The organism is Aminobacter sp. LjRoot7, from assembly GCF_964252895.1.
GTDB classification, from domain to species: Bacteria; Pseudomonadota; Alphaproteobacteria; order Rhizobiales; family Rhizobiaceae; genus Aminobacter; species Aminobacter aminovorans_B.
This window is the reverse complement of record NZ_CAXUPX020000005.1, coordinates 272,899-329,072: the sequence shown is the minus strand read 5'-3', so window position 1 is coordinate 329,072 and position 56,174 is coordinate 272,899. Positions and strand designations below refer to the sequence as shown.

47 protein-coding genes and 1 tRNA gene (2 of these 48 only partly in view) are annotated in these 56,174 nt (G+C 64.6%); 15 read left to right on the top strand and 33 right to left on the bottom strand.

Features of this window, described 5'->3' with window-relative positions; all coding sequences use genetic code 11:
• The 7 genes in view from ACSQ3E_RS17085 to ACSQ3E_RS17055 are tightly spaced (at most 27 nt apart) and all read right to left on the bottom strand, a layout consistent with a single transcriptional unit that may run on beyond the window.
• Nucleotides 1–386 carry the beginning of a PhzF family phenazine biosynthesis protein gene (locus tag ACSQ3E_RS17085; RefSeq protein ID WP_436123622.1) on the bottom strand. Its footprint begins 403 nt before the window's first position, so only the first 386 of its 789 coding nucleotides appear in the window; the start codon lies at nucleotides 384–386; its stop codon lies beyond the left edge, outside the window.
• Between the two features lie 27 nt (nucleotides 387–413).
• Nucleotides 414–2,126 (bottom strand): urease subunit alpha, encoded by a 1,713-nt coding sequence (gene ureC / locus ACSQ3E_RS17080; protein ID WP_436123621.1) that lies wholly within the window; start codon nucleotides 2,124–2,126, stop codon nucleotides 414–416.
• Nucleotides 2,126–2,431 carry an urease subunit beta gene (locus ACSQ3E_RS17075; protein ID WP_436123620.1) on the bottom strand — a complete coding sequence of 102 codons (306 nt, stop codon included), beginning with the start codon at nucleotides 2,429–2,431 and terminating at the stop codon, nucleotides 2,126–2,128. The genes ureC and ACSQ3E_RS17075 overlap by 1 nt, the downstream gene beginning before the upstream one ends.
• 5 nt (nucleotides 2,432–2,436) lie before the next feature.
• Complete coding sequence (locus tag ACSQ3E_RS17070) at nucleotides 2,437–3,027, bottom strand: HupE/UreJ family protein (RefSeq protein ID WP_436123619.1); 591 nt, start codon at nucleotides 3,025–3,027, stop codon at nucleotides 2,437–2,439.
• A 26-nt stretch (nucleotides 3,028–3,053) separates the two neighbouring features.
• Complete coding sequence (locus tag ACSQ3E_RS17065; protein ID WP_310320386.1) at nucleotides 3,054–3,308, bottom strand: DUF1272 domain-containing protein; 255 nt, start codon at nucleotides 3,306–3,308, stop codon at nucleotides 3,054–3,056.
• 7 nt (nucleotides 3,309–3,315) lie between these two features.
• A complete protein-coding gene (locus ACSQ3E_RS17060) occupies nucleotides 3,316–3,618 on the bottom strand; it encodes an urease subunit gamma (RefSeq protein ID WP_055981164.1) in 303 nt (100 codons plus the stop codon).
• A gap of 15 nt (nucleotides 3,619–3,633) precedes the next feature.
• Complete coding sequence (locus ACSQ3E_RS17055; RefSeq protein WP_436123618.1) at nucleotides 3,634–4,488, bottom strand: urease accessory protein UreD; 855 nt, start codon at nucleotides 4,486–4,488, stop codon at nucleotides 3,634–3,636.
• Nucleotides 4,489–4,684: 196 nt separating this feature from the next.
• Between ACSQ3E_RS17055 and ACSQ3E_RS17050 the strand changes: the two genes are divergently transcribed.
• From ACSQ3E_RS17050 to ACSQ3E_RS17040, 3 genes are all read left to right on the top strand, one after another.
• Nucleotides 4,685–4,939 (top strand): acyl carrier protein, encoded by a 255-nt coding sequence (locus ACSQ3E_RS17050; protein WP_115729708.1) that lies wholly within the window; start codon nucleotides 4,685–4,687, stop codon nucleotides 4,937–4,939.
• Nucleotide 4,940: 1 nt separating this feature from the next.
• Entirely contained in the window at nucleotides 4,941–6,152 is a 1,212-nt protein-coding gene (locus ACSQ3E_RS17045) for a beta-ketoacyl-[acyl-carrier-protein] synthase family protein (RefSeq protein WP_436123617.1), read from the top strand.
• Between the two features lie 139 nt (nucleotides 6,153–6,291).
• Nucleotides 6,292–6,996: a glutathione S-transferase N-terminal domain-containing protein gene (locus ACSQ3E_RS17040; protein WP_310320378.1), complete on the top strand. Its 705-nt coding sequence runs from the start codon at nucleotides 6,292–6,294 to the stop codon at nucleotides 6,994–6,996.
• 72 nt (nucleotides 6,997–7,068) lie between these two features.
• On the opposite strand, the gene ACSQ3E_RS17035 is transcribed toward ACSQ3E_RS17040, so the two are convergent.
• Nucleotides 7,069–7,695, bottom strand: coding sequence for a nucleoside triphosphate hydrolase (locus ACSQ3E_RS17035; RefSeq protein ID WP_436123616.1), 627 nt, complete (start codon nucleotides 7,693–7,695; stop codon nucleotides 7,069–7,071).
• Between the two features lie 67 nt (nucleotides 7,696–7,762).
• The gene (locus ACSQ3E_RS17030) at nucleotides 7,763–8,854 is read right to left on the bottom strand and encodes a hypothetical protein (protein ID WP_436123615.1); all 1,092 of its coding nucleotides are present in this window, start codon (nucleotides 8,852–8,854) and stop codon (nucleotides 7,763–7,765) included.
• Between the two features lie 294 nt (nucleotides 8,855–9,148).
• Between ACSQ3E_RS17030 and ACSQ3E_RS17025 the strand changes: the two genes are divergently transcribed.
• A complete protein-coding gene (locus tag ACSQ3E_RS17025) occupies nucleotides 9,149–10,138 on the top strand; it encodes a D-alanyl-D-alanine carboxypeptidase family protein (protein ID WP_436123614.1) in 990 nt (329 codons plus the stop codon).
• A gap of 24 nt (nucleotides 10,139–10,162) precedes the next feature.
• Here the strand turns inward: ACSQ3E_RS17025 and ACSQ3E_RS17020 are convergent, their stop codons facing one another.
• Together ACSQ3E_RS17020 and ACSQ3E_RS17015 are read right to left on the bottom strand one after the other, a co-directional pair.
• Complete coding sequence (locus tag ACSQ3E_RS17020; RefSeq protein WP_436123613.1) at nucleotides 10,163–10,564, bottom strand: (R)-mandelonitrile lyase; 402 nt, start codon at nucleotides 10,562–10,564, stop codon at nucleotides 10,163–10,165.
• A gap of 274 nt (nucleotides 10,565–10,838) precedes the next feature.
• Entirely contained in the window at nucleotides 10,839–11,426 is a 588-nt protein-coding gene (locus ACSQ3E_RS17015) for an IMPACT family protein (RefSeq protein ID WP_436123612.1), read from the bottom strand.
• 249 nt (nucleotides 11,427–11,675) lie between these two features.
• Here ACSQ3E_RS17015 and ACSQ3E_RS17010 point away from each other — a divergent pair.
• Nucleotides 11,676–11,752, top strand: a tRNA-Arg gene (locus tag ACSQ3E_RS17010).
• A gap of 36 nt (nucleotides 11,753–11,788) precedes the next feature.
• Here the strand turns inward: ACSQ3E_RS17010 and ACSQ3E_RS17005 are convergent.
• The 10 genes from ACSQ3E_RS17005 to ACSQ3E_RS16960 all read right to left on the bottom strand — a co-directional run bounded on the left by ACSQ3E_RS17005 (nucleotide 11,789) and on the right by ACSQ3E_RS16960 (nucleotide 22,952).
• Nucleotides 11,789–12,265 (bottom strand): pyridoxamine 5'-phosphate oxidase family protein, encoded by a 477-nt coding sequence (locus ACSQ3E_RS17005; protein WP_436123611.1) that lies wholly within the window; start codon nucleotides 12,263–12,265, stop codon nucleotides 11,789–11,791.
• A 112-nt stretch (nucleotides 12,266–12,377) separates the two neighbouring features.
• On the bottom strand, nucleotides 12,378–13,877 hold the full coding sequence (locus ACSQ3E_RS17000; protein ID WP_436123610.1) for an HAL/PAL/TAL family ammonia-lyase: 1,500 nt from the start codon (nucleotides 13,875–13,877) through the stop codon (nucleotides 12,378–12,380).
• A gap of 446 nt (nucleotides 13,878–14,323) precedes the next feature.
• A complete protein-coding gene (locus ACSQ3E_RS16995; protein WP_436123609.1) occupies nucleotides 14,324–15,688 on the bottom strand; it encodes a serine hydrolase domain-containing protein in 1,365 nt (454 codons plus the stop codon).
• A 36-nt stretch (nucleotides 15,689–15,724) separates the two neighbouring features.
• Nucleotides 15,725–17,053: an amidase family protein gene (locus tag ACSQ3E_RS16990; RefSeq protein WP_436123608.1), complete on the bottom strand. Its 1,329-nt coding sequence runs from the start codon at nucleotides 17,051–17,053 to the stop codon at nucleotides 15,725–15,727.
• The gene (locus ACSQ3E_RS16985) at nucleotides 17,043–17,882 is read right to left on the bottom strand and encodes an ABC transporter substrate-binding protein (protein ID WP_436123607.1); all 840 of its coding nucleotides are present in this window, start codon (nucleotides 17,880–17,882) and stop codon (nucleotides 17,043–17,045) included. The genes ACSQ3E_RS16990 and ACSQ3E_RS16985 overlap by 11 nt, the downstream gene beginning before the upstream one ends.
• 301 nt (nucleotides 17,883–18,183) lie before the next feature.
• Nucleotides 18,184–19,125: a transporter substrate-binding domain-containing protein gene (locus tag ACSQ3E_RS16980; protein ID WP_436123606.1), complete on the bottom strand. Its 942-nt coding sequence runs from the start codon at nucleotides 19,123–19,125 to the stop codon at nucleotides 18,184–18,186.
• A gap of 24 nt (nucleotides 19,126–19,149) precedes the next feature.
• Nucleotides 19,150–19,917 (bottom strand): amino acid ABC transporter ATP-binding protein, encoded by a 768-nt coding sequence (locus tag ACSQ3E_RS16975; protein ID WP_310320356.1) that lies wholly within the window; start codon nucleotides 19,915–19,917, stop codon nucleotides 19,150–19,152.
• Between the two features lie 4 nt (nucleotides 19,918–19,921).
• Nucleotides 19,922–20,926, bottom strand: a complete 1,005-nt coding sequence (locus ACSQ3E_RS16970) for an amino acid ABC transporter permease (protein ID WP_436123605.1) — start codon at nucleotides 20,924–20,926, stop codon at nucleotides 19,922–19,924.
• A 643-nt stretch (nucleotides 20,927–21,569) separates the two neighbouring features.
• Nucleotides 21,570–22,076 carry a 2-oxo-4-hydroxy-4-carboxy-5-ureidoimidazoline decarboxylase gene (locus tag ACSQ3E_RS16965; RefSeq protein WP_436123604.1) on the bottom strand — a complete coding sequence of 169 codons (507 nt, stop codon included), beginning with the start codon at nucleotides 22,074–22,076 and terminating at the stop codon, nucleotides 21,570–21,572.
• Between the two features lie 51 nt (nucleotides 22,077–22,127).
• A complete protein-coding gene (locus ACSQ3E_RS16960) occupies nucleotides 22,128–22,952 on the bottom strand; it encodes a phytanoyl-CoA dioxygenase family protein (protein ID WP_436123603.1) in 825 nt (274 codons plus the stop codon).
• Nucleotides 22,953–23,036: 84 nt separating this feature from the next.
• Here ACSQ3E_RS16960 and ACSQ3E_RS16955 point away from each other — a divergent pair, with 84 nt between their 5' ends.
• On the top strand, nucleotides 23,037–23,924 hold the full coding sequence (locus ACSQ3E_RS16955; RefSeq protein WP_436123602.1) for a LysR family transcriptional regulator: 888 nt from the start codon (nucleotides 23,037–23,039) through the stop codon (nucleotides 23,922–23,924).
• A gap of 196 nt (nucleotides 23,925–24,120) precedes the next feature.
• Here the strand turns inward: ACSQ3E_RS16955 and ACSQ3E_RS16950 are convergent, their stop codons facing one another.
• From ACSQ3E_RS16950 to ACSQ3E_RS16930, 5 genes are read right to left on the bottom strand one after another with little or no spacing between them, the layout of a single operon-like run.
• Nucleotides 24,121–25,161 carry an ABC transporter ATP-binding protein gene (locus ACSQ3E_RS16950; RefSeq protein WP_310320349.1) on the bottom strand — a complete coding sequence of 347 codons (1,041 nt, stop codon included), beginning with the start codon at nucleotides 25,159–25,161 and terminating at the stop codon, nucleotides 24,121–24,123.
• The gene (locus ACSQ3E_RS16945; RefSeq protein ID WP_436123601.1) at nucleotides 25,158–26,153 is read right to left on the bottom strand and encodes an ABC transporter ATP-binding protein; all 996 of its coding nucleotides are present in this window, start codon (nucleotides 26,151–26,153) and stop codon (nucleotides 25,158–25,160) included. The genes ACSQ3E_RS16950 and ACSQ3E_RS16945 overlap by 4 nt, the downstream gene beginning before the upstream one ends.
• Nucleotides 26,146–27,054, bottom strand: coding sequence for an ABC transporter permease (locus tag ACSQ3E_RS16940; protein ID WP_310320345.1), 909 nt, complete (start codon nucleotides 27,052–27,054; stop codon nucleotides 26,146–26,148). The genes ACSQ3E_RS16945 and ACSQ3E_RS16940 overlap by 8 nt, the downstream gene beginning before the upstream one ends.
• Entirely contained in the window at nucleotides 27,045–27,980 is a 936-nt protein-coding gene (locus ACSQ3E_RS16935) for an ABC transporter permease (RefSeq protein ID WP_310320343.1), read from the bottom strand. The genes ACSQ3E_RS16940 and ACSQ3E_RS16935 overlap by 10 nt, the downstream gene beginning before the upstream one ends.
• 11 nt (nucleotides 27,981–27,991) lie before the next feature.
• On the bottom strand, nucleotides 27,992–29,569 hold the full coding sequence (locus ACSQ3E_RS16930) for a nickel ABC transporter substrate-binding protein (RefSeq protein ID WP_436123600.1): 1,578 nt from the start codon (nucleotides 29,567–29,569) through the stop codon (nucleotides 27,992–27,994).
• A 373-nt stretch (nucleotides 29,570–29,942) separates the two neighbouring features.
• Here ACSQ3E_RS16930 and ACSQ3E_RS16925 point away from each other — a divergent pair, with 373 nt between their 5' ends.
• Nucleotides 29,943–30,725, top strand: a complete 783-nt coding sequence (locus tag ACSQ3E_RS16925) for an aspartate/glutamate racemase family protein (RefSeq protein WP_436123599.1) — start codon at nucleotides 29,943–29,945, stop codon at nucleotides 30,723–30,725.
• A 103-nt stretch (nucleotides 30,726–30,828) separates the two neighbouring features.
• Here ACSQ3E_RS16925 and ACSQ3E_RS16920 read toward each other — a convergent pair whose 3' ends face one another.
• The 4 genes from ACSQ3E_RS16920 to ACSQ3E_RS16905 form a co-directional block, all read right to left on the bottom strand.
• Entirely contained in the window at nucleotides 30,829–31,608 is a 780-nt protein-coding gene (locus ACSQ3E_RS16920; protein WP_436123598.1) for a class I SAM-dependent methyltransferase, read from the bottom strand.
• A gap of 160 nt (nucleotides 31,609–31,768) precedes the next feature.
• Nucleotides 31,769–32,407, bottom strand: coding sequence for a LysE family translocator (locus ACSQ3E_RS16915; RefSeq protein WP_436123597.1), 639 nt, complete (start codon nucleotides 32,405–32,407; stop codon nucleotides 31,769–31,771).
• Nucleotides 32,408–32,613: 206 nt separating this feature from the next.
• Nucleotides 32,614–42,351: an autotransporter-associated beta strand repeat-containing protein gene (locus ACSQ3E_RS16910; RefSeq protein ID WP_436123596.1), complete on the bottom strand. Its 9,738-nt coding sequence runs from the start codon at nucleotides 42,349–42,351 to the stop codon at nucleotides 32,614–32,616.
• A gap of 234 nt (nucleotides 42,352–42,585) precedes the next feature.
• On the bottom strand, nucleotides 42,586–43,437 hold the full coding sequence (locus ACSQ3E_RS16905) for a hypothetical protein (protein ID WP_436123595.1): 852 nt from the start codon (nucleotides 43,435–43,437) through the stop codon (nucleotides 42,586–42,588).
• A gap of 363 nt (nucleotides 43,438–43,800) precedes the next feature.
• Between ACSQ3E_RS16905 and ACSQ3E_RS16900 the strand changes: the two genes are divergently transcribed.
• From ACSQ3E_RS16900 to ACSQ3E_RS16890, 3 genes are all read left to right on the top strand, one after another.
• Nucleotides 43,801–44,967, top strand: coding sequence for an efflux RND transporter periplasmic adaptor subunit (locus ACSQ3E_RS16900; RefSeq protein ID WP_310320330.1), 1,167 nt, complete (start codon nucleotides 43,801–43,803; stop codon nucleotides 44,965–44,967).
• Nucleotides 44,964–48,047, top strand: a complete 3,084-nt coding sequence (locus tag ACSQ3E_RS16895) for an efflux RND transporter permease subunit (protein WP_436123594.1) — start codon at nucleotides 44,964–44,966, stop codon at nucleotides 48,045–48,047. Before ACSQ3E_RS16900 ends, ACSQ3E_RS16895 begins: the two co-directional genes overlap by 4 nt.
• A gap of 190 nt (nucleotides 48,048–48,237) precedes the next feature.
• Nucleotides 48,238–49,368 (top strand): glycoside hydrolase family 3 protein, encoded by a 1,131-nt coding sequence (locus ACSQ3E_RS16890; RefSeq protein WP_436123593.1) that lies wholly within the window; start codon nucleotides 48,238–48,240, stop codon nucleotides 49,366–49,368.
• 12 nt (nucleotides 49,369–49,380) lie between these two features.
• On the opposite strand, the gene ACSQ3E_RS16885 is transcribed toward ACSQ3E_RS16890, so the two are convergent.
• Nucleotides 49,381–50,352, bottom strand: coding sequence for a bile acid:sodium symporter family protein (locus ACSQ3E_RS16885; protein ID WP_310320499.1), 972 nt, complete (start codon nucleotides 50,350–50,352; stop codon nucleotides 49,381–49,383).
• 152 nt (nucleotides 50,353–50,504) lie between these two features.
• Here ACSQ3E_RS16885 and ACSQ3E_RS16880 point away from each other — a divergent pair, with 152 nt between their 5' ends.
• Together ACSQ3E_RS16880 and ACSQ3E_RS16875 are read left to right on the top strand one after the other, a co-directional pair.
• A complete protein-coding gene (locus ACSQ3E_RS16880) occupies nucleotides 50,505–51,401 on the top strand; it encodes a LysR substrate-binding domain-containing protein (protein WP_436123592.1) in 897 nt (298 codons plus the stop codon).
• 76 nt (nucleotides 51,402–51,477) lie between these two features.
• Nucleotides 51,478–52,725 carry a flavin-dependent oxidoreductase gene (locus tag ACSQ3E_RS16875; RefSeq protein ID WP_436123591.1) on the top strand — a complete coding sequence of 416 codons (1,248 nt, stop codon included), beginning with the start codon at nucleotides 51,478–51,480 and terminating at the stop codon, nucleotides 52,723–52,725.
• Nucleotides 52,726–52,765: 40 nt separating this feature from the next.
• Here the strand turns inward: ACSQ3E_RS16875 and ACSQ3E_RS16870 are convergent, their stop codons facing one another.
• Nucleotides 52,766–52,945 carry a hypothetical protein gene (locus ACSQ3E_RS16870; RefSeq protein WP_436123590.1) on the bottom strand — a complete coding sequence of 60 codons (180 nt, stop codon included), beginning with the start codon at nucleotides 52,943–52,945 and terminating at the stop codon, nucleotides 52,766–52,768.
• Between the two features lie 154 nt (nucleotides 52,946–53,099).
• On the opposite strand from ACSQ3E_RS16870, the gene ACSQ3E_RS16865 reads away from it, so the two are divergent.
• The 3 genes from ACSQ3E_RS16865 to ACSQ3E_RS16855 all read left to right on the top strand — a co-directional run bounded on the left by ACSQ3E_RS16865 (nucleotide 53,100) and on the right by ACSQ3E_RS16855 (nucleotide 56,079).
• Nucleotides 53,100–53,738 carry a class I SAM-dependent methyltransferase gene (locus tag ACSQ3E_RS16865; RefSeq protein WP_436123589.1) on the top strand — a complete coding sequence of 213 codons (639 nt, stop codon included), beginning with the start codon at nucleotides 53,100–53,102 and terminating at the stop codon, nucleotides 53,736–53,738.
• Between the two features lie 212 nt (nucleotides 53,739–53,950).
• Entirely contained in the window at nucleotides 53,951–55,309 is a 1,359-nt protein-coding gene (gene glyA / locus ACSQ3E_RS16860; protein ID WP_436123588.1) for a serine hydroxymethyltransferase, read from the top strand.
• A gap of 104 nt (nucleotides 55,310–55,413) precedes the next feature.
• Complete coding sequence (locus ACSQ3E_RS16855) at nucleotides 55,414–56,079, top strand: DUF1326 domain-containing protein (protein WP_436123587.1); 666 nt, start codon at nucleotides 55,414–55,416, stop codon at nucleotides 56,077–56,079.
• A gap of 79 nt (nucleotides 56,080–56,158) precedes the next feature.
• Here the strand turns inward: ACSQ3E_RS16855 and maiA are convergent, their stop codons facing one another.
• Nucleotides 56,159–56,174, bottom strand: the 3' portion of a protein-coding gene (gene maiA / locus ACSQ3E_RS16850) for a maleylacetoacetate isomerase (RefSeq protein ID WP_436123586.1). Its footprint extends 626 nt past the window's final position; the window shows 16 of its 642 coding nt (coding positions 627–642); the start codon falls outside the window, past its right edge; its stop codon occupies nucleotides 56,159–56,161.

Sequence of the window (56,174 nt, the reverse complement as noted above, 5' to 3'; positions counted from 1 at the left end):
AGCGCGTCCTGAGGGATGGCGAAGTCGGGGTCGAAGCGCGGGATGTCCATGCGATAGCCGCCACTCTGCGGCGTGACGAGGAGGTCGCCGACCTCGCGGGTGGAGAAACGCATGGTCCGTTCGACGCCCTTGCGCAAATGCAGCGCGCAGGCCGAGGCCAGCGTGGCGTGACCGCAGAACGGCACCTCGTCGGTGGGGGTGAACCAGCGGATATCCCACTCGCCATCGTTCGGCTTCAGGAAGGCCGTTTCAGCGAGGTTGTTCTCCAGCGCGATGCCCTGGAGCACACGGTCGGCCAGCCAGTCCTCGAGGAACACGACCGCCGCCGAATTGCCTGTGAAAACCTTATCGGTGAAGGCATCCACCTGGATCATTTCGAGCTTCATCGCGGCCTCCAATCTATGGCGCAGAAGCTAGAACAGGAAATAGCGCTGCGCCATGGGCAGCACCGTCGCCGGCTCGCAGGTCAGAAGCTCACCGTCGGCGCGCACCTCGTAGGTCTCGGGATCGACCTCTATCTGAGGCATGGCGTCGTTGAGGATCATCGAGCGCTTGCCGATACCGCTTCGGGTGTTTTCCACCGCCACCATCTGCTTCTCGAGGCCGATGCGCTCGCGCAGGCCGCTCTCCAGCCCGGCTTTCGAGACGAAGGTGATCGAGCTGTTGGTCAGCGCCTTGCCGAACGAGCCGAACATCGGCCGGTAGTGGCTCGGCTGCGGCGTCGGGATCGAGCCGTTGGGGTCGCCCATCGGGGCGGTGGCGATCCAGCCGCCGAGCAGCACCATGTCGGGTTTCACGCCGAAGAAGGCCGGGTTCCACAACACCAGGTCGGCGCGCTTGCCGACTTCGATCGAGCCGATCTCGCGCGCCATGCCGTGCGCGATGGCCGGGTTGATGGTGTATTTGGCGATGTAGCGGCGGGCGCGGAAATTGTCGTTGTTGCCCTTTTCCTGGGGCAGCGTGCCGCGCTGGCGCTTCATCTTGTCGGCTGTTTGCCAGGTCCGGATGATCATCTCGCCGACGCGGCCCATGGCCTGGCTGTCCGACGAGATCACCGAGAAGGCGCCGAGGTCGTGCAGGATGTCCTCGGCGGCGATCGTCTCCTTGCGGATGCGGCTTTCGGCAAAGGCGATGTCTTCGGGGATCGACGGCGACAGATGGTGGCAGACCATCAGCATGTCGAGGTGTTCGGCGACGGTGTTGACGGTGTAGGGTCGCGTCGGATTGGTCGAGCCTGGGATGACGTTCGGATACTGACAGATCTTGATGATGTCCGGGGCATGGCCGCCGCCGGCACCTTCGGTGTGGAAGGAGTGGATGGTGCGGCCCCTGAAGGCGGCGACCGTGTCCTCGACGAAGCCGCCTTCGTTGAGCGTATCGGAGTGGAGAGCCACCTGGACGTCGTAGGCGTCGGCGACCGACAAGCAGGTGTCGATGGCGGCGGGCGTCGTGCCCCAGTCTTCGTGCAGCTTGAGCACGCAGGCGCCGGCCAGCACCTGTTCTTCCAGCGCGCCCGGCAGCGAGGCGTTGCCCTTGCCGGACACACCGACATTCATCGGCAGGCCATCGAAGGCCTGGAGGATGCGGGCGATGTTCCACGGTCCCGGCGTGCAGGTGGTGGCAAGCGTGCCGTGCGCCGGGCCGGTGCCGCCGCCAACCATGCAGGTGACGCCTGAGTTCAGCGCCGTTTCGACCTGCTGCGGCGAGATGAAGTGGATATGCGTGTCGATGGCGCCGGCGGTCAGGATCTTGCCTTCGCCGGCGATGATCTCGGTGCCTGGGCCGATGATGACGGTCACGCCGGGCTGGGTATCGGGATTGCCTGCCTTGCCGATGGCAGCGATGCGCCCGTCCCTGAGGCCGACGTCGGCCTTGTAGATGCCGGTATGGTCAAGGACCAGCGCATTGGTGATGACGCAGTCCATGGAACCCTGGGCGCGGCTCAGCTGGCTCTGGCCCATGCCGTCGCGTATGACCTTGCCGCCGCCGAACTTCACTTCCTCGCCGTAGACGGTGAAATCGTTCTCGACCTCGATGAACAGCTCGGTGTCGGCAAGCCGTACCTTGTCGCCGACGGTGGGGCCGAACATCCTGGCATAGGCGGCGCGGGAGATTTGTGCCGGCATCAGAGTTTTCCCATCACCTTCTGCTGGAAGCCGTAGACCTCGCGTTTGCCGCCATAGGGCACCAGCGTCACGTCGCGTTCCTGGCCCGGCTCGAAGCGCACGGCGGTGCCGGCGGCGATGTCGAGCCGCATGCCGCGCGCCAACTCGCGGTCGAATTTCAGGCCATTGTTGGTCTCGTAGAAATGGAAGTGGCTGCCGACCTGGATCGGCCGGTCGCCGGTGTTGGCGACCTTGAGCGTTACGGTCGGCTGGCCCTTGTTGAGCTCGATAGAGCCTGAGGCGGTGATGATTTCGCCGGGGATCATGGGTCTCACGCTCCGAGTGCCAGCCACAGGCCGCCGAGCGCTGTCGCACCGCCGGCGACGCGCGTCACCAGCCGGCCGGTGTCGCCGCCGAAGACACGGCCGACGCTCAGGCCAAGACCAACGCCCGCGGCATGCAGCAGCACCGTCGACAGCGCGAAACCGAAGCCGAAGCTCAGCGCGCCGGCGGAGCCGAGCTCGCCGCCATGGGCGTGGCCGTGGAAGAAGGCGAAGAAGCCGACCATGACCATGCCGGCCCATGTCGGCACCTTGAGGGCGACGGCTGCGAGCAGGCCGATCACCACCACCGAGGCGAGGATCACCGGCTCGACGAAGGGCAGCGGCGCGCCAGCGACCGCCGCGGCGAAGCCGATCGCCATGGTGCCGACGAATGCCGATGGTACCAGCCACAGGGCGCGTCCGCCGAGCAAGGCAGCCCACAGGCCGACCGCGACCATGGCGAGGATGTGGTCCATGCCGAACAGCGGATGCGACACGCCGGCGAGCAGCGATCCGTGCTGCTCGGGATTGAAGTGCGCGAAGGCGGGTGCGACCGACAAAGACATCAAGGAGAGGGCGAGCGCGAGACGCTTGAGCATCGTTGACAACCTTTCGTTCAGGGCAATCAGGCGGCGGACTTCGGCGCGCAGCCTTCGGCTTTCAGCACGCGCTTGGTCGAGGCTGGATATTTGGCGAGCATGGCGGCAGGCCGGATCGGTCGCGCGGAGAAATTGCCGCCGCAATTGGGGCAGGCGCCGCCGAGCACGCCTTCGGCGCAATCGCTGCAGAAGGTGCATTCGAAGGTGCAGATGACTGCATTCGTCGCCTCGGGCGGCAGGTCGCGGTCGCAGCATTCGCAATTGGGACGCAGTTCAAGCATAGCGGCCTCAGCGGATCGGTTCGTGGACGGTGACGAGCTTGGTGCCGTCGGGAAAGGTGGCCTCGACCTGGACGTCGTGGATCATCTCGGCGATGCCGTCCATGACCTGGGCGCGGGTGATGACATGGGCGCCGGCTTCCATCAGCTCGGCGACGGGGCGTCCGTCGCGGGCGCCCTCGACGATGAAGTCGGAGATCAGCGCGACGGCCTCGGGATGGTTGAGCTTGACGCCGCGTTCGAGCCGCTTGCGTGCGACCATTGCCGCCATGGCGATCAGAAGCTTGTCTTTTTCCCTTGGCGTCAGGTTCATGCCGGTACCAAAATCCTAGAGTGACCAAAGTCTGGGCAGGCCTGCCTGCCCATTGAGCAGTTCGACCAGCGGAACGAGTCGTTTGCGCAGCGAATAGCCGTCCTCGGCATAAAGCCTCGCAAGAAGCTTGCCAGTTCCGGAGACCGTCCACAGGCTGGCGCCGCCGTTGTCGCCGATGATCTTGCGCGCTGGTTCCAGCAGGGTCTCGCCGCGCTCGGAGACCAAAAGCAGCGTCGCCATGGCGATGCGTCCGCCGGCCGATGCCGGTCTGGAAAGCGTTGCTTCGATATCGGGGCCGACGAAAAAATCCTCGACATGGATGAGCCGGCCGCCCTGCCTGATGCGCCAGCGGTCGCGGAAGGTGCCGCTTTCGACACGTTCGCCCATGGCGGAGCGGCCGAAGACAGTCGCTTCGACGATCAGTGCTTCGGCACCCACTGCCAGCTCGGCGTCGAGCGTGCGTGAAAAGGCTGAGCGATCATAAGTGATCGTTTCCTGCGGCAGCCAGCCGAGGAAGCCGCCGCCGCCGACCGACAGGCGGACGTCGACCTCGGCGCGGCCGGCAAGCGCGCGATAGACCTTCTCGCAGGCTTGGGTTGTGATGACGGCGCGTGCGCCCGCGCCGACCGAAACCTCCCAGCCGAGCCTGTCGCCGCCAGTCAGCCCGCCGGCCATGTTGATCAGCACTGCTTCGAGCGGATCGGCGCCGGTGCCGGGCAGCCTGATCTTGGCCGCGCCGTCCTGGTAGAGGCGGGCGAGACGGCTGCGGCCGGCACGGTGCTCGACCTCGATGCGCGCGCGCGCCTTTACGCGCTGCGTGGAAATTGCCGCTGCGTCAGTCTCGGCGGACAAGGATGTGCCTGATGTCATGATGCCCGGAGGGTAGCTGCAATGGGGGATTTGTCGATATACAAGCTTGTTGCCTCGTCGCGTTTCGCTTTCTATACAGGGACGCCTTTTTGGCTCAATTCGGGGGCGGTTTCGTCTGAAAGGTCTGGCTCGGGCCCGGCGCAGGTGCTGCGCGGCACGGACATGACAAGTTAGAGAGTTCTGGGGAAGGGTATTTATGGCCGACCAGTTGGCAACGGACATCATCGCCAAGATCAAGGCGCATGCTGAGGAAGGTGGCGAAGAGATCACGCTCGGTACGGAGCTGACCGCGCTCGGCATCCACTCGCTCGAACTCACCGAGATCATCTTCGATCTCGAGGAAGAGTATGGCATCGAGATCGAGATGAACACCGTCGATGCCTGGAGCAGCCTCAAGAATGTTGGCGACATGGTCGAAGCCGTTCGCGCCCTGATTGCAAAATCTGCCTGAGATGAAGCGTCCCCGCATCGTCATCACCGGTATCGGCGGGCTGTGCGGGCTCGGCACCGATGCACCCGCCATCTGGGATGCCATGCGCGCTGGCCGTTCGGCCATCGGACCGCTGACCAATGGCGAGCTGCACGAGCTCAAGATCCGCATCGGCGCCGAGATCAAGCAGCTGCCCGAGCACGGCATTGACCGCAAGCAGCTCGTTTCGATGGACCGGTTCAGCCTTCTTGCCGTGATCGCGGCCAAGGAAGCGCTGCGCCAGTCCGGCCTGGTCGTCAACGAACACAACACCCATCGTGTTGGCACCATCGTCGGCGTCGGCGTCTGCGGCTGGGAAGCGATCGAGGAAAATTACCGCGCCATCCTGCTCGAAGGCAGGAACCGCGCTGCCATCTTCACCGTGCCGAAGGTCATGCCGGGTGCGGCCGCCGGCCAGGTCAGCATGAATCTCGGCCTGCGTGGGCCGGTGTTCGGCGTCACCTCCGCCTGCTCCTCGTCCAACCACGCATTCGCCACCGCGATGGACCAGCTTCTGCTCGGCCGCGCCGACGCGATCGTTGCCGGCGGCACCGATGCGCCGCTGGTGTGGGGCGTGATCAAGGGCTGGGAAGCGTTGCGCGTCGTTGCGCCCGACACGTGCCGTCCATTTTCCGCCGACAGGCAGGGGTTGGTTCTCGGCGAGGGTGCGGGCATGGTCGTGCTCGAAACCTATGACCACGCGGTTGCCCGTGGCGCGACGATCCTGGCCGAACTGGCCGGAACCGGCATGTCCGGCGACGCCTCCGATATCGTGGCGCCGACCGTCGAAGGCCCGACGGCCGCGATGCGCGCCTGCCTGCTGGACGCCGGGCTGACGCCGGAAGAGGTCGACTACGTCAACGCCCATGGCACCGGCACCAAGGCCAACGACCAGATCGAAACGGCGGCCATCCGCCGCGTCTTCGGCGCTCATGCCGACAAGCTGTCGGTGTCGTCGACAAAGTCGATGCATGCCCACTGCCTCGGCGCCTCGGGCGCGCTCGAGATGATCGCCTGTGTCAACGCCGTGCGCGAAGGCATCGTGCCGCCGACCGCCAATTATCGCGAGGCGGATGCCGACTGCGATCTCGACATCACGCCCAATGCCGCCAAACAGCGCCCGGTGCGCGTGGCGATCAGCAACGGCTTTGCCTTTGGTGGCACCAATGCCGTGGTTGCGGTCAAGGCGGTCTGATCCGTCTCCGACTTAATCTGTCATCTCGATAAAACAGACGCGCTGCATATTGATGCAGCGCGTTGGCATGACTAACTCTTGCGTGCCCCCACCATTCTGGCCAGTGCTTCACGCCGGGCCACCCCACGAGGAACCGTCGATGAGCGATCTCACTCCCTTTCCGATTGCTGCCCGCTGGCCGGCGCAGCACCCCGACCGCATCCAGCTCTATTCCTTTCCGACGCCGAACGGCGTGAAGGTGTCGATAGCACTCGAAGAACTCGACCTGCCCTATGAGGCGCATGCCATCAATATCGGCAAGAATGAAAGCTGGACGCCGGAGTTCCTGGCGCTAAACCCGAACGGCAAGATTCCGGCGATACTCGATCCCAATGGCCCCGGCGGCAAGCCGCTGGCGCTGTTCGAGTCAGGCGCAATCCTGCTCTATCTCGCCGAAAAGACCGGCCGCCTGATCCCAGCTGACCGTGCCCGTCACTACGAAACCATTCAGTGGGTGTTCTTCCAGATGGCGTCGGTGGGCCCGATGTTCGGCCAGCTTGGCTTCTTCCACAAATTCGCTGGCCGCGAGATCGCCGACAAGCGCCCGCTGGAACGCTACCGCGACGAGTCGCGGCGCCTGCTTGGCGTGCTCGACAAGCGGCTCGAAGGCCGCAAGTGGATCATGGACGACGACTACACCATCGCCGACATTTCGATGCTCGGCTGGGTGCGCAACCTGATCGGCTTCTACGACGCCGGCGACCTCGTCGGCTTCAAGAGCTTCGAGAATGTCGCGGCATGGCTGGAGCGCGGCCTGGCCCGCCCGGCGGTTCAGGCAGGCCTGAATATTCCCGCGCGCGGCTAAGCAGCTCGGAAACCAAAAGAAAGCGCCGCGCTTCCCTGAGGGATGCGCGGCGCTTTTGATTCCAGAAGACCTTCAAAGCGGTCCGGTGCGTCCGATCACCAGGTCGGCTTCGCGCCTGGCCGCCAGCACCCGGTCGATGTTGGGCATGTCGTTGCTGTCGATCCAGTTGCGCGCGTCGGCGTCCGAGCGGCCATGCTCGCGCCAGCGCTCGACCAGCCGCCGCTCCAGCTCCTCGCGCGGCACGTCGACGAAGATGGTGAAGTCGAACAGCTGGTGCAGCCGCTGCCAGGGCTCCTCGTCGAGCAAAAGGTAATTGCCTTCGACGAGGATGAACTTGACGTCGGCCGAGACGATGTCGGCTGCCGCACGCGACAGCTCGATGCTGCGGTCGAAGACCGGGATGGCTATGTCGGGTTCGGCGGCGCGTAGGCGTTTGAGCAAAACTTCGAAGCCGGCAAAGTCGAAGGTCTCGGGCGCCCCCTTGCGTTCACTCAGGCCGCGCTTTGCCAGCACCGCATCGTCGAAGTGGAAGCCGTCCATCGGCACCACTGCGGCCGAACCTTCGGGCAGCACGTCGTGCAGCGCCGCCGACAGCGTCGATTTGCCCGATCCGGGCGGTCCGGCGATGCCGATCACGAAGCGCTCGGCATGGTGGGCGCGCTTGAACAGGGTTGCGGCGATGTGGGCGATTTCGGACATGGATCTCCCCGATGGTTTCAAATGACATTCTGCCGCCGCACCCGTCAAAAATGAGGCGGCGGCCGCGTCACTTCAAGATCGGCTGGCCGATCCGCAGGAAGGTTTCGTCGAACGGCGCCTCGCGCTGGCTGCCATCGGCGAAGATGAGCCGCAGCCGGCCCGGCAGGGCTTCGACCTGCGACGGCGGATCGCCCCCATCCAGCGGCAAGGCACCGACGATCTGGCGGAAAGCGACGCGGCCGCCGAGTGTGAAGGCTGTCTCTATGCCTTCCTGCTTCAGCCAGTTGTCGCCGATCGACGCGGCATGGCCGATCGCCGAGCGCCCATCCTCGATGCCGAGCACGCCGTGGCGGCCGTTCCATGGCGCGTAATAGCGGCCGCCATTGCTGATCCACAGCATGGTGACGGGCAGCTCGGCCGGGTTCTTCAGCACCAGCACGACGTCGGCCTCGGCCTTGCGCGCCACTGCCGTCCAGCCCATGCCGTCGTGATCGGCCTCGACGAGGGTGACGAAATCCTCGTGCCGGCGAACGGCGCTGTAGTCAGTGAGGTCGGTTTGGCCGCCGTCGGCGACCGGGAAGCGGGTGAGGTCGGCGCTGCGGGCAGGGTAGGCGAGCAGATGGGCGCCACGTGCCGGGTCGGGCTCGGTGACATCGGGCGGGGTTGCCGCCAACCGCTTCGGTGAAAAAGCGAGACGACCGCCCGCGGCCATCTCGGTCATCGGGTGATGGGCGACCGAGATCGCACCGGAGCCGCCGGAGAAGGCATGCTCCTGGTACAGGAACGGGTGGCCGTCGCGCAGAACGAGCGTCTTGTCGACGGTGGCGCCCATCACCTTGTGCTGCAGCCGGAAGCTTACGCGGCGGCCGCCCGTTATGGCTTCGTCTGAGACGAGGTCCCAGGCGCCGTTAGCCGGCCAGCCATGCAGCGGTGCCGCTTCCACGTCGCTGCGCGAAAACGGCGCGCAGAGGAAGTCGCCCGACAGCCTGACGACGCCCTCGGGCAAGCCTTCGGGCAGGTCGTTGCGGTCGATCCATGGCGCGCGGTGCAGCGGTTTCAGCCTGCGTGCGCCGCTTGTGATGGCGAAATCGGCGATGTGGCCGACGGCAAGGTCAAGCGTGGCTGAAATGCCCTCGGCCTGGAAACCATGCTCGCTCATGCCAAATCACCCCGCTATGTGACGCCAACAGAGCCGATTTGGCATCCTTCGCGCAAGCCGCCGGGTGTAACCAATATTCAACACCGCCGGCGCAACATGCATCTGGTGCATCAGGCCAAATGGACGGAATGGCGTGCGTTCTGTAATTTTCCGGCTGTTGCTGCCGGCCGGCATGTGACAAAGCCCAGTTTTGGCGACCACCGACAGGTTCTTTCCTTGCAAGCCCAGACACACTCTTCCCTGCTACCCTCCAGTCTCCCCCGGTTTCGGTGGTCTGGGCTGTGGCGCAATGTCGTGGCGCTGCTTGCCGTGGTTACCCTCGTCGCCGGCTGCGCCACATCGGAGACGCTGAATGTCGCGCCGCAAGCCGCGGCGCCCGACAAGTTTGCCGCCATCGTCGTCGACGCCTCCAATGGGCGCACGCTTTACCAGGCCTATTCGACGGCGCCGCGTTATCCCGCCTCGCTGACCAAGATGATGACGCTGTATCTGACCTTCGAGGCGATGCAGCAGGGACGCGTCGCCAAGACGACGTTCATCCCGGTGTCGGAGAACGCCCGCTCGCAGCCGCCCTCCAAGCTCGGCTTCAAGCGCGGCGAGCAAATCGAGCTCGATGCGGCGATCCGGGCGCTGGCGACCAAGTCGGCCAATGACGTGGCGGTGGCTGTCGGCGAATATCTCGGCGGCTCGGAGGAGGGTTTTGCCCGCCAGATGACGGCGAAGGCGCGTCAGCTCGGCATGACCAGCACCGTCTTCCGCAACGCCTCTGGTTTGCCCGATGCGCAGCAGCGCACAACGGCGCGCGACATGGCGGTGCTCGGCATGGCGCTGCGCAAGCATTTCCCGCAGCATTATTATTATTTCTCAGCCACCGACTTCAATTTCCGCGGCAAGCGCATCCGTGGCCACAATGACCTGCTCGGCCGGGTCAACGGCGTCGACGGCATCAAGACCGGCTACATCAGGGCCTCTGGCTTCAACATCGTCACTTCGGTGCAGGCCGACGGCCGCAAGCTGGTGATCGTCGTCATGGGCGGCGACACGGCGCGCAAGCGCAACGCCCAGGTCGAGGAGATGATCGTCCGCTACATGCCGCAGGCAGCCGGCGGCAGCCTGGCGTCGCAGATGTACACCCCGGCACCGGCGGCCACCGCATTGGCGGCACCCTTGCCGGCACCTGCCTCGCCAGGCATGCCGATGCCGGTCACGCCTGAAATGCCGATGCCGGCCGACACGGCGGTCCAGCAGGGCGATGCACCGGTGCCGATGGGCGAGATCCAGTAACTGGACGGATTGGCGCCGCGCTGCTCAGGTCGGCGCGGTGTACTGATCGTCGGTGACATGCTCGAGCCAGTCGACGGCGCGGCCGTCGAGCGCTTCCTGCAGCGCGATGTGGGTCATGGCCGTTGTCGCCGCAGCACCGTGCCAGTGCTTTTCGCCGGGCGCGAACCACACGACGTCGCCGGTCCTGATCTCCTCCACCTTACCGCCCCAGACCTGAGCCCAGCCAAGGCCCGAGGTGACAACCAGCGTCTGGCCGAGCGGGTGGGTGTGCCATGCCGTCCGCGCACCCGGCTCGAAGGTGACGGTGACGGCGCGCAGCCGCGCCGGCGCCGGGGTTTCGAAGATTGGATCCTGGCGCACTGCGCCGGTGAAATAGTCAGGCGAGGGCGTTGCCGAAGGCCGCGAACCGCTGCGTTTGATTTCCATCTTTTGTCTCCTATGGGGCGCCTGGTGCCTGGCCGCGTCTTTCGGATCGCGAAGCCGCGCTTTCGGTTGCTACGCTATTCCGGATGGAAAACCGCTGCACGCTTTTCCTGGAACATTGTTCCGACAAGTGTTGCGGACGGGGATGCCTCGTTGGCGGACGTCGTCTCGCGGATCTCGCAGCGCCGCGCACCGGCTCCTTCACAAGCTGCAGCAATGCCTCTTGGCCACCGACAAGTCGAGCGGCCCCCGATCGGTCTAAGCATCGAGGCTGCTCTCAATCAGGCAGGGCGACGAGTGCCCGCCCGCTTGTCAGGTCAACGACCATCCGCACGATCGCAACAACGTCCGCCTCGGGCAGCGCCGCCACAAGCTCGGCGCCGGTCGCGGTGAAAGTCTCGGCGATGATGCGCACGCCCGGCTGGGCCGCGAGCCTTGCTTGGACGATCGCCAGGTCGGCGAAACCGCACGTGATTTTCGCTTCGACCGAGATGACGATTTCGGTCTTGGCAGCAGTGCGCAGGCAGGTGGCCGCGGTGCCGCCATAGGCCCGCACCAGCCCGCCGCTGCCCAACAGGATGCCGCCGAACCAGCGCGTGACGACGACGGCGACATTGTCGAGGTTCTGGCCGTCGAGCGCCTGCAGTATCGGCTTGCCGGCAGTGCCGCTCGGCTCGCCGTCATCGCTGAAGCGGTAGCTCTGGCCGATGCGCCAGGCCCAGCAATTGTGGTTGGCCCCGGCATCCGAATGGGCAGCGATAAACGCCTTCGCTCCCGCCTCGTCCGCCACCGGTCCGGCGACAGCCAGGAACCGGCTCTTCTTGATGTCCTGGGCGAAGCTTTCGGGGTGGGCGAGCGTGAACATGGCTGGTGGCGGTTAGACAATGCCGGGCGGGTGGCCGTCAATTGCTGCTGGGGCCTATGTCGTCACCTAAAATCGACCGAAGCCCAGGCGGGGCACGCTGTACTCGCCACGCCTGCAAGACCGTCGTCATGGCCGGCCCGGCAATGGATCGCGATTTGCCACTTCTCCCGTTGAAGCTTGCCGCCGCATCGGTTATGAACGCGCGTCGTCCGGTGCGCCGGGCGTGCTTCGCGGCGTCGCCGCAGGCGAGCACCCGTAGCTCAGCTGGATAGAGCGCTGCCCTCCGAAGGCAGAGGTCACAGGTTCGAATCCTGTCGGGTGCGCCAGCTGTTTCGACAACTTCCGAATGCGCTCGCCTCTGGCTACAGGGGCATCTTCGCCACGCTGTCCTTGTAGTCCTGCTTCGGGTCACCCAGGCCCAGGAACATCTTGACGCCGGCGACGAGGCTGGAAGCGTCGAGCCAGATTTGCGCGTCCGCAGGTTCGAACCGCAGCAGCCTGAGCTTCGGATCATCCTTGCCCTTCTCGAACCACGCGGCCACGAAGCGGTTCCACAGGCGGTCGATTGTGCCGCGGTCGCTGTCGATCCTCAGGGTGCCGTGGACAGTGGCAAACAGGTCATGCTTCTTGGACGCGTAGACAAGCGTGGCTTTCCTGGCGCGCGTCAGCTTGCCAGCAAGTTCGGTGTCGCTAGCCGTGAAGAAGTAGATGGTCTTGCGGTCGCCATCGAACTGCGCGGTCATCGGGCGCGAGTCGATACCAGAGACACTCACCATCACGGTCATGTCTGAACGTATCGATTTCCAGAACTTCGCTTCGAACTCTCTCTTGTCGGCCATGGTGAAGGTCTCCTTGAAGGAGGCTCAACCCCTGGCGTCACGAGAGGTTCCATTTGGGTGGCAGGCGAAAGGGCTTCAGAGGGTTTACCGCCGTGCGGCCCCGACAGCGCGACTACACGCCGTTCACGCTGGGCACATCCACCTCGCGGATGAAATCGCGAAGCGTTTCCATATCCCATGACAGCGGGCGGTCGTCCGCATAGTGTGCGACGTGCTTGCGAACGGTGCGATAGATCGCGTCTGTTCGCGGTGCGCGCGTTTCCTTGCCAGCCAGGAAGTCATGTGCCTGCGCTGCCGCCATAAGTTCAATTGCCAGGATGTATTCGGCGTTGTCGATAACGGCCAGCAGCTTGTTGGCGGCGACGGTCGGATGGGCGAGGAAGTCTTCCTGCAGCCCTGACGTAACACCTCCGTCAGTCGCAGCTGGCGCCGCCAGCCGGCGGTTCACGTTGCTCAACGAAGCGGCGGTGTACTGCGCGATCATGAAGCCGGAGTGGCAGCCGCCTTCGCTGGCGAGAAACGCCGGTAGGTTGTTGACCAGCGGATTGACCAGACGGTCGATGCGTCGCTCGCTCATTGCCGCCACCTGAGCCAGAGCGATCGTCATGCTGTCGGCAGCCTGGCCCAACGCGGGCGCAACCGCATGTGCCTCCGAAAAGACCAACGGGTTGTCCAGCGTACCCGACACAGCAGGATTGTCCGTGACGGAAGCCAGTTCGCGGTCGACCAGGTGCGCGGAGCGCTCCATCACCTCTAGTGCGGCACCATGCACATGAGGCACAGCGCGAAGGCTGAGCGCGTCTTGCGTGCGTCGCCCGCGGGCCGCATCGATCAGGCCGCTACCCTCGAGCAACCCGCGCAGCGTTGCGCCGACCGCCTCGATACCAGGTGACGGCCGCATGGCGAGCACACGCTCGTCAAAGGCCGCCATTTGACAGCCAGCGGCTTCGAGCGTCAGGGCCGCCGCAGCATCGGCCCAGCGCAAAAGGCGTTCGACGCGAGCCAATGCCACACACAAAAGCCCGGTAGCGCAGGCAGTGCCATTGACCAGGCTTAGGCCCTCCTTGGCGCCGAGCACCAGAGGTTCGACTCCAATAGCCGCCAAGGCGTCGCGTCCGTTCATTCGACGCCCCGCGACGCGCGCCCGGCCCTCGCCGATCAATACCAGCGCAATGTGTGCGTTATGCGTGAGATATCCCGCCGACCCTCGCGACGGTACCTCCGGGATGCAGCCGCGCTCCAGGAAGCGCAGCAAGTTGACAACGATCTCTGGTCGCACTCCAGAGTGGCCGTGCGCAAAATTGGCCACCTGCGATGCAATGATCGCGCGGATGCTGCGCTCCGGCAGCAGATCACCAACCCCGCAAGCGTGGCTGAAGATAATGTTGCGAGACAGTTGCTGCTGCAAAGCAGGCTCGACCACCGTGTTCGACAGCGCGCCTACACCGGTGTTCACGCCATAGGCGCGTATGCCGTTTTCGACTATGCGCGCCACGATGCGGTTTGCGTGTACGACACGGTCCCAAGCGGCAGGCGCAAGTGCCAGCGTCTCACCGTCGCTGATCCGCGCGATGTCGCGCCAACTTGGAGATATGTCTACCGATACTACCATGGCATGCTCTCGAAAGGGCTTGGTTGTGTGCGAGATGGCCGATTGGCTGTCTTACGCCAGCCCTGTTTCATGACTGCGAACGAGCTGGAGAAGTGGCGCGTGTGCCTGCTTTGATATGGAACCCGCTAGGCGACAGGCACCTCCAAGCGAGTGACGTCGATCTTCCGCTCTCTTGCAGTCGCCGGGGCGAAACAGCTCCAGCAGGACTTGTTTGATAGATGAAAGGTGGTGACAACCAAGTGGCAAAAGCGACTTGGTTCGGTCGATAATGCAGCAATGAAAGGGTAGCCTTCGATCGCTCTTCATTCTTGATCCCATGGCCTGGGGCATAAGACCTGGGTGTCGCAGTGGCAACAGAGCCACCACACGACAGCGCAGGCGATGGCCGCACGAGATTGGCCTCGTCGGTCGATGAAGGTTTCAGGATCGGGACGACGACGTAGCCGTCACATCCACGGCCGGTGGGCCTTCACGCTGGCGCGCATGCCGTTGTGGATGTACTGCCGGGCGGGGTCGTCGGGATGCCGCAGGAAGTGGAACTCCCGCGTCGCCGACATGTAGGAATGGGTGCCGACTTTCCTGAGCATGTCGGTGGTGCCGGCCGCGCCGTGTGGTGTCTTTTGACCGAACCAGTTGGCTTCGTCCTGGGGTGACGACAGTTCGTCGACGGCGAGCTCGTCACTTGAGACGGGCCGGACCAGGATTGTCGAATTCAGGCGCAGGTAGCGGCCCGAAAGCTCCGCGTTGACCGGCAGTCGCCATCCGCCATAGGCATCGAGGGCGTCGCGTCGCGGTTTGAAGGCAGCACGGCCGGTTCCGTTGCGCAGACGGGTCAGGATCGTCTCTGCCAGCTGGCCCGCTGCGGAAGCGGCCCAGACGGCGTTGGTCGAAACGACAACGGTTTCGGGGCCACCGTCCGCGAGGCGAACGGCGCACGCCTGGCCTGACGTCGTGCCGTCGTGGCCCCAGGCGAGAGCGCCATCCGCGAGCCGGTAGCGTGCCATCCCCAGGCCCCAGCTCTCGTAGCGCCAGCCAATGGTCGGGGTGAGCTGATGGTCAGCGTGCAGCGGTTCGAGGCCAAGCCTTTGCCGCAGCGGCGTCATCAGCTTGGTCAGGTCCAGCGGCGTCGCCACCAGCCCACCGCCGGGCGACAGCGCCAGCGGTGCATACCAGCGGGTTGCCGCAAAGGGCGCCTCGCCTGAACCCGCCGACTTGCGGTAACCGGTCGCCGACGGGCGCAACAGGATGTCTTCGGGACGCGCCGAAATGGAGTGGTCGCCGAGATGGCGGGCGACAGTGTCGCGAACAGCCTCTTCCCAGCACGTCCCGGCCAACATGTCGACAAGATAGCCAGCCAGCACGAAGGCCGGCCCTGAATAGGAAAACAGCTCGCCGGGACGGGCGATCAGCGGTGTCGCGGCGATGGCCCGGGCTGCCTGGCGGCGGGCGCAATCACCCCGGCCGAGATCCACCCACCATTGGGAATCGAGGCCGCTGGTGTGAGACAGCAGGTGCCGGACGGTGATGTCGTGAAATGCCCGCTCGTTGCTGGCTTCCAGATCCGGGGCGAGGTCCACCACCGGCGTGTCGGCGGAGATTCCCCTTTCGGCGAGTATTTCCAGCAGCACAAAGGCGGTGACGACCTTGGACACGGAGCCGAGCTGGAAGGCGGTTTCCTCGCTTACTGGTGTGCGGGTGCGCAGATCGGCCACACCGTGGCTGAAGCATGTGATGTCACGACCATCGTCGATCGCCACCGACACACCGGGCGCGCCGGTCTGCTCAAGCCACACCGTCAACTCGTCACGCATGCTGGTCATCCTGATCCGGAGGAAATTCGTGCCTATTCATTGCGAACACGCGTCGGCCTGAGGCAGTTCGATGTGCCGGGCGCAGGCCAGCAGACGCGACAGTGGCACGGTGATCCCGTGCAGCATCACCGAGCGTCTCCAGCCGTCTGATGATCGCTCGACCGGAACCGAAAGACTGTCGAAGTCGTAGATGTTCGAGATGGCGGTGAAACGCCCGCCTATCGCCGACAGATCGCGCGGTGTGCCGGCGTCCTTGCGGATGTCCGGCCAGGGAATGCTTGGCGTCAGCAGCATGTCGAGTCCCGCCGCATAGGCGAGGTCGAGAAGCCGCTGCCGATGGCCGAAAAGCCGTTGCCTTGCCGCTGCTGCCTGTTGTGGCTCGATCGCCTTGCCGGCGCGCATGACGTCACGGACGGCCGGATTGTAGATTTCGGAATGCTCCGTCATCAGCCGCTTGTGGAACAGCCAGTTCTCGAAGCTCATGACGAGGAAGAAATCGTCCTGCGCCTCTTCAGTCATCCAGATCGGCGTCGGCTCCACCCGGTATCCCAGCGCCATGAGGCGAGACACCGACGACCGTAGGGCGGCTTCGGCGGCAGGTGCTATGTCGTGCCAGGAGATGTCGGGCACGCCGATAGTCGGCCGTTCCTTGTCCAGGGTTGGCCTGTCGGCCGGCTCGATATGCAGGGACGGGCATCTCGCCAGGATCAGCGCGATATCAATTGCACTGCGCGCGATGAGGCCGGTGCTTTGGCCCGACAGCGCGCCATTGACCTGCCCCCTGTCGGAAAGGGAGCCTTTCCGCGGCCGCAACCCGGCGACGCCGGCCAGCGCGGCGGGATGCCTGACCGAACCGGCCGCGTCGCTGCCCAGCGCAAGCCGTGTGAAGCCTGCCGCCACCGCCACCGCCCCACCGACAGTCGAGCCGCCGGCAAAATATGCCGGTCCTCGAATGCACTGCGTCGGCGCGGGCCCGGCGCTGGAGCAGAACTGGTTGGTCTCCTGCTTGGCCACGATCACCGCGCCGGCCTTGCGGAGTGCGGTGACGGCCGGGCTCTGCGGCAAGCGAAGCAGCTGTCCGACATCGGCCGGCGTGCCTGCTTTGGTCGGCAGGCCGGCAACGACGATGGTGTCCTTGACCCCGACGGGCAGGCCGAAGAGCCCCTGATTGCTCTTTGACACCGGGCGGGCGCCGATGCGGTCGAGCTCCGAAACCAGCCATTCCCGGCTGGGGTCGCACATGGAGCGAAGCGTGGCGTCGCGGTGTCCGATCTCCGCGAGCAGTGCCGCGTAATGCTCGCGGAGCTGGTCCGGCCGGGCGGCCGCCTGCTCCAGAAGGGCGTGGAGCGGCGTGTCAAAGAACATCGAGATAATCTCTCAGCTGCCTGCCAGGCGCGATCAGTCCGCCAAGCTCCAGCGCTTCCGACCAGCGCCCGACCTGATCCAGTTGCAGGGTGCTGGAAGCCGCCCAGAAGTCGAGGTCCCGATGCAGCTGGAGGACGGCGAGCAGCCGCTCGGCGCTGAAATCAGGAAAGAACGGAGCCACGGCGCGCGCGATCACTTCCGTCGTCTCGCCGCGCAGCCATTTCAGACTGTTGTCGAGTGCCTTGGCGAAGCGCTGAAGCAGCTCGCGCTTTCGCTCAAGATGCGACCGGTCAACCATGTAAACGCTCCATGGCAGGCGGCCGGCCTGCCGGCTTACGGGCAAGGTTATGCGCAGGTCGTTGCGCAAGGCCGTGTCGCCATCGATGAAAAGCACGTCGCCGACGCCGCGGAGGAACTCGCCGATCGCATCCTCCGCCGTGTAGCCGACGATCGGTTTGATCTCGCCCAGAGAGAGGCCGCTTCTGTTGAGCGCATAGGTGAATGCCGCCCATGCGGTGGGGGTCTGGCCGGGATGGACGAGGATGGCCTTGCCGCGCAGGCCGGACCATTGCAGGTCGTGAAGGTCGGTCGCTCGCTGCGCCAGCACGTGGCGTGTCTGCTGATTGCTCTGCGCCACGATGACCGGGTTCACGCCCGTTTCGGCCAATCTGACGCCATAGAGGCAGGTACCGAGCAGGAGGTCGACTTCGCCACGATTGACGGCTCCAACCGTGCCCTCGCAGGTGCCGTTGTTCCGGTGGAATTCGAGCAGGATCGACTGCTCGGCGAACAGGCCAGCCGAAACCCCGGCGTATTGAGGCGCGTACATGACGTCGTGCGCGCAAGCGATCCTCAATGTGTCCACTGTTCAGTCCGCACGTCGTCTTGAGTTCGTGTGAAGCCCGATGAAGCCGGAATGCGCGGCCGGTCGTCGGAGCGGGTTGCCAGCTGTCGCCGCGCCGAATTGCTTCAGCGCGGCGACAGCCGTCTTGCCGTCTCGGGAGAGAGACACAGGTAAGCCTGATTTTCAGATGCAGCGAACGCTTCGCCGAGATCGTCAAAGGGGCGTTGCAACGCCCGTTGGCCGGCTCAGATGTCAGCCCTGCGATCTCGCGCCTAACGTCGATGGATCAGTCGATCCCGCCCAGATTGCCGGCCGGCTCCGGCTGGTTGACCACGATCTCGTCGATGATGACATCGGGGTATCCGTAGTGCTCGGCGATGGCCTTGAGGGTTCCCTCAGCCTTCGTCGCCTTCAGCGCGACCTCGATCGCCTTGGTGAGCTCGGTCTCGGACTTCAGCACGGCGAAGCCGCCATTGGCGAGCTTCCATCCCCGCGCGCTGTTTTCCGGCTTGATGATGCGGAACTGGCCGGCGTTTTCCTTGCTGTTGAGGACGGTCGTTGCCGACACGAGGCCGGTGATCTCGGAGTCGACCGAGCCACTCTTGACCGCCAGCAGTGCTGCGTTGGGATCGGGGTAGGTCCTGACGTCGATCTTTTCCTTGCCGGCTGCCTGGCATTTGGGCTGCAGCTTTTCCTCCACCCAGGGGCCGAACACGTCGCCATTGATGCGGCTTACGGACTTGCCGCAGAGATCCATCAGGCCATTGATCGATTTGTCGCTTTCTCGGGTCAGGACGACGAGGCCGAGCGTGGTGTAGTTAATGAAGTTGAGGATCTGCTCGCGCTTCTTGTTGTCGCCCATGCCTGCCGCGATCATGTCGGCCTTGCCGGCCTGAAGGCTCGGAATGGTGCCTTCGAACTTGATGTTGTCGAAGGTGACCTTGACGCCCATCTTGGCGGCGACGGTCTTGACGACGTCGATCTCGATGCCGGTCAGCTCGTTCTTGTCGTCGAAGAACATCCACGGCGCATAGGGCGCGGAGACGACGAGGCGGAGCGCGCCGTTGAACTTGGCGGGAACCAGCGCGGCGGCTGCCTCGTCCTTGGCGATTGTCTTGCCGAGAACGACCTGGTCCGTCCCGGACTGGGCGAGTGCGGCGCTTGCGAAGGTCGTGCAGGCGAATGCGGCGGCGGCGAAGGATGCGAGCAGTTTCTTGGTGCTAGGCATTACGTGTTCCTCTCTGTTGGACTGCTAAAGAAGTCTGCGTAGGAATTCCCGGGTGCGCTCATGCTTGGGATCGAGCAGGACCTCGCCCGGCAGGCCCTGTTCGACTATCTCTCCGTCGGCCATGAAGATGACGCGGTCGCAGACCTCGCGTGCGAAGCCGATCTCATGGGTGACGACGATCATGGTCATGCCCTCCTGCGCCAGCGTCCGCATGACCTCGAGCACGTCGCCGACGAGCTCGGGATCGAGCGCGCTGGTGGGCTCGTCGAAGAGCATCACGCGCGGTTTCATGGCGAGGGCGCGGGCGATGGCGATGCGCTGCTGCTGGCCGCCCGAGAGCTGCATCGGATAGTGATCGGCCCAATCGCCGAGGCCGACCAGGCCGAGCAATCGCCTGGCATCCCGCTCCACCTCGGCGCGCGGCAGCTTGAGGACGCGGATCGGCCCTTCCATGATGTTTTCCAGCGCCGTCATGTGCTGGAATAGGTTGAAGCCCTGAAACACCATGCCGATGCTGCGGCGCTGGTAGGAGAGGACCTTGTCGGAGACCTCGTGCAACTCGCCGTGCCTTACGGCGTAGCCGACCGGTTCACCGGCAACCAGGACGCAGCCACTGTCCTGGCCTTCCAGATGGTTCATGCAGCGAAGCAGCGTGCTCTTGCCGGAGCCGCTCGGCCCGATCAGCGCGACGACTTCGCCCTCGGCGACGTCGAGATCGATGCGCTTGAGAACAACCTTGTGGCCGTAGGATTTGGTCAGGGTCCTGACGCTGACGAGTGGATGAGCGGTCATGGGATCAGCTCCTTTCGCCACTGGCAGCCACGCTGCGCAGGCCGATGTTCCAAAGGCCCCGGAGGCGGCTTTTCTGGCGAGGGGAGCGGGTGCGGGCCACGGATTGGCCGAACCGCCGCTCGAGCCATGATTGCGGGATGGTGAGAAGGGAGACCAGGATCAGGTACCAGATGCTGGCGACGATAAGCAGCGGGATGATCTGGAACGTCTGCGAGTAGACGTTCTGCAGGTTGGTCATGAGATCGTTGCCGGCAATGACCGAGACGAGCGAGGTGCCCTTCAGCATGGCGATCACCTCGTTGCCCATCGGCGGGCTGATCACCCTCAGCGCTTGCGGCATCACCACGCGGCGGAACGCCTGCAGCCGTGTCATGCCGACGGATCGCGCCGCCTCGACCTGGCCCCGCGGAACAGACAGGATGCCGCTTCTGACGATTTCGGCCGAATAGGCGGCCGCGTTCAGCGACAGGGCCAGGATCGCCGCGACCATCGGGGTGACGACGTCGGAGGTCGGGAACGAAAAGATGGTGCCGATGCCCGGAATGCTGAGAGAAATGTCGGGTGTGAAAATGCCGAGGTAGCCCCAGAAGATGAGCTGGACGAGCAGCGGCGTGCCTCTGAAGATGGAGATGTACAGCCGTGCCAGAGTTGAAAGCACGATGTTTTCCGACAGGTGCATCATCGCCAGGATGATCGCGCCGGCGATGCCGGCCACCATCGATATGGCCGTCAGGTAGAGTGTTACGCCGACACCCCTCAGCGTCACGTCCTTGAAGAGGTATTCCAGGATGACGGCACGGTCGACGACCGGGTTTTCGAGGAACCGCCACAGCAGGAACGCAAAGATGGCGATGCACGCGACAGCGGCCACCGGCGTCCACGGCTGAGGCCTGGGGATGAGGCGCGCATCGTCGGGCAGGATGGGTGGCACCCATCCTTGCGCAGGCGGTTCGCGGTCGCTTGCCGTCTCCTGACGGAGATAGTTTGCCGCCCGTGGCAGGTTCATCATGGCAAGGCCCTTTCGCCTTTCGACGGCGAGTCCGCGCGTGGCGGACAACCCGGGGATTTGTCGGTAATGGTTCTTGAATTTGCGGCCGCTCTTCCGAAATCGGCCTGACCTGCGGGCAAAGAACGACCCGCCAGCGCCTGCCCATGGCAGGCGCCCCGTAAGAGGCATTGAGGCATCTCGACCCTCCCAGCCGATGTTGCGTCGTTGAGCTTATTAGTACGCCAATATGTATATACAAGCAAGCGATTTATGATACAATCGTGTATACAATTAATTTTGCAGAGAAAGAATTTTTGAGACGTTAAACGAGACGCGTGGCTGCGTCCTCGCTGTAGGTCGGTTGGCTAAACTGTCCAATTCTGAACAAAACACGCTGGGAATTGGCTTTCCGTCAGCAGGATAGGCCGTCGGCCGCCAAGAGCGGCCTCGGTCTTTGGTTCCAAGATAATTGTATACAATCAATATTGAAAAATGGCTGCGGCAAGCATGCCAAGCCGACATGCCAGGCTGGGCGGCGGTTGCGTTTTGCACTTTGGCAAGACGTCGAACGGCAGCAATTGAGCAGCGGGAGCAGATGCGCCTGGTCCCAAGCAGCGCTGATGATCGACTTGAGCCCGGCAAACGCGCCGGGCTCGCGAACTGGTCAGTTAAACTGTGCCTCAACCAGAATCTGGGCCAGCCGTTCCACTTCGCTGTAGGTGATGGCAAGCTCGGCCTGGTGGTCGCCGACGACCCGAACTTCAAGTGAAGCGAGGAGCTCAGCTGTCGTGTAGGCGCGCACCACGAAAATCGCGTCGAAACCGAATTTTTGCCGATACGCTGCTAACAGCTCGATCAACCTGCCTTGCTGATACGCCGTCATGCGGCTCAGGCGCTCGGAGCGGGTTTCGTCCGTGACGATCTCGGCCGACCGGATGGCGGGGTCGAGCGGGGTGTAGTGCTTCAGGAGCTCGAATTTCTCGGCCTCGCTGGTCGCCCGGAACTGCTGGCGAAGCGCGGCAAATATGGCCTGACTGTCGACCAGCTGGCCGGATGCCTGGTCATAGGCGCGTCCGGCAAGGGCAGCACCGCCGCGAAAACAACTGGCGAACTTTTCGACAAAGCTCGCCTTGTCGAACCTGGCTTCGGTTGCAGCTGGATTGCCTTGCATCTGGTCGGGTCTCTTCGTGAAGATGTGTCGGGCATTGCCGACAGGTTGGGTTCAGCTGGCGCGTGCCATGTTCGCCTGACGCCGGTAGATCACCGGGAACCAGTCCTCGCGCAGTCTTTCGCCCGGCTGCATGCCATGGCCTGGGAAGGGCGGCGAGGTGCGCCCCGGTCGCTGCACGTAGCGCGCATCGTCGCCCATCAGCCGAAGCGAAAAGGCCCGGCGCCGCGTCTGGCTCTGGTTGCCACGGGCGCCATGCAGCGTCTTGTAATCGAACGCGACAGCGTCGCCCGGCTCCATCTCCCATTCCAGGATCGTCATGCCTTCGGCATCAGGATCAGGCACGGGCATGTAGGTGTTCGTGTCGGGGTAGAAATTCTCTTCCGAGAGCCAGCGTGTCGGGAGCACCGGCTTGTGCCACAGGTGAGATCCGGCGACGCAGCGCAGCGAAGCTTCCCGAACCGGATCGAGGGGCGACCAGAAGCTGACGGTCTGCCGGCCCTCGACAAAATAATAGGGCGCGTCCTGATGCCAGGGGGTTGGCCTTGACGTTCCCGGTTCCTTGACCAGCACATGATCGTGGAAGAGCTGCACCGTGTCCGACTGCATCAGGTCCGCGGCAACCTCAGCGGCGGAGGACGTGCGGATTACATCCTCGAATTCCGGGATGCGCTGCCAGTTGCAATAATCATCGAAGAACCGGCCGCCTTCGCCAGCCTTCAGGTTTTCGGCGGCATATTCGCCAGGTTCGGCCATGTTGGTCTCGACGCCTTTGCGCAGGCTTTCGACATGGTTGCGAAATAGGCCCTTGATCAGCACGGCGCCGTCGCGCCGATAGTTTTCGATGTGTTCGTGGGTGATAAGCGGATGGTGTGCCATGGCCATGTCCTGCTGAATGCAAGGGATCATGGTGTCGGCTGATTTTAACTGCCAATCATATCTACATAAGATAAATATAATCCCATGTTATACCTTTCGCTCAGGCAGCTCGAATATGTCGTGGCGGTGGCGCGCGCCGGAAGCCTGACAGTTGCCGCCCAGCAGGTGAACGTTTCCCAGCCGGCATTGTCGGTGGCGATCACCCATGTCGAGGCTCATCTCGGGCAGAAACTCTTCCTGCGGCGCAAGGGCGTGCCGGTGACGCTTACCGGGTTCGGCCGGCTTTTCCTGGCAGACGCCGAAGCACTCCTGTCGCGCGCCGCGCGGCTGGAGGACCCCAAAGCGCTGGGTCTGCGGCGGCTGGAACGGATCACCTTGGGCATCTTCGAGGATCTGGCTCCAGCCTATCTGGCGCCATTGCTCCGGCGGCTGCGTGACGAATTCCCCGATGTCGAGATCCGGTCGAAGGTAGCCACGTTCGAGGCGCTCGCCGAGGCCGTTCTGGCAGGCCAGGTCGACCTCGCCTTGACCTATGATCTCGGGCTCGACGCCAGTTTCCAACGCGAGCTGATTGTGCGCGTGCAGCCGCAAGCATGGCTTGCGCTGGACGATCCCTTGGCTGGGCACGATGAAATCAGGCTGTCGGATCTCGCCGACCGGCCGCTGATCCTCTCCGATCAGGGCCTGTCGATCCAGCACATGCTGGGGCTGTTCCGGGTGCTTGGCGCTACGCCTGTTATCGCGCACCGGGCAGCCTCGATCGAGGTACTGCGAAGCCTTGCGGCGAATGGCGAAGGCATCGGGATCAGCTATGCCAATCCGGCTGGCGCGCTAAGCTTTGACGGCAAGCCCGTTGTGCGGGTGCAGATTGCCGACAAACATGCCGAAGAGCCGATAGTGCTCGTCCATTGCGGCGATCAGCCGGCACCCTTGCCCGACATTCGTGCAGCCATTCTGGCTGCAACCGGCTAGCAGCGAATCTCGGAATGAAAGCCGGAAGCGAGGCTGCCACCGTCAGGTCAACGTGCGACGGCAATCTCGTACGAAAGGGGGAGGGCCATCCGGCGCTCTCCAAGAGACTGATAAGGGGCACCTTTGGGCAGCCGGGCATCTGCCGAAGGTATCAATCGCTTGGGTCATCGCCACCGGATGGCCTAGGGAGCCCTGGTCAGGAGGGGACCAGGGTTCCAACACGCGTCGCATTTGCTTCTGCCTCGCGCAGGGCCGACCGCTTGCCCCGGTGAAGGTCCTTGGCAAACACGCAGGCCGCATCGTGGCCTGGGGACAGCTTGAAGGGCGGCGGTACCTGCTGCTTGCAGTCGTCGACCGCCATTGGACAGCGAGTGCGGAATCGGCAGCCGGACGGCGGATTGGTCGGGCTCGGTACCTCCCCCACCATCAGGGGGACCTTGCGCTGCCTCTCGGCGATGGGATCGGCCTCGGGCACCGAGGCCAGCAACATCTGCGAGTACGGATGGCTCGGATGGTCGTAGAGCTCCTGCGACGGCCCATGCTCCACGATCTTGCCGAGATACATGACATAGACGCGCGAAGCCGCCTGCCTGACGAGTTCGAGGTCGTGGGCAATGAACAGGCAGGCCACGCCGAGGTCCTTCTGCAAGCGCAGAAACAGGTTCATCACCTGGGCCCGGATCGAGAGGTCCAGCGCGCTGACTGGTTCGTCGCAGATCAACACGCGTGGATTGACCGCAAGGGAGCGGGCAATGGCGACGCGCTGGCGCTGGCCGCCGGACAGCTCGCGCGTATGGCGATCCTTGACAGCATCCGCCAGGCCGACCTGGTCGAGAAGCTCCTTGGTGCGGCGCTCGCGGTCGGCCCTGGACCTGATGCCGTCGATCTGCAGGGCTTCGTCGAGGGCCTCGCCGACCGTCTGGCGGTCGTTGAGGGACGAATACGGATCCTGGAACACATATTGCAGCGCCCTGCGGCTGTCGCGGAGTGCTGAGCCCGAAAGTGTACTCAGGTCGACGCCATCGAGCAGCACCCGCCCGGCGGTTGCCTTCTCGAGCCCGACGATCGTGCGCCCGAGCGTCGACTTGCCGCAACCGGACTCGCCGACAAGGCCAACGATCTCACCCGGAAAGAGTTCGATCGAGACATCGTCGACCGCATGCACGAACTTGCCGCGCTGGACGCTCTTGAACCTGGTTTGCAGGTTTTCGACTTTGAGAACGGGGCCGTGTGTCATGCTGCTGCCCTTCCTTCATTGACGACGGGGCAAGCGACGAAGACCGAACCGTCCGTCGAAGGCACCAAGGGAGGCCGGTTGGCTGTGCATGCAGGAACCGAGAAGTCGCAGCGTGGCGCAAACGCACAGCCCTTGAACGGAGCTCCGAGCGTCGGCGGAACGCCGGGAAGTCCGCGGAACTGCGAGCCGATCGGGTCTTCCCGCTTCGGTATCGCGTTGATGAGGCCGCGTGTGTAGGGGTGGCGCGGGGTGACCAGCACCTTGTCCACCGGCCCCCGCTCCGCCGCCCGCGCCGCATACATGACGACGATGTTGTCGGCCGCACCCGCCACCACGCCCATGTCATGGGTAATAAGCACCATGGCCATGTTGAGCCGCTTCTGCAGATCCTTGAGCAGGCGCAGGATCTGGGCCTGAACGGTCACGTCGAGAGCAGTCGTCGGCTCATCGGCGATCAGCAGCTTGGGTTCGCCCGCCAGTGCGGTGGCAATGACGATGCGCTGCCTGAGGCCGCCCGACAGCTCGTGAGGGTACTGGCGGAGCCGGGCAGCAGGATCGGAGATGCCGACAAGCTTGACGAGCTCCAGCGCGCGCGCTTCTGCCGCGCGTGGCGTCATGTCGAGGTGGAGTTCCGCCATCTCGGCAATCTGGCGGCCGATGCGCCGCACCGGATTGAGCGCGCTCATCGGGTCCTGGAAGATGAAACCGACTGACTTGCCGCGTATCTTGCGGATTTCCGGCTCCGGCAGCCCGATCAGTTCGCGCCCGTCAAAGCGCACCGAACCCGACAGGTTGGTCGTCACGCCCGTCGGCATGAGCCCGAGGGGAGCGAAATTCATCACGGTCTTGCCGCTGCCGCTTTCGCCGACGATGGCAAGGCATTCGCCCTGGCGGACGGTGTAGCTTACTCCGTCGACAGGGCGCAGGGCGGACTTGGCCGTCAGCAGGTCGACGGTCAGGTTGCTGACGCTCAGAAGCGGTTCGTCATGCATCGGAGTTCTCCTTGGCCCAGCCGGCGACTTCGCTCCGCCGCATGGCGAGCATGCGCCGCGTCAGCGGCTTCGGGATGCGGTTGAGCGCGATGGCTTCGCCAAGCGTATTGAAGCCGATCACGGCGGCCGTCAGGGCGAGGCCCGGCAGGATGACCTGGCGCGGATCGGACTCGAGATAAGGCAATGCGTCGACAAGCATCTGCCCCCATTCCGGCGTCGGCGGCTGGATGCCCAGGCCGAGGAAGCTGAGCGTGGCGACAGCCAGGGCCGCGGTGCCGGCATCCGCTGTTGCATAGACCATGACCGCGCCGATGGTGCCGGGCAGCAGATGGCCGAAATAGATGCGCCAGGGGCTGGCGCCAAGCACCCGAAGCGCCTCGATATGCGGTTTGCTCATGATGCTGACCGCAACCGCACGGCTGATGCGGCCGCTCATCGGCCACCATGCAAGGGCGAGCGCCAGCACCATGGTCCAGTAGCCCGGGCCGACGATGCCGATGACCGCCAGCGCAGTGATCAGGCTGGGAATGGACAGGCCGACGTCAACGACACGCATCAAAAGGTCATCGACCCAGCCACGATGGTAGCCGGCGATCGTGCCCATCAGGATGCCGATCGTCATGGCGATGATGAGGACCGAGCCGACGCTGACCAGAGAGGTGTTGGCGGCAAGGATCAGGCGACTGAGGGTGTCGCGCCCGAGGTGGTCGGTGCCGAGCCAGTGGGCAGCACTTGGTGCCTGGCTTGCAGCCAGCAGGTTCTGAGCGCTGGGATCCTGCGGTGCGAGCCAGGGGGCAAAAGTGCCCAGGGCAATGAACAGGCCGATGACGATCAGGGCCACGCGGGGGAACTTGTTCAGCCGGGCTAGGATAGGCGTGAGTTTGTTCATGATCAGCTCCATTGGCGCCGGATGCGGGGATCGGTCATCAGGACCGCAAGATCGACGATCAGGTTCACCACGATGAAGAAGGAGAGGAAGATCAGCAGGCATGCCTGCACGACCATGAAGTCGCGGAAACGCACGCCAGCGAGGAAGTAGTCACCAACGCCCTGCCAGGCGAAGAGCGGCTCGACGATGATCCCGGTGGCCGTCATCAATCCCACCTGGGTGCCAAGCGCATTGATGAAGACGGGCGTGATGTTGGGCAGCGCTTCGCGAAACAGGATGGCTGTGCGCCCCAGTCCCTTGCTCTTGGCCGTCAGCACGTAGGGGCTGGTCATCGCCTCCTCCAGTCCGACACGCACGACGCGGCTGAGCACTGCTGCCGGCAGGACCGCAACGGTGAGCCATGGCAACACCCAGCTCACCGGGCCGTTGAACCCGAAGGACGGGAACCATTGGAAGGTGACGGAGAAGCCGTAGATCATCAGCGCGCCGACGAAGAAAGTCGGTGTCGATGCGCCGATGAGTGCCAGACCGCGTGAAACGCGGTCTGGCAGTTTGTAGGGCCAGAAGGCACCCAGGAAGCCAAGAAGCAGGCTGAGCAGGGTCGCAATCACGGCGCTGCCCGCGATAAGCGTCCCGGTGACCATCATGCGATGTGGCAGGTCCGCACTGACCGCCTGGCCCGTCCTGTAGGAGATGCCGAAATCTCCTGTGACGGCATCTCCGAGCCAATCCACGTAGCGCATCAGCAGTGGCTTGTTCAGTCCTATCTCTTCCTCGACCTGGGCAACGTAACCTGGGACGGCCACCGCGCCGCGCAGTTCGGCAATCAGGACGGCAACATTACCCGGGGCCGAGACGACGAGCGTGAAGCAGACCACGGAAGCCAGGAACAGCAGGACCAGGGAATGCTTCAGCCGCTTGCTGATAAAGTGGATCAAGGCAGCCTCCCTCAGTCGGCCAGCACGATTTTTTCGTACGGCATGTCGTATTCAGTGACCGGGCTGGTGAAGCCCTGGACACGCTTGGAGTGCGCCCAGATGCTGGGAACGTAGACCAACGGTGCGATGGCGTCGTTGTCATAGAGCCAGTCGTAGACCTTCTGGATCGTCGGCTCGATCTGGTCCCCGGTCGCCGCCGTCGCCGCATTGATCAGCGGGTCCAGATTGACGGCGTCAGTGACCAGCTTGCCTTCGACGTCGTTCTTGAAGGTCGACAGGCAGAGCGCCACGACGGATCCGAAAGGATCATAAGGCGCGCCATAGGTGAGGAAGAAGCCGAGATCGTACTTCTTCTCCAGCATGTCGGTGTGCTTGGAGGCATGGTCGACCGAACGGACGACAAGATCGATGCCGATCTCCTTCATCTCGGACTGGATCACTTCGGCGATCACGCGAGAGCCAGGAACGGCATCGGGGCTGACGACCATCTCGAGCGTCAGCGGTTTGCCGTCCTTGGAACGAATGGGACTGCCGGTCCAGCCAGCCTTCTCCAGCAGCGCCGAGGCAGCCGCCACGTCGCGGACAGGAGCGTCGTGCTGCTTGCCGGCATAGGGCAGCGCCGACGAAAACAGGTTGCCGGCCGGCTTGGCATAGCCGTGGTAGAGAGCCTGGGAAATGGCCGCGCGATCGATGCCGATGCTGATCGCCTTGCGGACCTGCTGGTCCTTCAGCGCTTCGGCACGGTCAGGGTTGAAGGCCATGACCAGTGAGACATTGCCCGGGTCGATGGCGACGTTGAAGCCCGCCGCCTCGAGCTGCTTGCCTTCCTCGGGCGTCAAGGGCGCGATCCAGAAGCCGCCGATCAGGTCGATCTCGCCGGCGCGCAGTGCTGCGACCCGCGACCGCGGATCCGGGATGACCTTGGCTTCGAGCCGTTCATAAGACGGCATCTCGCCCCAATAGCCTTCGTGGTGCTCGAAGACACTCTGGGTGTCGTCGGCACTGACCTGGCGCCAAGGTCCCGTGCCGACCGGCTCGCCGAACTTGCCGTCGGCGCCGACCGACTTCGGGCTCAGGAAGCGGACCGGGCGGGTGTAGGAGAGCTCCTGCATCAGCGCCAGGACAGGCTCCTTGAAATGCAGGGTGACGTGATAGTCGTCGACCACTTCGAGGGACTCGAAATATTTGGAGCAGTTCATCCAGCTGAACTGTTCCTTGCCGAGCCAGCGGTCGAGGTTCCACTTGCAGGATGCGGCGTCGAACACGGTGCCGTCCTGGAAGGTCACGCCCTGACGAAGCGTGAGATGAAGCGTCTTGCCGCCGTCCTCGATCTTCCAGTCGGTCGCAAGGCACGGCTCGATCTGGCCGCCCTTGCCGTATTTCACCAGTGGTTCGAACATCAGGTCCTGGATGGCCCAGATGGCATAGTGGCTCTGCGGATCCAGATTGCCGGCAGGCTTGGCAATCGCAACGCGCAGCGTGCCGGCCGCACCTTCGGCATATGCGATCCTGGCAAATGCGGCTTCCGCCATGACCAGCCCTACGGCGGCCGACGATACCTGCAGGAATGAACGCCTGTTCAATGTCATTGGGTAGCTCCTCTCTTCGATCGTTCCCTGGCGCCTTGAAACTTCCGCTACGGAAATTTAGCACTCACTTGTATAGACATATAACTCTAGGCATGTATACAATCTTTCGTCAACATCGTATTTTTCGAAAGGAAGTTGCGCAGATGACTTGATCGACGGAGGGGAGCCGGGCTCGTCGTTGAGCCGCGACCAATGGAGTTCTGAGAAAGCTTGGAAGCTTCTGGGCCAAGGGCGAAGCTTTGCCGAAAGGTGGCCTTTGTCTCGTCTGCACGCTGCGGACCGAACTGACATGCAAGCGTTTCGGAGACCAGATATCGCGCTCCGGTGAGAGCCCAAGTCTGGCAAATAATTGTATACAATTGCGAGGAAGCGAGTGCGAGTTAAGCTGATAAATCCCAATACCACGGCTTCGATGACCGAGCTTATGGGCGAAGCCGCGCGTGCGGTTGCAGCACCTGGCACCGAAGTTGTTCTCGCGACATCCCGGTCCGGCGCGGCATCGATCGAAGGGCACTACGACGAAGCCTTGAGCGTGCTGGGCACCATCGACGAGATCCTTGAGGGAGATGCCGCCGACGCATATGTGATCGGCTGCTTTGGCGATCCGGGGTTGCTCGCGGCCAGGGAGGTTACGGCAGCCCCGGTCATCGGCATCGCGGAAGCGGCGATGCATGCGGCGACATTTGTCGCCACCAGCTTTTCCATTGTCACGACGCTCGAACGCACCCGCGTCATCTCCGAGCAGCTGGTGCGCAACTACGGCATGCAGGACCATTGCCGGCGTGTGCGGGCGACTGACGTCGCCGTGCTGGAACTGGAAAAGCCAGGATCCAGCGCTCGCGCGATCATACTGGGCGAGTGCGAGGAAGCGCTGCGTGACGATCGCGCGGAAGCGATCGTTCTCGGCTGTGCCGGCATGGCGGACCTGGCAAAGTACCTGGAAGGACGGCTCGGCGTGCCAGTGATCGACGGCGTCGCCGCCGCCGTGAAATTCGCTGAAGCCATCGTCGGAATGGGCCTGCGCACGTCCAAGGCTGGCGACCTGGCTTACCCGTTGCCGAAACCTTATGTCGGCAAGCTCTCCGGTTATGCTCCCGCCAAGCTGTTTCCTACGGCCAGGCGGCAATCCGCCGAACCCTTCGTGATTTCAGGATAGGATCAAGGATTTCGATATCGCAGAGTTGCTGGAATGCGAGAGCTCAGGCCGCCGTGTGTGCCCCGGAGCTCGTCATACTATCGACGAGCACGGTTCAACCCAGCTAATCAGTCATCCGCCCGGCGCTGATGATCCATGCGCGGGAGTCGAACAGCACACCTTCGGCAGTCATATGCGCCTCGAGCAAATTGCGCAGTCGTTGAAGCGGCTCGTCCGCTGGTTCATCAGCGCGCGCAAGCGCTTCCTTCACCATGTAGAGGCCGGCGAGGGCGTCCAGCGCTGAATCGACGTCCGGCCCGTAGAACACCGGCTCCCTCACCTCGACAAAGTCGATCGAGGCGAAGCCGGCGGTGCTGAGCAGTTTTGTGGCGACGGCGGGATCTCCCAGCGAAAACGCCTTGCTGGTGTCCGTGGTAACAGCGGCTCCCGGCGCCAGCGCCTGCCTGATGGCGCTGGACCATGGGTTTCGCTCCTGGCTCTGCCACACCATCCACGCAAGTCGGGCACCTGGGCGCATCGCCCTGGCGATGTTGGCAAATGCCGCCGCAGGATCGGCAAAGAACATCACGCCGAACCGGCTGATGCACAGATCGAAGCTGGCAGCCGGAAAGTCATGGTGTTGCGCGTCGCCCAGTTCGAACGCAACGTTCTGCAGCCCGGCTTCCGTGCAACGCTGCCGCGCGATCTCGAGCATCCCAGCAGAAATATCCACGCCGACCACGTTTGCCTTCATCGCGGCAAGGGCGGCCTCACGGGTGGTCTGGCCCGCGCCGCAACCGATATCAAGCACGCGGTCGAACGTCCCGACGCGCGCTGCAGCCAGAAGATGCCGGTGATGCCGCGCCAACTCCGCGTCGTAGAAATCAGCGCACTGGAATGCCATGAGACTTACCCGGTTTGTCTTGCAACTAACGGAAGATTGTCCCTCTGCGGTCACGGCAGCCTGGTCAGCCCTTGTCAGCTTTTGCAATACCGAAAACTCTATAGGGCGGCGCTCCGAGATGCCGGCCGCGCAAATTCTAGCCGAAAGGAACGAGTATGCGTCAAACAGAAGATCGTACGCTGTCGGTCATCAGCTTGACGCCCAGCGCTCCAACCACCATTCCCGCGGCGCGGTCGATCCAGACTTTGGATCGCAGATAGGCAGCCTTTGGTCCGCGTGATGAAAAACTCAGTGCCACGATGGCGTACCATATGAATTCGTTGAGGAAGAGCAGCGGCGGCAGAACAAACAACATCCAGGATGGTGTCGGCGAGGGCAACAGCGCGGCGAACATCGAAGCGTAGAAGATCGCTGTCTTTGGGTTGGAAAGTTGCACAAAGAGACCACGCAGAAGGGACTTCCAGAGCGTGCTTGGTCGTCCAGTCGCCGTCTCGGCAACCTCTATCGGTTTGGGCGCGGCGCGCCAGATACTAATTCCGAGCCAAACAAGATAGGCCCCGCCGGCCAGCCTTAGCGCAAGGTTGAGCCATTCAACTTGCAACAAGATCGCCGTCAGGCCCGCGACCGCGATGCAGGCGAAAAGGAAGCCGCCTATGCCCATGCCTATCGCCGCCATTACACCGTCTGCGCGCGACCCGGAGATGGCGATGCGCGAAACCACCACAAAGCTCGGACCTGGGCTGATAGCGCCGAGAAGGAAGACCCCGAGGATGGAAAACAGGATCGCAAGTTCATGCACGGCGTTTCCTCCTCAAATCCAATGCTCCTGCACTGGACTCTTCACCGAGACCGACCCAGCCACCACAATTAGTGGATCAACTCGTTATTGTCTGCAATGGGTCACGACCGGAACGGCTGCCATGTCGAGAACGAACCTGATGTGGTGCCTCAGGCTCATTGACCGAGGCACCGGCAAGGGGGCGGCGTCTCCGCCGCCCCCGTTGATCAGAAGCTCACGCCAAGATTGGCCCTGAAGCTCTGGTCGACCACGCCGGAGCCGAACTGGCCGGTGTAGGCAACGCCGAATTTTGAGTCTGGGGTCAGGGCGAGGTCGAGGCCGGCTTCGACGATCGCGACGTCCTTCGCCACCGGCGCGCCGGCGATCGTGAAGGCGCTGCCGCCTGAGAAGGCGACCGAGGTCAGCGGGGTGACGTCGCCGAAGGCGTGGCGCCAGCCGGCCATGCCGTGCAGTTTGGCGTCCATGCCGCGGATGGCGATGTCGGTGCTGGCCCTGACGCCGAGCGTGGTGAACGTCGTCTCGGTGGTCGAGGCGTCGGCCGTCAGCGCGGCCTGGCCGCCCTTCTCGGTGAAGCCGTCGGTCTTGACGTTGATGTAGGCAAGCGCTGCGAAGGGCTCGACGATGGCGTCGCCCGTCTGCAGCCGGTAGCTCGCCTCGCCAAAGACCTGGGTGGTGCCGGCGTCGTAGCTGGCGGTCAGCTTGTCCTTGAAGTCGGCAAAGGCGACCGTGCGGCTGGTCTCGATGTCGGTCCAGCTGTAGGCGGCGCCGGTGCGCAGGCTGAACGCCTCCCACTGGCCGCCGGCAAAGACGCCGGCATGGTAGGCGCTGCTGTCGCCCGAGGACGCGCGGTCGTCGGCATCGAAGCTGCCATTGCTGTAGCCGGCGAAGGCGCCGACGCGGAGATGATCGCCGAAGCCGGCGTCGAGACCGCCGATGAAGCCGCCGGTGGTGCGGCCGAAGGCTGCGGCGTTGCCGTCGCTGCCGGTCTTGCCCCAGGAGCCATAGGCCTGGCCCCAGAACGCCATCCGTTCGGTCGTCGCTTCGGCGATCTCGGGACCGCCGGGACCATAGGCCATGACGGGCAGGGCGGCCGCCGTGCCGATGTCGCCGAAGGCGGCGCGGATACGGTCGTTGGCGGCACTGGCGAGGAAGCGACCGTCCTCGACGAGCATGCCGCCGACGGAGGCGTGGACCTCGCCCGTCAGCGCGTCGAAGGCCTTGCGCGCCGCGTCCTTGTCGAGATTGACGATCGCCTTGTAGATCGCGTGCTTGTTGCCCAGCTTGTCGGCCGCTCCGCCGGCGGCGAACTGGTTGCGGGTCGCGGCGATGTCGGTGAACTTGATGTCGTTGCGGTCGAGCGAAAGGCCGACGGCGTTGCTGGTGTAGGTCAGCGTCGGCGTCAGGAAGGCGAGGTTGCTGGTGACAGAGGCGAACTGGCCGAGCACGCCGGTTGCCGCGGTGAGGATCGTGTACTGTGTCGACGGCGCGTAGTTGCCGCTGCCGGCCAGCACCTGAACGGTGCCTCCCGAAAGCGTCGCCTTGCCGGCGACGGAGAGCCTGTCCGACTTGGTCGTGTCGACATCGACCTGGAAGGTCGAGCCAGCGGCGAAGCTGGCGTCACCGGTGACGCTGAGCGTGCCGATCGAGCTGCCCGCATTGACGGTCGAGCCGGACTGCGCCGTGAGCTTGCCGATGATGCCGGTGCCGCCGAGGACAGCACCCGAGGCGACGGTCACGGCCGACTTGGCGAGCGAACCGTTCACCGAGAGCTTGCCGGCGCTGACTGACGTGTCACCCGAGAGCAGGCTGGTGCCGGTCAGGGTGAGGGCGCCTGCGCCCGACTTGGTGAAGCTGCCGGTGCCGTTGATGGCGTTGGCGAAGCTGGCGTCGGTGGCCTGGTCGATGATGAAAGCGGCGTCGTTGAGGATCGCGCCGCTGCCGAAGCTGGTGGCCGAGCCGGCGAGCGTGCCGGCGGAGATGGTCGTGCCGCCCGTGTAGGTGTTGGTGCCGGTGAGAACCGTCTTGCCCAAACCGATCTGCTTGACCGAACCGCTGCCGGAGACCGCGCCAGCGAAGGTCAGCAGGTCGGAGCGGTTGAAGGCGAGCACGGCATTGTTCTCGACGTTGCCCACGATGGAGCCAGCCGTGCCGCCGCTGCCGATCTGCAGTGTGCCGGCGCTGATCTTGGTGCCGCCGGCATAGCTGTTGGTGCCGGTCAGCGTCAGGGTTTCCGAGCCGGTCTTGGTCAGCTTGCCCTGGCCGGAGATCGTGCCAGATGCGGTGAGGTCGGCCTGGGTATCGAACGTGCCGCCGGCAAGGCGCAGCTCGATGTCGCGGGCGGTGGTCATGGCGGCCGTGTTGGTCAGGATGCCGCCAATGAAGGTGAGCCCGCCCGAGGCCGCGCCGAGATTGGTGTCCGCCGAGATCGACAGCGTGCCGCCCTTGATCGTTGTGCCGCCGGTGTAGCTGTTGGCGCCGCTGAGGACGAGCGTGCCGTAGTCGTCCTTGACCAGTCCGCCGGAACCGGTGAGCTCGGATTCGATCGTGGCCGTGGTGCCGGCACTCGACACCGTGCCGTCGCCGACGCGGATGGTGGTGGCGGCGTCATGAAGGCCGATCGCATCGCCCTTGATGACGTAACCGGTGGTGGCGAACTGCATGCCGGTAACCGATATGGCGCCCTGGCTGCCGTCGACGGTTACCGTGCCGGCCGTGCCCTGGAAGATGGCGTAGCCCGGTTGGGGCGCCATCGGCGCGTTGAAGGCACCGTCCTGGCGGGTCCAGTTGCCGCCCGCAGCACTCCAGGTGCCGGAGCCGCCATCGACGGTGCCGTTGTTGAGGTTGCCGCTGGCGCTGCCGTCCCAGAAGGCGAGTGCCGTGCCGCCGGTGTTGATCAGGTTGATCTGCTTCGCCACCTGCGTCTGGATGGTGAGGTCGCTGGCCTGGAAGGCGCCGGGAACGGTGCCGATGACCAGCCCGTTGTCGGTCAGCGAGCCGCCATAGTTGATCAGGCGGTAGACGCCGGCGCCGAAATCGTTGCCGCCGCTGACATTGAGCTTGCCGTCGAGGACAAGGTCGCCGTCGACGTCGATGCGGTCACTCTGGGCGCCGAGCTCGAAGTCGAGATTGGCACCGTTGGACAGGCTGAGCGAGCCGACGGTCAGCGTGCCCTTGCCCGCACCCGGGGCGATATGGCCGCCGTCGGAGACGGTGACGCTGCCTGCGATGGTGCCCGAGCCGGACAAGGTCGCGTCGCTGTCCACGGTGACGGCGGTGTTGCCGAGCTTGCCGTTGACCTGGAGCTCGCCTGCCGTGACCGAGGTCGTGCCGGTGTAGGTGTTGTCGCCCGACATTGTCTGCTTGCCGGAACCCTGCTTGGCGAGGCCGCCGGTTCCCGACATGACGCCCGAGAATTCGGTGTCGTCGCTGTTGCCCGACGTCAGCGTGCCGGCGCCGAGCTTGACGTTGCCGGCGCCGGCCAGCGAGGCGATGGTCTGGCTGTGGCCGTCGAGGTCGAAGGTGGCGCCAAAGGCGACGCTGACCGCGCTGGCTGCGGCGATCGTGTTCGCAGCTCCCGCCTTCAGCGTGCCGGCATCGATCCTGGTGGCGCCGGTGTAGGTGTTCGAGCCGGACAGGGTGAAGGTGCCCGTGCCCTTCTTGGTCAGGCCGCCGCTGCCGTTGATGATGCCGGAGAACTCGGTCCAGTCGTTGTTGCCGCCCGTCGTCAGCGTACCGGCGCCCAGCGAAACCTTGCCCGCACCCGCAAGCGAGCCGATGACCTGGTCGAAGCCGTCGAGATCGAGCTCGGTGCCGCTGGCGACTTCGACCGCGCTGGCCGAAGAGAAGCTGTTGACAGCACCGGCCTTGAGGGTGCCGCCATCGAGCCAGGTCTTGCCGGTGTAGCTGTTGATGCCGCTCAGGGTGAAGACGCCGCTGCCCACCTTGGACAGGTTGCCGGCGCCGGAAATCGAGCCGGAGAAAATGGTCGAGGTGTCATTGCCGCCCGTCGTCAGCGTGACCTCTTGCGGCGAGCCCCAGAGCGGCCGTGCCACGCCGAGCATGACCGAACCAGCGCCTGCCAGCGAGCCGATCCGCTGGTCGTAGCCGTCGAGGTCGAGCGTGGCATCGGCCTTGACGGTCATCGCACCATTCATGTCGAACGCGTCCGTATTGCCCGCCTTGAGCGTGCCTGCGCTGACCGTCGTCTCGATGCCATGCTGCATGCCCTTGACGACGAGGGTGCCGGAGCCGGTCTTTTCCATCGCGCGTGGCACGCCGCCGCCCGCCAGGATGACGCCCGACTGCGTGGCAGTGCCTGAAGCGACCGACAGCACGGTGTTGTCCTGCTGCAGCGTCATGATGTTGGCAAGGTCGACATCGGCGCCATAGTCGAGGGCACCGCCGAACATCATGATGTAGCCGGTGCCGGCGGCGAGGCTGTTTTCAATCCGCAACGTTCCGGCAAGCGAGTAGACGATGCCGTCATAGCCGCTGCTGTCGCCCGACAGGGTAAGCTTGCCTGCGCCGTACTTCTTGAAGTCGCCCGAGCCTGACATGTCGCCGTCGAAGGAGCTGTCGTCGGACCTGTCGAAAGCGAGCGTGCCGGAATTGCTGACGTTGCCGGACAGCGTGCCGCTTGTCTCGGATTTGCCGATCTGCAGGACGCTGCCGCTGTCGATCGTCGTGCCGCCGGAGTGGCTGATGTCGCCGCTCATCAGGACGACGCTGTTGCCGGTGAGTGTCAGCGTTCCGGTGCCGGTGATGTCGCCGGCAAACTCGCCGTTGGCCTCGGTGTTGTTGAAGACCAGCTTGCTGTTGTTGAGCACGTCGCCCTTGATCGAGCCGCCATTGGCGATCTGCAGCGTGCCGGCGTTGATCGTGGTGCCGCCGGTGTAATAGTTGGCGCCGGTCAGTGTGGTCGTGCCGGTGCCGTTCTGCTCGACGCGCCCGGTGCCGCCGATGTAGCCGCTGATGACGAGCGCGTCGTCGGAACGATTGAACGTCAGCACGCTGTTGTTGACGATGTCGCCGGCAACCGAGCCCGAGGTGCCGCCATCGCCGAGCTGCAGGATCCCCGACGAAATGGTGGTCTTGCCGGTATAGGTGTTTTCGCCGGTCAGGATCAGGGTGCCGAGGCCGAGCTTGTCGAGCTCGGTCATGTCGCCGTCGGCGATGGCGGACCCGATGGTCGCCGTCACGCCGTTGTCGGTGTTGATGAAGCTCGCCTTTTCGTTGCCGTAGGGATTGCCCGACAGGGCGAGGATGCCGCCGACGAGCTGGTAACCGTCGGTCGAGAACTGCAGGCCCTGGAAGGCCAGCGTGCCGTAGGCATTGACCGTACCGGCTGTGCCGGCGAACACGCCGACCTCGCCGCGCCAGCCTTCGTTGATGGTGGCTTCTCCGGGCGCGCCAGTCCAGTTGCCGTTCGACGCGTTCCAGGTGCCCGTGCCGCCGTCGACGGTGCCGTTGCCTGAAGTATCCGAGCCGTCCCAGAACTGCAGCAGCTGGTTGTTGTTACGGATGAGCAGGTTGACCTGGTTGGCGACGGCCGTGCTGATGAAGGCGTCGGTTGGCAGCGTGTGGAACGATCCGGTGACGCTGCCCGAGACGTTGAACAGCCGGTAATAGCCGGTCACCGCGTCGGGCGTCTCCAGCGTGCCGCCGAGCGTCAGGTTGCCATTGACGACGACGAGGTCGTTGGTCGGGCCGCCGACAACGCCAGGTGTCCCGAGCTCGAAGATGCTGGTGGAGCCGCCATCGAGGGTGAGGTCGCCATCGACGGTCAGCGTGCCCGGGCTGTTGCCGGCCGAGAGCGTGCCGTAGATCGTGGTGTCGGCGATGGTGCCGCTGCCGCCGATGGTCGCGCCGGCGTCGACCGTGACGCTGGAGGACGCCGCGATCGAGCCGTTGACGACCAGCTTGCCGGCGGAAACCTTGGTAATGCCGGTGTAGCTGCTGGTGCCTGTGAGGATGGTGGTGCCGGTACCGGCCTGCTCGAACGTGCCTGCGCCGGAGATGGCGTTGGCGACGGTGACGATGTCGGAGCGGTTGAAGGAAAGGGTGCCGGCGTTCTGGACGCTGCCCGAGCCCAGCTTGCCCGATGTTGCGCCGTCGCCGACCTGCAGCGTGCCGCCGGTGATCTTGGTGGTGCCGGCATAGCTGTTTTCGCCCGACAGCACCGTGGTGCCGCTGCCCTTTTGCGTCAGCCCGCCATCGCCCGACAGGACACCTGCGAAGGTCACCTGGTTCGACCTGTTGAAGGCGAGCGTCGTGCCGCTCTGGGCGACGACCGAGCCGCTGCCGATGCCGCCGCCCGAAGTGCCATCGCCGATCTGCAACGTGCCGCCGACAAGCGTCGTTGTGCCGGACAGCGTGTTGGCGCCGCTCAGCGTCACTGTGCCGGTGCCGCGCTTTTCGAGGGTGCCGGTGCCGGAGAGCGCATTGCCGAGCGTGTAGTCGCCGCTCCGGTTGAGAACGAGCTGCGCGTCGTTGATGATTGCGCCGCTGCCGAGCGTGGCAGCCGCACCGTTGCCGAGGACAAGCTTGCCCGCCGAGATGGTCGTTCCGCCGGTGTAGCTGTTGACGCCATCGAGGGTCAGCTCGCCCGACCCGGTCTTGACGAGGCTGCCCGAACCGCTGATCGCGCCGTTGAGCAGCAGATAGGTGTCGGTGTCGAGCGTGGCCGTGGCGTCGAGATCGAAATCATTCTCGAGCCAGGCGTTGGCGCCGTGCAGGGTTGCTGCGCTGCCGAAGGTGACGGTGCCGGTGCCGAGCCCTCCACTTCCGTCGACCTCCAACGTGCCGCCATCGATGTAAGTGCCGCCCGTGTAAGTGCTGGGCCCGCGCATGAGGAGCCTGCCGGAGCCGGTTTTCACAAGCCCGGTGCCGGCGCCGCTCAGGCCCCAGATGCCGGTTCTGCCGCTGCCATTGACGGTCAGCCGGTGGCCGTTGCCGTCCACGCCACCGTAGAACATGAAGTCGGTGTCCGCTTCGGCCAGGACCAGCGCGGTGCCGCTCAGGGCAGCCCGGGCGTTGGCACCGCTTGCGCCGGAGACCACGTGCAGGGCGCCCTTGCCGTTGGCGCCGAGGCCATTGAGTCGCAGCGTGCGCGTGTTGATTGAGATTGCACCGTCGATCTCAAGCGTGGCGTTGGCCGCGACATCGATGGCGTTCGAACCACCGCCGAGCGAAGAAGCGTTGCGGACGCTAAGGGTGCCAGCATTCACGGCGATGCCGCCGAGGAAGGAATTGAGGCCGGTCAGAATCGTCTTGCCGGTGCCGTTCTGGCTGAAGCCGCCATTGCCGGAGATGCTGTTGGCAAGCTCAAAGGTATCGGAGCGGTTGACGGCGAGCGTGCCGTTGTTCTGGATCGAGCCGAGCACTGAGCCGCTGGTGCCGCCATTGCCGAGCTGGAGCGTGCCGACGCCGATCACGGTGGTGCCGGTAAAGGTGTTATCGGCGGTGAGGATCGTCGTGCCCGAACCAGCCTGCGCCACCGTGCCCGTGCCGGAGATGACGCCATCGATGGTCAGCGTGCCGGCGCGGTTGAACGTCAGTGTGGTAAAATCTGCCAGCTCGATGTTGCCGGCGAGGGACCCTGTCGAGCCGCCGTCGCCGATCCGCAATTCTCCGCCGCTCACAATTGTGCCGCCGGTGTGCGTGTTGGCGCCAGCGAGCGTGAGCTGGCCAATGCTGGTCTTGACCAGCGATCCGCTGCCCGAGGTCGCACCCGCGAAAGTCGAGGTGACACCGCCCTCGCCAACGGTCAGGGTACCCGTGCCAAGCGCGACCGCGCCGGTGCCGGTCAGCCTGCCGATGGTCTGGGCCTTGCCATTGAGGTCGAAGGTGGCGCCCGAGGCGACGGAAAGATCCTTGCCGAACAGCAGGCTGCCGCCGGTACCGAGCCTGAGCGTGCCGGCGTTGACCGCGGTGCCGCCGGCATAGGTGTTGGCGGCGCCGAGCACCACCGTGCCGTCGCCTGATTTGCTCAGCGCGCCAGCGCCGCTGAGCAAGCCGTTGTAGGTCAGCGTCATGCCGGCATCAGCCGAAAGCCCGCCGCCGCTGGCGCCAAGGGTCGCGTCGCGGCCGGTGGCGAAGGATGCGGTGGCATTCAGCGTGCCACCGGTGAAGCTCAGCGCGCCGTTGCCGAGGCTGGCGTCCGATGCCACCGACAGCGTGCCGCCCGAGAGGTTGGTGCCGCCGGTGTAGGTGTTGGTACCGGTCAGGGTGACCGTGCCGGAACCGATCTTGTTGAGCACTGCCGTGCCGGTGAGTTTCGTCGCGTAGGACCCGGCGTTGAAGTTGAAGGCGGTCGACGCCTCGATGGTGCCGGTGCCCGTGGCGTTGCCGCCGGTCGAGGTCAGGGTGGCGAGCGAAAGCGTGCGCCCCGTGCTGATGTCGATGGTGCCGCCCGCGCCGTTGGTCAGCTCGCCGATGCCGGTCAGGTTGCCGCCCGACAGCGACAGCCTTCCTCCAGTGTTGTCGAAAGTGACGTTGCTGGCGGTGACGTCGCCGGCCTTCACGTTGACGGTGCCGTGGTTGACGAACTGGCCCCAGCCGCCCGACAGCGTGCCCCGACCGTTGAAGTTCAGCGTCGAGCCGGTTTCGTTCGTCCATCCGCCGGCAGCTGAGACAGTGCCGGTGTCGGCGACATTGACGGTGCCGTTGTTGACGAAGCCGCCATTTGTCGTTTCGAGCGTTGCACCCGAGGCGATGTTCATCGTCGCGAAGTTCGTGCCCATGTCCAGGCTGAGCGACCTGCCGGTGTCGACGGTGACGAGGCCGTAGTTCTTCAGGTCGTAGATGGACCTGGCGTTGTTGGCGGCGCTGGCGCCTTGCACCTTCATCTCGGCGCCGCCGTCGATCAGGACCCAGGTCGGCCTGGTGCCGTACGAATAGGTGCCCGAGATCGTCGTGACGCCGGCGCCGAGATGAATCGCGCCCTGCACCGTACCCTGGTTGGGGGCGGAGCCCAGGCTGTTGATGCTGTTGGTGCCACCTGTGATGAGGATGGCGTCCTGCCCGCTGAGCGTGCGCCTGATCGCGCCCGCGGTGCCGATGGTGATGTTGAGGTTCTGGCCGCGGATACCGACACCGCTGGCGCCGCTCGCTGCCCTGTTGCCATTCCAGCCGCCGCCGGCGGCGCCTTCGACACCTGTGACATCGCCATTGACGATGATCGTTGCGCCATTCGGGTCGGTGACCGAGATGCCATGGCCACCACTGCCGCCGACGCCGTGATCGCGTGGGTACAGTGTTCCACCTGGATTGCCATTGGAGTTGCCGGCTTCGCCCTCACCACCCAGGCCACCACGCACGAACACGCCGGCGCCAACCGTTACGGTTGTCGAACCGCTGCTGCCGCCGATCATAATGCCGCTGCCGCCGCCACCGCCCCCGCCGCCGCCGGCGATCGAGACGCCGCCAATCTGGACGCCGCCGTAACCACCCTTGCCGCCTTTGCCGCCAGTCGAGTTCTGACTGACGGTAACGTTGCCCGAGTTGATCACCAGCCCCGCGCCACCACCCCCACCGCCGCCGCCGCCGCCCGCGCCGTTGTAGCCGGCGCCACCGCCCGCGCCGCTGTCGGCGGCTCCGCCGCCACCGCCGCCGAAGCCGTTGGTGCCGCCGTTGCCGCCATTGGTGCCGGAAGGCTGGCCGTTGCCCGACTGGCCACCGCCGCCACCGTTGCCGCCGGCCGCAAGCACGGCACCCATGCCGGTACCACCGGCTCGGGTGCCGGAACCGTTGCCGCCATTGCCGCCGTCCGCACCCGTGGTCTGGGCAACAGCCGGGCCCACGGCGGCTGGCATCACCAGCGGCGCCACGAGTGCTGTGCAGGTCAAAAGCGCGGCGCGGTAGATGCCATACAGGGACGGCGCGGAGCGATCCCTGGTTGCATGGTCATGCTGCGCTGCTTCATTTCGACTGCGGATGCTGCTCACGTGATATTCCCCGGATCGCGGACGCAAACCGGCGGCCGGCGGCGCGCAAGGCTCCGCCGGCGCCGCGACAGGTGTGCTGTCGGCGCAGTTCACATCGGCTGCTAAGTTCAGCTCCGGCGCCCGCCCTAAAACCCCAAGCGCCGGGATGAGCGGACCCTATGCCCGCCAAAAAATGGGGTCAATTGTTAGAGACTGACTATTATTGGGGGGAATTTCGGCCGTTATTGCAGGTGTTTAGCCGATTTCGGGGGCGAGGCTCGCCTCGTACGCCGCGTCGATCACGGCGAGCTTCGCTGCCTGCGCGGCGGCGATTTCGCCGAGGAATCCCCTGGATACCCACATCACCGAACTGCCGCGTTTGCCGCGCCAGCCGATGCTGCCCAAGGCCTCTGCCTCGCGCAACTTGCGGGCGAGATGTGAACGCGACAATTGCAGCCACAGGCCCATTTCGGCGATCGAGGTGATGCTCGTCGACAGCTGCTCGGCATCGGTGGTGGCTTCTTCCAGCCCGGCGATCAGCCGTTCCATGATGATGCCGCCGTTGTTGAGCCAGGTGAACAGCGAAAACGTGTTGGCCGGCTCGCGGATGGCATGCGAGGACAACAGCCCGTCGCAGATCAGCGGCTCGATGCGGGCAAGGCCGTCCGATGTCGCCAGATAGGTGGCCAGGCGCTGGCCGCCATCGAGGCCGTCGAGCGTCGCCAGATGCACCATGACCCAGCCATGTATGGCATCGATCGTCGATTGCGACGGACGCACCGGCCGTGCCCGGCGGTCGTCGGTCTCGGGGCAATATTCGATGTAGCCGTAGTTGAGTAGTTCCTTGAGGAAGGCGTCGGCGGTGTTGCGGCTCGCCACCGCATGGGCCTGGGTCATGTCGAGGAAGCGCGACGTCAGCAGCCCTGGCTCATCGGCTTCCCGATTGAAGTAGAGGGCGAAGCCGATATGGCCCATCAGCCAGCGCTGCTGGGTGGCGAAGACGGACGACTGCCGGGGATTGGCCTCGTAGGCCATCAGCAATGCCTGCGACTGCCGCCGGATCAGCTCCTGCAGCGAGGGGTGGCTGGCAATTACGTCCGCAGTCATCGACAAGAATCGGCCCTCGAACTATGCGCTATATCCACGCTTCGACGGCGTTCTGTCTAGCCCCATCGAAGTAGTCGAACTGGCTCTCTCATGAAGTGATGGGAATGGCACGTGGTCGGGCAAATTTAACTCGGCAAATGATCTTCGATCAGACTTGCCGCCGGAAATTCAAGCTGCCGATGCAAAAACTGCCGGCTGCAGGCGTCACGACAGATTGCTGCAATGGTGCCCTGTCATTTGGCAGATCATGAAAACGGGTCTGGCCCAAATACTAGATTGATCAATCGAATAATGATGCGTTGGCTTAGGGGATGCCGGCGTCGCCGTTCTTCGGAGACATCTGACTGTGGAAAGTTTGTACCAATGACGCACTACCTTCACCGCCGGGCGCGGATCGCGGCAGTCGCCGCGGCGCTGCTGGCAAGCGCGGTCCTGCCCACGGCTGCCGATACCGCGGCCAATGCCGCCGTGCAGAGCGAAACCGCAAAGCGGCTGGTGTCGACCTTCGTCGTTGCCAGCGACATGACCGAATGGACGCTGTCCTTCACCGGCGTGCTTGCTGCCCGCGAGGAGGTCGCCGTCGGCGCGCCGTTCCAGGAGCAGCGCATCGCTAGCGTCGAGGTCGAGGTTGGCGAGCGCGTCGAGGCCGGCCAGATCCTGGTCCGGCTCGACAGGGCGATGCGCGAGAACCAGCTGCATGAGAGCGAAGGCCGGCTGGCGCGTGCCAAGGCGGCACTGGCCCAGCAGCAGTCCAAGGCGGCGCAGGCGCTGGCAGCACTGCAACGCGCGACGCCGCTGAAGCAGTCCGGTGCGCTGTCGGCGCAGGGCTACGCCGACCGTGCCTCGACCGAGGCGTTCGAGCGCGAGGGCGTTGCCCTGGCGCAGGGCGAGGTCGACCAGGCCGAGGCCCAGCTCACCGAATCCCGCCGGCAGGTCGAGCGCAACGTCGTCGTGGCACCTGTTGCGGGTGTGGTGTCCGAACGCCACGCCAATGCCGGCGCGCTGACCGGGTCGGACCCGCTGATCAAGCTGATCCGTGACGGCGAGGTCGAGCTGGCGGCGGAGATCCCCGAGCGCGAGTTGCCGCAACTGGCTGTCGGCCAGGCTGCCTCGGTCACCCTGCCGGGGGTAGACGGGAAGATTCCTGGCAAGGTTCGGCTGATCTCGCCGAAGATCGATCGCGATACCCGTCTCGGCGTGGCGCGCATCGCCTTCGAGACCGATACGGCCCTGTTCCCCGGCTCCTTTGCCCGCGCCGCCGTCGTGGTGGCCAAGCGCCAGGCGATCGTCATTGCTGACTCGGCGCTGGTCTATGGCGGCAAGGACAAGACCGCCGTCTTCGTGGTCGAGGACGGCAAGGTTGACCTGCGGCCGGTCCAGACCGGCATGCGCAACAATGGCAGGCTGGAAATCCGCTCCGGCCTCAAGGAGGGCGACGTCGTCGTCGCCAAGGCCGGTGCGTCGCTACGCGACGGCGATGTGGTTGCCACCACCGACATTGGCGCCAAGACCGGAAGCGTCAAGCCATGATCAGCAATATCTCTGCCTGGGCGATCCGCAAGCCGGTGCCCACCATCGTGCTGTTTGTCGTGGCGACGCTGGCCGGCATCGCCGCCTTCATGCGTCTTCCGGTCAACGCAAATCCGAGCCTGTCATTTCCGATCGTCACCGTCTCGGTGACGCAGCCAAGTGCTGCGCCTGCCGAGATGGAGAGCCAGATCACCCGCCGCGTCGAAGGCTCCATCTCCGGCCTCGCCGGCGTCAAGAACATCCGCTCGACGATCAAGGACGGCGTGTCGACGACAACGGTCGAGTTCAAGATCGGCGTCAATCCCGACCGCGCGACCAACGACGTCCGCGAGTCTGTCGGCCAGATCAGGTCCGACCTGCCGCAGTCGATCCAGGAGCCTGTCATTTCGCGTGTCGATGTCGAGGGCGGTGCCATCCTCTACTTCACCATGCAGGCGCCCAACATGTCTGCGCTCGAGGCGTCGTGGTTCGTCGAGGACATGGTCAGCCGCGAACTGCTTGCCGTGCCGGGCGTGCAGAAGGTCGAGAGATTCGGCGGCGTCAACCGCGAGATAACGGTTTCGCTCGACCCTGACCGCCTGCTTGCGCTCGGCGTCACCGCCGACCAGGTCAACACGGCGCTGCGTGGCATCAACGTCAACGTTCCCGGCGGACGCGGCGAGGTCGGCGACCGCGAGCAGTCGATCCGCACGCTCGGCAGCGTCACTTCGTTCGACCAACTGCTCAATCTCTCGGTATCGTTGCCGGGCAAGCGCTGGGTCCAGCTCAGCGACATCGCCACCATCACCGACGGGCCGACCGAGGCGCGCGGCTTTGCCCGCTACAACGGCGAGGCCGTTGTCGGCTTCTCGGTCTATCGCGCCAAGGGCTACAGCGACACCGCCGTTGCCGATGCGGTGACAAAGCGGCTCGGCGAGATCTCGACGCGCACGCCAGACGTCGCCTTCGTCGAGGTGATCTCCAACGTCGAATACACGCTCGAAAGCTACAACGCCGCTGTGACCGCGCTGCTCGAGGGTGCGGGCCTGACGGTGCTCGTGGTGTTCCTGTTCCTGCGCAACTGGCGCGCCACGCTGATTGCAGCGGTCGCCATGCCGCTGTCGATCCTGCCGACCTTCGCCGTCATGGACCTGCTCGGTTACACGCTCAACGGTGTCAGCCTGTTGGCGCTGACGCTCGTGATCGGCATCCTCGTCGACGACGCCATCGTCGAGATCGAAAACATCGAGCGCCATGTCGACATGGGCAAGCGGCCATATCTCGCCTCGATCGAGGCGGCCGACGCCATCGGCCTGGCTGTCGTTGCAACGACCCTGACAATCGTCGCCGTGTTCGCGCCGGTCAGCTTCATCGGCGGTGCCGTCGGCCAGTATTTCCGGCAGTTCGGCATCACCGTTGCGGTTGCCGTGATGATCTCGCTGGTCGTGGCACGCCTGGTGACGCCGCTGATGGCGGCCTATCTGCTGCAGCCGAAACCTGACGGTCATCACGCCGCCGAACCGTCGCGTCTGTCGCGGCGCTATCTCGCCTTGCTCGGCTGGACGCTCGATCATCGCAAGACGACCTTCGCGCTGGTCGCAGCATTCTTTGCCGGCTCGGTGTTCCTGCTGACGCAGCTTTCGACCGGCTTCGTGCCTGGCACCGACAGCAACGTCTCCGATGCCAGCATCACCTTGCCACCGGGCACCAGGCTCGAAGAGACGGCGCGCGTCTCCGACCACATCGTCGTGCAGCTGCTGCAGCGCAAGGAAGTGGCGAGCGTCCTGGCCCTCACCGGCGACGTCAACAGGGTCTCGCTGATCATCAAGCTGAAGCCACGTGGTGAAAGGCAGGTCTCGCGCAAGGAGTTCGAGCTCTCCGTGCTGCCCATCCTGGCCAGCGTGCCTGATATCCAGTTCAGCTTCGCCAGCGACTCAGGCGGCAAGGAGCTGTCGGTCTTTCTCGCCGGCAACAACCCGGAAGAGCTGAACAAGGCCGCTCGCCAGCTCGAGGACGAGATGCGCAAGCTGCCGCAACTGGTCAACGTGCTGTCCAACCAGCCTCCGGCAGCACCCGAACTGCTGGTCAGGCCGCGCATGGACGAGGCGGCACGTCTCGGTGTCTCGGTGGTCTCGCTCGGCACCGTGGCGCGTATCGCGACGCTCGGCGAAACCGATGCCAATTCGGCGCAGTTCAACCTCGGCGACAGGCTGGTGCCGATCCGCGTCCTGCTCGACAAGTCGGCGCGCGGCGACCTCGAGACATTGCGCAACCTCAGGGTAGGCACCGACAGCGGCGCCGTGGTGCCGCTGACGTCGGTGGCCGACATCGACTTCGGTGCCGAGGAAGGCAAGGTCGAACGGCTCGACCGCAAGCGCATGGTGGCTGTCGAGGCCAATCTGAACGGGGTGACGATCGGCGACGCGATGGCCGCTGTCGAAGCGCTGCCGCTGCTGAAGAACCTTCCCGCCAGCGTCCAGCACGTGAAGTACGGCGCCTCGGAAGAGATGGGCGAGATGTTCCGCGGCTTCGCGCTGGCGCTGGTGGCGGGCATCCTGATGGTGATGGCGGTGCTGGTGCTGCTGTTCCGGAACTTCCTGCAGCCGATCACCATCCTGATCGCCTTGCCTCTGTCGCTGGGTGGCGCGGCATTGGCCCTGCTGCTCTATGGCGCGGCGCTCGACCTGTCGTCGACGATCGGCATCCTGATGCTGATGGGTATCGTCTGCAAGAACTCGATCCTGCTTGTCGACTACGCCATCGACTGCCGCGCCCAGGGCATGGAGCGTCGCGAGGCGCTGATGCAGGCGGGCATGACCCGTGCCCGCCCGATCATCATGACGACGATCGCCATGGTCGCCGGCATGGTGCCGGCGGCTGCCGGCATCGGTGCCGACGCCAGCTTCCGCGCGCCGATGGCGGTCGCGGTGATCGGTGGTTTGATCACCTCGACGCTGCTCAGCCTTGTCGTCGTGCCGGTCATGTTCACCTCGATGGACGACCTCAACGCCTGGTTCGCCCGTCGTCTCAAGCGCATGACGTCGGTGACCGAGGCCGACCGCGCCGAAGGCGAGCTGATCGCCGAACGGGCGCGGGGCTGACCGGCCTGTCCGGGACCGAATGACGATGCGGCTGGTCGACGATATTAAGTGCCCTGGCACGCCGCCTCGCATCTTTTGCGGGGCGGCAGTTCCGAAAGCGATTCCGAATCCCGCGCTCATGTTCTAAGGACTTGTTTGCATCGGTCTGCCACAATTTGGCAGCGGACTTCAGGCGGAGTTTGGCACGGCAATGGATCTCTCATTCGATCTCGGGCGCGGTCCTGCGTCCTATGGACACCGGTTTCTGATCGGCCTGCAGCCCGGTCACGTGCTCGGCGACAAGGACAAGCGGCTGCTGGCGCTGCTGAAGCCGGCTGGCGTTGTGCTGTTCCGCGCCAATTTCCTGCCCGACGCGCCTTATGAGGACTGGCTCGACAACCACGCCAGGCTGCTGTCCGACGTGCGCGAATACATCGAGCGCGACGAGGTCATCGTCTCGATCGACCACGAGGGCGGCGGCGTGTTGCGCCCGCCGGCGCCGATCACCGCATTTGCCTATGCGCGCGAGTGGCCGAAGCAGGCTGCCGATGTCGGCAAGGCGATGGGCGTCGAATTGCGCTCGCTCGGCTTCAATGTCAATTTCGCGCCGGTCGTCGACGTCAATTCAAACCCGGCCAATCCCGTCATCGGCCAGCGCTCGTTCGGCACGACGCCTGACGATGTGGTGCCGGCGGCGCGGGCGTTTCTCGATGCGATGCAGGCCGAGGGCGTGCTCGGTTGCCCCAAGCATTTCCCCGGCCATGGCGACACGGCGGTCGATTCGCACTATTCGCTGCCGGTCATCGACGTCGACCCCAGGACCTTCCGCAGCCGCGAGCTCGAGGCGTTCCGTCATTTCAACGATGCGCAGACGCGCATGATCATGACCGCGCACATAGTCATTTCGCAGATCGATCCGGGCACACCGGCGACGATGTCGAAGGTGATCCTGCAGGACATCTTGCGCAAGGAACTCGGCTACGAGGGCGTCGTCGTCAGCGACGATCTCGGCATGAAGGCGATCTCCGACCGGCTCGACAAGCCCGAGACGACGATCCGCATCATCAATGCCGGTTGCGACCTGTTGTGCATGTGCGCCTACTGGGCCGACACCGAGATCATCACGCGCATGATCGACTACATGGCGGCCGGCCTGAAGGCGGGCGAGATCAAGGAGCGCGCGCTCGAACAGTCGTTCACCCGCGTCGCCGGCCTTTTGTCGGACCTGCCCAACCACAAGGTCGAAGTGCTTGGCGAGGAGACCTTCGAGCAGCACGCCTCGGTCGCCCCGCTGCGCGCCCGCTCGCTGCCGGCCAACCATGGCGGCGCCACCAAGATCTAGCTCGTCGCGCGGTTACTGCGCCGCGCCCTGGGCCTCGGCGATGGTCGCGCGTTCGGCGGCGGTGCGCTCGGCGTAGCGCCTGGCCATCCAGGCACAGACCATCAGCTGCAGCTGATGATAGAGCATCAAGGGAAGCACGATCGCGCCGATCTCCTGGCCGGCGAAGATGACATTGGCCATCGGCACGCCCGAGGCCAGGCTTTTGTGCGAGCCGCAGAAGGCGACGGTGATCTCGTCCTGTCGGGAAAAGCCGAGGAAGCGGCTGGCGAAGATGGTGACAGCCAGCACCGTCGATAACAGGAAGGCCGCGATCAGCAAAAGCACGACGAGTGACTGCAGCGGCAACTGCTGCCACAGGCCTGCGACCATCGCCTTGGAGAAGGCGAGATAGATCACCATCAGGATCGAGCCGCGGTCGACGACAGTCACCAGCCATTTGTGCCTGCCAAGCCAGCCGGCGAGCCAGGGCTGGACGAGCTGGCCGGCGATGAAGGGCGCAAGCAACTGCAGCATGATGCCTTCGATCGCCGACAGCGACACACCGCCGCCTCCGGTCTTGGCAAACAGCAGCCCGACGAGCAGCGGGGTCAGGAACATGCCGATGATGTTGGAGGCCGAGGCCGAGCACACGGCGGCTGGCACGTTGCCGCCGGCGAGCGCGGTAAACGCGATGGACGACTGCACCGTCGACGGCAGCACGCACAAAAACAGCACACCGGCATAAAGTGCTGCTGGCAACACCGTCGGCACCAGCAGGCCGAGCGCCAGCCCGATGATCGGGAACAGCACGAAGGTGGTCGAAAACACCAGAAGGTGCAGCCGCCAATGCGTCATGCCGGCAATCACTGTCGCCCGCGACAGCCGCGCGCCGTGCAGGAAGAACAGCAGCGCAATGGCGATGTTGGTCGCAGTGCCGAAATGGCCGGCGAAACTGCCTTGTGCCGGCAGCAGCGATGCCAGCGCGATACAGGCGATCATCAGCATGATGAAGGTGTCGGGACGAAAACGTGCAAACAAGGCGTGGTATCCCTTGGCAATGAGCTAATTTTGTATACAGTATGCCAAATGCCGGTGGCATTGTGAATGGCGCATACAGGAATGATGCTCATTTCGTTTCGTGAACACAGGGAGGGATCATGTTCGATCCGATACTCCTCCAGACCTTCGTAGCGGTTGCCGGTTCGCGCAGCTTCACCGGGGCGGCGGTGCATCTGAGGCTCGGCCAGTCGACGGTGAGCCAGCACATCAGGCGGCTCGAGATCAGCGTTGGCAGGCGCCTTTTGGTCCGCGACACCCATTCGGTGATGCTGACGCCTGACGGCGAGGCGATGCTGGGCTTCGCCCGCTCGATCCTCGACGCCAACGAACGCGCCCGCAGCTACCTGCAAGGCGCGCGGCTCAGCGGCCGCATCCGCTTCGGCGCGTCGGAGGATTTCGTCACCACGAGGCTGGCCGACGTGCTGCACAAATTCACCGAGCGCCACCCCTCCGTCGAGCTCGAGCTGACGGTGGCGCTGTCGAGCACGCTGTTCGACCTGCTCGACGAGGGCGCGCTCGACCTCGTCATCGCCAAGCGCCGCGTCGGCCTCAACCAGCAGCGCGAGGCACGCAGCGGCGTTGCCGTGCGCACCGAGCGGCTGGTCTGGGCGGCGCGCGACCCATCGGTCGTCGAAGCCGGCAAGCCGCTGCCGCTGATCCTGTTCTCGCGTCCCGGCATCACCCGTGTCGCGGCGATCGAGGCGCTCGACCGCAAGGGCATCCCCTGGCGCATCGTCTGCACCAGCGGCAGCCTGAGCGGGCTGCAGGCGGCCGCCCGCGCCGGACTCGGCATCATGGTCCAGCCTCGCAGCATGGTGTCGTCGGGGCTGATGGTGCTGCCGACGAGCCCGCAGCTGCCGCAGCTTGAGGAGGTCGAGTTCATCCTGACCAGTGCCGCCAACGAGCCGACCGGCGTCGCCGCCGCACTTGCCAAGGAAATACTCGACCGCAACGCGCGCCAGGAATTCGAACTGCCATTTCGCGAGGCGGTCTAGCCACCCGGCTTCGGTCGGCCACGCCTTTCGTGTCGAATAATAGTCAGTATACTGCTTAAATTGATCGGAGAGCCACATGGACGTGATGATCATCGGCGCAGGTATCGGCGGGCTGACGCTGGCCCTGATGCTGCACAAGGCGGGCGTGCCGTTCCGCGTTTACGAAAGCGCACAGGAGATCCGGCCGATCGGCGTTGGCATCTCCATCCTGCCGCATGCCAGCCGCGAGCTGACCGAGCTCGGCCTGCAGGATGCACTCGCCGAAGTCGCGGTCACGGCGCGAGAATCCTGCTTCTTCAACCGCTTCGGCCAGCTGATCTACAAGGAGCCAGTCGGCACCTTTGCCGGCTATGATTATCCCCAGTTCCAGATCCATCGCGGCGACCTGCAGCAGATCCTCTACGCGGCAGTCGTCGAGCGGGCCGGCCCGGATTGCGTCGTCACCGGCTGGAAATGCATCGATGTCGAGCAGACGGCGGATGCGGCGGTTGCCCGTTTCGTCGACGGCCGTACCGGCGAGGACCGGCCGGTCCAGCATGGTGCCGGTATCGTCGGCTGCGACGGCATCCATTCCGTCGTGCGCCGCAAGCTCGTGCCGGACGATGGCGGCCCGATCTATTCCGGCGTCAACATGTGGCGCGGCACCACCTGGTGGAAGCCCTATCTCGGCGGTGCAAGTTATGTCCGCGCCGGCTGGCTCACCCATGGCAAGATGGTCATCTACCCGATCCGCAACAAGCTCGACGCCGATGGCCGCCAGCTGATCAACTGGGTCGCCGAGATCGAGACGCCTGATTATCACCAGCAGGACTGGAACCGCCGCGGCCGGCTCGACGATTTCATCCATGCTTTCGCCGACTGGAGCTTCGATTTCCTCGATGTGCCGGGCCTTATCCGCGGCGCCGAGGCGATCCTCGAATATCCGATGGTCGATAAGGACCCGCTCGCCCGCTGGAGCTTTGGTCGCATCACCCTGCTCGGCGACGCCGCCCACCCGATGTATCCGCGCGGCTCCAACGGTGCTGGCCAGGCGATCCTCGACGCCCGCGCTCTGGCCGACAGTTTTGGCGCTGGCGGCGATGTCGTCGGCTTGCTCAAGTCCTATGAGGACAAGCGGCTGCAGGCGACGGCGACCGTCGTGCGCACCAACCGCACCACCCCGCCCGACGTCATCCTCAAGGAGGTCTACGAGCGCACCGGCGACCGGCCCTTCGCCCGGCTCGACGACGTTATCACCCAGGACGAGCTGGCGGCTTTGTCGAACAGCTACAAGAAGGTCGCCGGCTACGACAAGGCCACGGTGGCCGAGCGGCGACGGGCGTGAGCGGATACCGGTCGCCGATCCCGACCACATCGACCGCACGCTAACAGCCGCCGGCTTCCGGGACATTGCTGTCCGGCCGCATGACCAAAAAGTGTCGAGCGGCGATGTAGATGCCATGGCGCAGGTACTGCTGAAGGTCGGTCCGCTCGGCAAGATCGTTCGCGAAAAACCCGACTTGCGTGCCACGGTCGAGTCTCGTTTGCGTGCGGGCTGGCGGCATTGGGCGATCCAGCACGTGTCGAGCTCACCGCTTCGGTGTGGATCGTGACGGCACGGGCGACGTGATGCGAGTCACGGCAGAATCCTGCAATGTTGCTGCAAGAAAGGCTTCATACGTTGTTAGCAAATCCTGGTTTGGCAGAGGAGCATCCTGGATGAGCATTGCGAGCGACGCCCGCTTCTGGGACCGGTCTTCACGCAGATATGCCAAGTCGGCGGTGGCCGACCGCGATGGTTACGCGCGCACGCTGGACCGGACGCGCGGGCTGCTGCGGGCCGGCGACCAGGTGCTGGAGCTCGGCTGCGGCACCGGGTCGACGGCGATGTTGCTGGCCACCGACGTGAAGACCTATCTCGGGACGGATTTCTCTCCGGCGATGATCGCGATCGCCGAGGAAAAGCGGCTGGTTTGCCCGATCAGGGGGCTCGATTTCCTGACCGCGACGGCCGAGGCGCCCGAACTCGGGACCGGGCAGTTCGAGGTGGTTCTCGGCTTCAACTATCTGCATCTGGTGCGCGACCTGCCGGGCACCTTGCGGCGCATCCACACGCTGCTCGCCAGCGATGGCCTGTTCGTCTCGAAGACGCCTTGCCTCGGCGACATGAACCCGCTGATCCGCCTCGCGCTGTTGCCGGTGATGAGGGCCACCGGCCTCGCGCCGCATGCCGGCGCGTTCAGTAGCGAAGAGCTGGTCAGGATGATTTCTTCCGCGGGCTTCGAAGTCGTCGCAACTGAAAACCACGCGACGAAGGGCAACGACAACAGGCCCTACATCGTCGCCCGTAAGAAATGACACTGACAGTCGCCTAAGCATCCCGCCTTCAGAACACGTACGCCTGCAGGCTTGGATGCGCCGCCTCGAAGGCCGGCAAGTTGACATGGCACTGGCCACTCCGAAGGCATATAATCGTGCGGATTGCGAATGCTGTCCGCTTCCTGAACCTGTCAGCATACAGGCACACCTGCAGGCGATAGCTGCCGGACCGATTTGAAGGGGTGTCTGCCATGGCCTCCGCACGCCTGGACCACAATCGGATCGAAGTGCATGACCGCGACGCGCTTGCCGCCGCCAGCGCCATACTGGATGCCTGCGCTGAAGCGCGCGACATGGGCGAGGCGATAAAAGCGGCTGTCGCGCGCAATGCGCAATGGCGTGGCCAGGACTGCATCAACCTCCTGGCCCCCGAGGCGCCAACCAGCCCCGGCGTGCGCGCCCTGCTGGGGGCGGAGATTGGCACGCGAGCGGCCGAGGGGCACATCGGCAAGGTCAACCGTTGGTTCGCCGGAACGCGCCACATTGATGAAGTCGAGGCTCTCTGTGTTGAGCTGCTGAAGCGCTATTTCCGCTGCCAATATGCCGATCACCGCATGTGCGCGAGCATGGTCGGCAATGCTGTCGTCTATACGGCACTGTCCGCGCCCGGCGACATCATCATGAGCGCGGCGCAGCCGGTCGGTGGTCATTCGTCCAATCGCCTCGATGGACCGGCCGGCGTCATGGGTCGCAAGATCGTCGATATTCCGATGGATCCGGATGAGCTGGTCGTTGATGTCGATGCGTTTCGCAAGGTTGCGCTCGCCGCCCAACCGCCTTTGGTGGCGCTCGGCCTGTCGATGACCCTGTTCCCGCAGCCGGTGACGGAGGTGAAGGCCGTGATCGACGAGTGGGGCGGGCGCCTGTTCTTCGACGCCGCCCATCAGCTCGGCCTGATCGGCGGCCGGCAGTTCCAGGACCCGCTGAAAGAGGGAGCGGACATTATGACCGGCTCGGCGGGCAAGACCTTCGCCGGCCCGCAATCGGGAATCATCGTCTGGGACGACCCCACGATCACCGAGAAAGTGACGACGGCTGTCTTTCCGATATGGGCTGCCACGCATCAGGTCAATCGCGTCGCAGCGCTCGCGCTTGCGACGGCAGAGGCGATCGCCTTCGGCGAAATATTCATGGCGCAGATCGTCAAGAACGCCCAGGCGCTTGCCCGGGGACTCGACGCGCGCGGCCTGCCGATGCTGGGCCGCCACAAGGGCTTCACGGCCACGCACCAGGCAATTGCCGACACGCGCGAATTCGGCCGCGGATTGGAATGTGCCCGGACGCTCGAGCGAGCCAACATCATCGTCAACAAGAACCTGATCCCGAGCGATTCCCCCAAGAATTGGGACTATCCGGGCGGCTTGCGCATGGGCACGACCGAGATGACGCGCTACGGCATGAAGGAGACCGAGATGGATCAGATTGCAGATCTCATCGCCCGGGTTGTCGTGCGCCGCGAAAGCCCGGAGATCGTGAAGGAAGACGCGATGGCTCTGCGCTCGGGATTTCGCACGCTCTACTACTGCTTCGAGACTGGATTGCCGGCCTAGAAGCCGGCGGCGGCATCTTCGTTGAAGGTGACGAGGAGGTGCTCGGCGCGACGACCAGCCTGCTACGCAGACAGCACCAGGTGAACCAGCGGAGGATCGGAGGGATGTCTGATCAATGGCTGTTCAAGAGCGAGACGTACGACAACTGCAGTTGCGCCATGAACTGTGGTTGCCAGTTCAATTTGCCGAGTACCCATGGCTACTGTCAGTCGGCTTTCGTCGGCAACATCGTTGAAGGCCACTTCGGCGATACGCCGATCACCGGCCTGAACTGGGCGGCGCTGTACAAATGGCCTGGCGAAATCAAGGACGGACACGGCCGCCGCCAGATCATCATAGACGAGCGTGCGGATGAAGCTCAGCGGATCGCACTTGAAACGATCATCTCAGGCCAGGCATGCGAACCATTGAGCAATCTGTTTGCCGTCTTCGCGTCCACCTGCTCGGAATCTTGCAGCACCTTGTTCCTGCCGATCCATCTTGAAGCGGACTTGGACCTTAGGACTGCGAGGGTAGACATACCCGGTGTCATGCGCAGCAGCGGCAGGCCGATGATCAACGAGTTTACCGGTCAACCATTCCATGTTGCGCTGGCGCGCCCTAGCGGCAGTTTCGAGTTTACCTACGCAGAGATCGGGCTGGGTACGACCTCGGTTGCCGGGGACATGGAGATGGCATTCGAAGATTCATGGGCGCATTTTTGTGTCCACCACTTCAATCAACATGGCTTGGTTCGAGAAAGATCAAGGCTCACGGCATGGCTCGGATAGGCGAGCCTGCCTTCCCCATGAATGAAAGCGAGCCGACATGAATGCCCCAGGTCGATGCCTCGGCGATGCCGTGGCCCGTTCAGAACGCGTCGGCC

What these genes read in the sequence shown, in the direction of transcription:
- ACSQ3E_RS16930 (WP_436123600.1), bottom strand. Translation starts at nt 29,569, where the DNA reads ATGACATTGAACAGGCGTTCATTCCTGCAGGTATCGTCGGCCGCCGTA.
- ACSQ3E_RS16865 (WP_436123589.1), top strand. Translation starts at nt 53,100, where the DNA reads ATGAGCATTGCGAGCGACGCCCGCTTCTGGGACCGGTCTTCACGCAGA.
- ACSQ3E_RS17070 (WP_436123619.1), bottom strand. Translation starts at nt 3,027, where the DNA reads ATGCTCAAGCGTCTCGCGCTCGCCCTCTCCTTGATGTCTTTGTCGGTC.
- ACSQ3E_RS16965 (WP_436123604.1), bottom strand. Translation starts at nt 22,076, where the DNA reads ATGCAAGGCAATCCAGCTGCAACCGAAGCCAGGTTCGACAAGGCGAGC.
- ACSQ3E_RS17020 (WP_436123613.1), bottom strand. Translation starts at nt 10,564, where the DNA reads ATGGAAATCAAACGCAGCGGTTCGCGGCCTTCGGCAACGCCCTCGCCT.
- ACSQ3E_RS16895 (WP_436123594.1), top strand. Translation starts at nt 44,964, where the DNA reads ATGATCAGCAATATCTCTGCCTGGGCGATCCGCAAGCCGGTGCCCACC.
- ACSQ3E_RS16885 (WP_310320499.1), bottom strand. Translation starts at nt 50,352, where the DNA reads ATGCTGATGATCGCCTGTATCGCGCTGGCATCGCTGCTGCCGGCACAA.
- ACSQ3E_RS16985 (WP_436123607.1), bottom strand. Translation starts at nt 17,882, where the DNA reads ATGTACGCGCCTCAATACGCCGGGGTTTCGGCTGGCCTGTTCGCCGAG.
- ACSQ3E_RS17000 (WP_436123610.1), bottom strand. Translation starts at nt 13,877, where the DNA reads ATGGTAGTATCGGTAGACATATCTCCAAGTTGGCGCGACATCGCGCGG.
- ACSQ3E_RS16905 (WP_436123595.1), bottom strand. Translation starts at nt 43,437, where the DNA reads ATGACTGCGGACGTAATTGCCAGCCACCCCTCGCTGCAGGAGCTGATC.
- ACSQ3E_RS16970 (WP_436123605.1), bottom strand. Translation starts at nt 20,926, where the DNA reads ATGATGAACCTGCCACGGGCGGCAAACTATCTCCGTCAGGAGACGGCA.
- ACSQ3E_RS16945 (WP_436123601.1), bottom strand. Translation starts at nt 26,153, where the DNA reads ATGCATGACGAACCGCTTCTGAGCGTCAGCAACCTGACCGTCGACCTG.
- ACSQ3E_RS17060 (WP_055981164.1), bottom strand. Translation starts at nt 3,618, where the DNA reads ATGAACCTGACGCCAAGGGAAAAAGACAAGCTTCTGATCGCCATGGCG.
- ACSQ3E_RS16955 (WP_436123602.1), top strand. Translation starts at nt 23,037, where the DNA reads ATGTTATACCTTTCGCTCAGGCAGCTCGAATATGTCGTGGCGGTGGCG.
- ACSQ3E_RS17030 (WP_436123615.1), bottom strand. Translation starts at nt 8,854, where the DNA reads ATGAGCGAGCATGGTTTCCAGGCCGAGGGCATTTCAGCCACGCTTGAC.
- ACSQ3E_RS16855 (WP_436123587.1), top strand. Translation starts at nt 55,414, where the DNA reads ATGTCTGATCAATGGCTGTTCAAGAGCGAGACGTACGACAACTGCAGT.
- ACSQ3E_RS16920 (WP_436123598.1), bottom strand. Translation starts at nt 31,608, where the DNA reads ATGGCATTCCAGTGCGCTGATTTCTACGACGCGGAGTTGGCGCGGCAT.
- ureC (WP_436123621.1), bottom strand. Translation starts at nt 2,126, where the DNA reads ATGCCGGCACAAATCTCCCGCGCCGCCTATGCCAGGATGTTCGGCCCC.
- ACSQ3E_RS17045 (WP_436123617.1), top strand. Translation starts at nt 4,941, where the DNA reads ATGAAGCGTCCCCGCATCGTCATCACCGGTATCGGCGGGCTGTGCGGG.
- ACSQ3E_RS17035 (WP_436123616.1), bottom strand. Translation starts at nt 7,695, where the DNA reads ATGTCCGAAATCGCCCACATCGCCGCAACCCTGTTCAAGCGCGCCCAC.
- ACSQ3E_RS17075 (WP_436123620.1), bottom strand. Translation starts at nt 2,431, where the DNA reads ATGATCCCCGGCGAAATCATCACCGCCTCAGGCTCTATCGAGCTCAAC.
- ACSQ3E_RS17055 (WP_436123618.1), bottom strand. Translation starts at nt 4,488, where the DNA reads ATGACATCAGGCACATCCTTGTCCGCCGAGACTGACGCAGCGGCAATT.
- ACSQ3E_RS16880 (WP_436123592.1), top strand. Translation starts at nt 50,505, where the DNA reads ATGTTCGATCCGATACTCCTCCAGACCTTCGTAGCGGTTGCCGGTTCG.
- ACSQ3E_RS16990 (WP_436123608.1), bottom strand. Translation starts at nt 17,053, where the DNA reads ATGTTCTTTGACACGCCGCTCCACGCCCTTCTGGAGCAGGCGGCCGCC.
- ACSQ3E_RS17015 (WP_436123612.1), bottom strand. Translation starts at nt 11,426, where the DNA reads ATGTTCACGCTCGCCCACCCCGAAAGCTTCGCCCAGGACATCAAGAAG.
- ACSQ3E_RS16890 (WP_436123593.1), top strand. Translation starts at nt 48,238, where the DNA reads ATGGATCTCTCATTCGATCTCGGGCGCGGTCCTGCGTCCTATGGACAC.
- glyA (WP_436123588.1), top strand. Translation starts at nt 53,951, where the DNA reads ATGGCCTCCGCACGCCTGGACCACAATCGGATCGAAGTGCATGACCGC.
- ACSQ3E_RS17065 (WP_310320386.1), bottom strand. Translation starts at nt 3,308, where the DNA reads ATGCTTGAACTGCGTCCCAATTGCGAATGCTGCGACCGCGACCTGCCG.
- ACSQ3E_RS17040 (WP_310320378.1), top strand. Translation starts at nt 6,292, where the DNA reads ATGAGCGATCTCACTCCCTTTCCGATTGCTGCCCGCTGGCCGGCGCAG.
- ACSQ3E_RS16980 (WP_436123606.1), bottom strand. Translation starts at nt 19,125, where the DNA reads ATGCCTAGCACCAAGAAACTGCTCGCATCCTTCGCCGCCGCCGCATTC.
- ACSQ3E_RS16960 (WP_436123603.1), bottom strand. Translation starts at nt 22,952, where the DNA reads ATGGCACACCATCCGCTTATCACCCACGAACACATCGAAAACTATCGG.
- ACSQ3E_RS16995 (WP_436123609.1), bottom strand. Translation starts at nt 15,688, where the DNA reads ATGCGTGACGAGTTGACGGTGTGGCTTGAGCAGACCGGCGCGCCCGGT.
- ACSQ3E_RS16940 (WP_310320345.1), bottom strand. Translation starts at nt 27,054, where the DNA reads ATGGAGCTGATCATGAACAAACTCACGCCTATCCTAGCCCGGCTGAAC.
- ACSQ3E_RS16950 (WP_310320349.1), bottom strand. Translation starts at nt 25,161, where the DNA reads ATGACACACGGCCCCGTTCTCAAAGTCGAAAACCTGCAAACCAGGTTC.
- ACSQ3E_RS16900 (WP_310320330.1), top strand. Translation starts at nt 43,801, where the DNA reads ATGACGCACTACCTTCACCGCCGGGCGCGGATCGCGGCAGTCGCCGCG.
- ACSQ3E_RS16875 (WP_436123591.1), top strand. Translation starts at nt 51,478, where the DNA reads ATGGACGTGATGATCATCGGCGCAGGTATCGGCGGGCTGACGCTGGCC.
- ACSQ3E_RS17005 (WP_436123611.1), bottom strand. Translation starts at nt 12,265, where the DNA reads ATGGCCGACAAGAGAGAGTTCGAAGCGAAGTTCTGGAAATCGATACGT.
- ACSQ3E_RS16975 (WP_310320356.1), bottom strand. Translation starts at nt 19,917, where the DNA reads ATGACCGCTCATCCACTCGTCAGCGTCAGGACCCTGACCAAATCCTAC.
- ACSQ3E_RS17050 (WP_115729708.1), top strand. Translation starts at nt 4,685, where the DNA reads ATGGCCGACCAGTTGGCAACGGACATCATCGCCAAGATCAAGGCGCAT.
- ACSQ3E_RS16870 (WP_436123590.1), bottom strand. Translation starts at nt 52,945, where the DNA reads ATGCCGCCAGCCCGCACGCAAACGAGACTCGACCGTGGCACGCAAGTC.